The following is a 57671-nucleotide window of genomic DNA, read 5'->3' on the forward strand; positions in this document are numbered from 1 at the left end:
AAGTTCTCGGAGGCGATCATCTCCAGGGTCGACTGCTGGCGGTGCAGCTCGGCGTCCACCGCGGCGGCGACCTCGGGGTCGAGGCTGTGCAGGGACTGGTTCAGGACAGTCATGGCGTTGGGGAATCCCTCGGGTCGGAGGTCGGTCGTCAGCCGCCGAACTGGGCGGAGTACTCGTCGGCGGAGAGCAGGCCCTCGGGCTCGCCCGCCAGACGCAGCTTGAACAGCCACCCGTCCTCGAACGGAGAGGAGTTGACCAGGGCCGGGTCGTCGATGACCGCCTGGTTGACCTCGACGACCTCGCCGGAGGCGGGGGTGTAGAGGTCGCTCACGGACTTGGTCGACTCCAGCTCACCGACGGTCTCGCCCGCGGTGATGGTCCGGCCGACCTCGGGGAGGTCCACGTAGACGACGTCACCCAGCGCGTCGGCCGCGAAGGCGGTGATGCCGATGGTGGCCACGCCGTCCTCGACGGCCGTCAGCCACTCGTGCTCCTTGCTGTACGTGAGGTTCTGGGGGTTGCTCATGACGCGATTCTCCCGGAGAGGTGTGGGTACGGCGAAACGGGGGTCGTTGACCCCACGGCAAGTCTTACGAGGTGAGACACCCGCTGCTGCGGGGGCGCGCTCGGAGAGCGGTCAGCGGGCGCGCTTGTAGAACGGCAGTGCGACGACCTCGACCGGCTCGTGCGTGCCGCGCACGTCCACGGCGACGCTCGCGCCCGGCGTGGCGTAGGTGGCGTCGACGTAGGCCATCGCGATCGGCTTGCCCAGCGTCGGAGAGGGAGCGCCGGAGGTGATCGAGCCGATCACGGTGCCCTCGGCGTCGACCACGTTCATCTCCGCACGCGGCACGCGGCGGCCGGGGGAGACCAGGCCGACCAGCACGCGCGGCGGGGTGGCGGCGGCCTGCTCGGCGGCCTTCTCCAGCGCGGTACGGCCGACGAACTCGCCGCCGTTGGTGGTCTTGTCGAACCGGACCACGCGGCCGAGGCCCGCGTCGAACGGGGTCAGCGAGGTGTTCAGCTCGTGCCCGTACAGCGGCATGCCCGCCTCCAGGCGCAGCGTGTCGCGGCAGGAGAGACCGCAGGGGATCAGGCCGTAGGACGTGCCGGCCTCGGTCAGCGCCTGCCAGATCGCCTCGGCGTCGGCCGGCGCGACGAACAGCTCGAAGCCGTCCTCGCCGGTGTAGCCCGTCCGGGCGAGCAGCGCCGGGCGGCCGGCGACGGTGGCGGGCAGACAGGTGTAGTACTTCAGGCCCGGCAGGTCGGCGTCGGTCAGCGAGCCGAGGATCGCGGGGGAGTCGGGGCCCTGCACGGCGATCAGCGCGTAGGCGTCGCGGTCGTCGCGCACGGTGGCGTCGAAGCCCTCGACCCGGGCGGTCAGCTCGTCGAGCACCAGCTGCGCGTTGGAGGCGTTGGCGACGACCATGAACTCGTCCTCGCCGACCCGGTAGACGATCAGGTCGTCCAGGATGCCGCCGTCGGCGGCGCAGATCATCGTGTAGCGGGCCTTGTGCACGGCCAGCGCGGAGACGAAGCCGACCAGCGCGTGGTCCAGCATCTCGCCCGCCTGCGGGCCGGTGACGGTGATCTCGCCCATGTGCGAGAGGTCGAACAGGCCCGCCTTGGTGCGGACGGCGTTGTGCTCCTCGCGCTCGCTGCCGTAGCGGAGCGGCATGTCCCAGCCGGCGAAGTCGGTCATGGTGGCGCCGAGGGCGCGGTGGACGGTGTCCAGCGCGGTGAGGCGGAGAGACATCGGTGATCTCCTAGCGATCAGGGCATGCTGCGGCAGGGAGCCTCCCCGTCTGTCGCTGCAACCTGAGAGCTTCACCGCGGCGGCGCGCGTGAGCGCGGAGCGCGGCTTGCACCGTGGGTGGACCTGGTCTCGAACCAAGAGACCGGTCGCTTTCCAGAGATGCCTCGCCCGTGCGGTGTGGTGCCTGAGAGATTCGGGGGAGGACTTGCTCCTTCGGCGCCGGTGGACACCCGTGAGGGTGTCTCCGAGCTCTCCCGCGCGGGTTCGATCGGCCGATATGCGATTGTGGTCGGGCTCATCATGGCATGGCGCCGTGGCTGTGGCGAACAGGAGGGACCGTGCAGCAGCACTGGCCGGCGGGGGGCTGGCCCGAGAACGAGCTGGAGCTGGCGCTGGCGGCGTCCGTCGGCGACCCGGGCGCGACGCCCCGGGTGATGGAGGTACTCGGCCGCAGCCACGTCTGGGTGCCGATGCCGGCCGGTCCGACGCGGGACGGGGTCACCCTCGACCTGCCCACCACGGAGCTGGCGGGCCAGCCGTTCGTGCCGGTCTTCAGCTCCGAGACGCAGCTGCGCGCCGTCGCCGGTCCGCAGATGCCGTACGCGATCGCCCCGGTCAAGGAGCTGGCCCGTGGTCTCCCGCAGGGCGTCGGCCTCGCGGTCAACCCCGAGGGCGCGGTCGGCATGCCGGTACCGGCGGCCGGCATCCCCGACCTGTGCGGGGACCCCGCGGAGGAGGGCGTCCGGACGACGGCCTGGGAGCCGGAGCCGCACGAGGAGCCCTTCGAGTACCTGGCCGCGGCGGCGGGCGAGCTCGCCGCGCTGCCGGTGGTGCTGACGGCCCGGCGGGCGTTCGTGCAGGTGGAGAGCGATCCGGTCAAGCTCTTCGTGGGTGTGCAGCTGGCCCGCTACGAGGCCGTGGACCACCAGGCCGTCGGCCTGGCGCTCGGGCGCGCGCTGGGCGCGGTCCCGCAGGCGTTCGAGGTCTCCCTGGTCCTCCTCGACGCCGTCTCGGACGACCCCACGGCCCGCTGGATGCTCACCACGGTGGCCCCCTTCTTCGCACGCTGAGGCGGCGCAGCCGCCTTCAGGGGCGCGAGGAACTGCGCGAGCAACCCACCCCAGGCGGATGGCCCTGTCCGCTCGGGACCTGACCGCACCGGGTGGCTTGTCGCGCACGCAGTTCATCGAGCAGAGCCTCGCGCCCCTGGCGGCTACGCCGCCTGAGCGCCTACCGGCGCTGGGTCGAGCCGGCCGCGCGGGCGCGGGAGACGACGGGGGCGATGGCGTCGGCGAGGGCCTTGACGTCCGCCTCGGTGGAGGTGTGGCCCAGGGAGAAGCGGAGGGAGGCGCGCGCCAGCGCGGGCTCCGCGCCCATCGCGAGCAGGACGTGGCTCGGCTGCGGCACGCCCGCCGAGCACGCGGAGCCGGTCGAGCACTCGATGCCCCGGGCATCGAGCAGCATCAGCAGCGCGTCGCCCTCGCAGCCCGGGAAGGAGAAGTGCGCGTTCGCGGCCAGGCGTCCGGCCGGATCCGGGTCGCCGTTGAGGATCGCGTCCGGGACCGCCGCGCGGACGGTCGCGACGAGTTGGTCCCGCAGCGCGCCGAGCTCGGCGGCGTAGCGCGGGCGTCGCTCGTCGGCCACCGCGGCGGCCGCCGCGAAGCCGGCCGTCGCCGGGACGTCCAGCGTCCCGGAGCGGACGTCCCGCTCCTGCCCGCCGCCGTGCAGCAGCGGGACGGGGGCCGCGGAACGCGAGAGGACCAGCGCGCCGACGCCGTAGGGGCCGCCGATCTTGTGGCCGGTCACCGTCATCGCGTCGAGGCCGGACTCCTCGAAGGAGAGCGGCAGCTGCCCGAAGGCCTGGACCGCGTCGGCGTGCATGGGGATGCCGAACTCATGCGCCACCGCCGCGAGTTCGTGGATCGGCTGGATCGTGCCGACCTCGTTGTTGGCCCACATCACGGTGACCAGGGCGACGTCCGACGGGTTCGTCGTGACGGCCGCGCGCAGCGCCTCGGGGTGGACCCGGCCGAGCGCGTCGACCGGCAGCCACTCGACGACCGCGCCCTCGTGCCGCTCCAGCCAGAGCACCGCGTCGAGGACGGCGTGGTGCTCCACGGGGCTGCACAGGATGCGGCGGCGCGCCGGGTCCGCGTCGCGGCGGGCCCAGAACAGGCCCTTGACGGCGAGGTTGTCCGACTCGGTGCCGCCGCCGGTCAACACGATCTCGCTGGGGCGTGCGCCGAGGACGGCGGCCAGCTGCTCGCGTGACTCCTCCACCACGCGGCGGGCGCGCCGGCCCGCGGAGTGCAGGGAGGAGGCGTTGCCGACGAGGCTCAGCTGCGTGGTCATCGCCTGGACCGCCTCCGGCAGCATCGGAGTCGTGGCGGCGTGGTCGAGATACGGCATGGCGGGGCAAGTCTAGTCGGGTGGGCGTGGACAGCCGTTGCGGGCCCCGCCGCCGCTCCTTATGATCCCGGCATCCTGCGATCGCAGGATGCCGGGATCGCCGGACCGCAGCGGATCGGGGCTGGTGGGACATGTCGCAGTCGGTGGACCGGGCACTCACCGTGCTCGCCTCGCTGGCCGACGGACCCGTCTCGCTGGAACAGGCCGCGGCGCTGCTCGGGGTCCACAAGTCCACCGCGCTGCGGCTGCTGCGCACGCTGGAGCAGCACGGCTTCGTGCACCGGCAGGCGGACTACCGCTACCGGCTCGGGGGACGTCTCTTCTCCCTCGCCCAGCTGGCCCTGGAGAGCATCGACGTGCGCGGGGTCGCCGCCCCCCATCTCGCCGCGCTCAACGACGCCTGCGGACACACCGTCCACCTCGCCGTCTATGAGGACGGCGAGGCCACGTATGTGGACAAGTTGGAAAGCCGCTATCCCGTGCGGATGTACTCGCGCATCGGCAAGCGCGCGCCGCTCGGGGCGACGGCGGTGGGCAAGGTGCTGCTGGCCGGGCTGTCCGCGCCGCACCGCGCGGAGCTGGTGCGGCGCCTGGAGCTGCCGGGGTACACCCCGCGCACGCTGCGCACGCCGGAGGCGCTGCTGGCCGAGGTGGAGTCGGTGCGCGAGCAGGGCTGGGCGATGGACCGGGGCGAGTACGAGGAGAGCGTGAACTGCGTGGCCGTGCCGATCCACGGCATCGACGGCCGGGTGATCGCGGCCTGCTCGATCTCGACCGCGACGGTGGTGGCCCCGCTCAGCGCGCTGCGGCGGCTGCTGCCCGACCTGCGCGCCACCGCCGAGGCCATCTCCCGCGAGTACGGCGGCGGCGCGACCGCCTGACCGCGAGGCGCGCCGGTCGGCCCGGGCCGCCGGTCAGTGCTCGCCGGCGTTCGAGCTGCCGCGGTGCCAGGCCCGCGGCGCCTGCCAGTTGTAGTGGATCGCGAGCATCCGGAAGCCGAAGGCGAACAGCGCGGCGGCGCTGCCGGTGACCGCGCCGAGCCCGTTCACCGCGATCAGGATCGCCGTGAGGGTCGCGCCCACCAGGGCCGGGACGGCGTAGAGCGAGCGGTCCCAGCGCAGCAGGGACGGCGTTTCCATGGCCAGCACGTCGCGGATCACGCCGCCGCCGACGGCGGTGAGCATGCCGAGGGCGATCGAGGGGATCACCGCCAGCCCGTAGTCGTGGGCCTTGGCCGTGCCGGTCACGCAGAACAGGCCGAGGCCCAGCGCGTCCAGGGCCTGCACGGTGCGGTTGATCCTGGCCACCTCGGGGTGGAGGAAGAAGACGACGGCGGTCGCCACCAGTGGGGTGAGGAAGTAGCCGAGGTTGGTGAAGGCGGCCGGGGGGATCGCGCCGATCAGCACGTCGCGCAGGACACCGCCGCCCAGGGCCGTCGCCTCGGCCAGCACCGCGATGCCGAAGACGTCGAAGTTCTTCCGGATGGCCAGGAGGCCGCCGGAGAGAGCGAAGACGAAGATGCCGGCGAGGTCGAGCACCTGCTCGACGCCGGGACTGAAGATCTGCGAGGTCACGCACCTTTTCTACCGGGTATTGCCTGGTTTGCGGTGCGGAGGGTCGCCTCTCAGAGTGCGCGAGTCTGCATAGACCTCTTCAACAGCACCCGTGCCAGGTGCGCCAACCGCCCATGCGGCCCCATGTCTCGCATTTCAGACAGCAGGTCAAGGAAAGGCAAAATGCACCCCCGGGCAGGGTGGCGGATATCCCGGTCAATTCGGGCTGATGAATGATCAAATACGGCTCGGGGCGCGACCCTACACATGCCCCTATCAGATCAATTCGGACATAAGGGTCGCTTTATGGATCTTGCATGATCTCATTCTGGTCTCATGTGAAGGTGAAGCCTTGAGCCCTGAAAAACGGTTTGCATAGAGTCCCCTCACCGCGCAGCGACATGAACACATGAACCAACTTCCGGGGATGTCCGCACGATGACTCAGCAACCCCACTCGACCGGGACCACCGGTGACTCGACTGTCTTGGAGGCCGAGGTGACCACTGCAACCGCAGACACCGCCGCGACCCCGGCCGCCACGGAGATCGTCGGACGGTCCCCCTCGAGGATGGCGTTCCTGCGCCTCCGGCGAGACCGGGCGTCCATGGTTGCCCTGGTGGTCGCGATCCTTTTCATCCTCACGGCCGCTCTGGCCCCGGTGCTCTCGGGCATCGAGGGGTGGGGCCCGGCGACCCCGGACCTCAAGGGGATCAACCCGGACAACGGCAACTTCCCGCTCGGCTCGTTCGGCGGGATCAGCGGCAGCCACTGGCTCGGTGTCGAGCCCGGCACCGGTTACGACGTCTTCTCGCGTCTGGTGTACGGCCTGCGGACCTCGCTGATCGTGGCCCTGATCGCCGCCTCGCTGTCGACGCTGCTCGGCGTCGTCGTGGGTCTGGCCTCGGGCTACTTCGGTGGCAAGATCGACACCGCCCTCAACTGGGTCATGAACGTCATGCTGGCCTTCCCGCAGCTGCTCTTCATCATCGCGCTCACCCCGGTGCTGACGAACGCGTTCTCGACCGACACGCACGGCGGCACCAGCGAGACGCTCCAGCTCGGCTCGATCATCGTGATCATCGCGCTGTTCGCCTGGGCCTACACCGCGCGCCTCGTCCGCGGTCAGGTGCTCTCCCTGCGTGAGCGCGAGTTCGTCGACGCCGCCCGGATCATGGGCGCCGGCTGGAAGCACATGCTCTTCAAGCAGCTGCTGCCGAACCTCTGGGCGCCGATCCTGATCTCCTTCGCCCTCGCGGTGCCGACCAACATCGCCACCGAGGCCGCGCTCTCCTACCTGGGCGTGGGTGTCGTCCCGCCGAACCCGGACCTCGGTTCGATGCTCGACGCCGCGACCCAGTACTACCTCTACGACCCGACCTACATGGTCGTGCCGGGTGTGGCACTGCTGCTGGCCGTCCTCTCGCTGAACCTGTTGGGTGACGGCGTGCGCGACGCTCTGGACCCGCGGGCCAACCGCGCCTGAACCACCACGAGTTGCTCCCCGCCCTCGGGCGGGGGCAGGTCGCTGGCTGATCCATCAGTTCTCTCAAGGAGACTAGAAAACAATGATGCGCAACAAGCGCGCGATAGGCCTCACGGCCATCGCCATCTCCGTCGCGATGGGCGCCACGGCTTGCGGCGGCTCCAAGGGCGGCTCCTCTGCCGGCTCCGCCGACCAGGTGAGCAAGGGCGGCACGCTGGTCTACTACGCGCCCAGCGACTTCGACCACATCGACCCGCAGCGCACGTACACCACGCAGGGTCAGAACATCGGTCGCGAGATCTACCGCTCGCTGACCGGTTGGCAGCAGGACGCCAGCAACCCGACCGGTGCTCCGAAGCTCGTCGGTGACCTCGCCACCGACACCGGCACCTCGAGCAACGGCGCCAAGACCTGGACGTTCCACATCCGCCCGGGTGTCAAGTGGCAGGACGGCACCGCCGTCACCGCCCAGGACGTCAAGTACGGTGTCGAGCGCTCCTTCGACCCGGACCTGTCCGGTGGCCCGCAGTACGCCTCGCAGTGGCTCGTCGGCGGCAAGGGCTACAAGGGCCCGACCAAGTCCGGCGACCTGGCCTCCATCCAGACCCCGGACGCCAGCACCGTCGTCTTCAACCTGAGCGTGCCGGTCTCGGACTTCAACGAGGCCACCGCCATGGAGACGTTCTCCGCGGTGCCGAAGGCGCACGACACCGGTGCCACCTACGACACCAACGTCTGGTCGGACGGCCCGTACGAGCTCAAGTCCTACACCAAGAACAAGGAGCTCATCCTCGTTCGCAACCCGCAGTGGACCAAGGCGGTCGACCCGCTGCGTGACCAGAACGTCGACGAGATCGACGTCAAGATGGGCCAGGACATGGCCGCCATCGACCAGCTGATGAAGGCCGACGTCGGCGACGCGCAGCACGCGATCATCGAGGACCCGATCGCGGGCACCGACCTGACGCCGTTCTCGCAGGACCCGACCCTGAAGTCGCGTTGGCACGCCATCGCCGCGCCGGGCACCAACTACCTGGCCCTCAACACCACCACGGTGAAGAGCCTCCAGGTCCGCCAGGCCATCGAGTGGGCGATCAACAAGCAGACCGTCCGTGGCGCCTTCGGTGGTTCCGCCTACGGTCAGTACGCCACCGTCTTCCTGCCCCCGGGCACCGACGGCCGCCAGGCGTCCGCCGCCCCGTACGGCACGGACCCGGCCGGTGACGTCGCCAAGGCCAAGGCCCTCATGGCCCAGGCCGGCGTCTCCAAGCTGACCCTGTCGCTGGCGATCGAGGCCACGCCGACCCAGGTCAAGGTGGGCGACGCGATCCGCGACTCGCTCGCGCAGATCGGCATCACGGTCAACATCCAGCAGATCGACCGTGGCTCGTACTTCAACAACGTGGGCAACACGTCCAACAAGTACGACATGATCTGGGCCGACTGGATCGCCGACTGGCCGAACGCCTCGACCATCATCCCGCCGCTGTTCGACGGTCGCCAGATCATCCCCCAGGGCAACCAGGTCTTCTCGCAGCTGAACGACAAGACGGCCGAGGCCGCCATGGACAAGGCCGCGCAGGAGCCGGACGCCTCGACGGCCAACCAGGAGTGGGGCGCCCTCGACGTCTCGCTGCTGCAGAACGACGCGGCCGTCGTCCCGCTGGTCTACATGACCTTCAACGAGCTCCAGGGCTCGAAGGTCGGTGGCCTCACCGATGACACCGTGCTGGCCGAGATGAACCTGGCCCACGTCTACATCAAGAAGTAATCTCCACCATCCGGCTAGGGCAGGCGGCCACAAACCGCCTGCCCTAGCCGGGGGTACACCGTCCGTATCGTCACCCCGCGCGCAGGTCCACACCCGCCGGCCCACAGCGAGAGGGAGGCGGACCAGGTTCGTCCCGGTCCCAGCACCACATGACTCGTTATCTGATTCGACGCCTGCTGAGCGCCCTCACCGTTATCGCGGTGGTCAGCCTCGTCACCTTCCTCATCTTCTTCGCCCTGCCGAGCGACCCCGCGGTCCTCGCCTGTGGCAAGGCCTGTACGCCGGACCGCATCGCGGCGATCCACCACTCGCTCGGCCTGGACCAGAACATCTTCGTCCAGTACGGCAACTACGTGTGGGGCTTCTTCCACGGCCGGACCTTCGGCGACGGCGGCAACGCGGTCCACTGCCCGGCGCCGTGCCTGGGCATCTCGTTCCACGACGACTCCAACGTCTGGGACACGATCTGGGGCCGCTTCCCGGCCGACCTGTCGCTGGCGCTCGGCGCCGCCCTGGTCTTCCTGGTCGTCGGTGTGGCCCTCGGCCTGACCGCCGCGGTCCGCAAGGGCAAGCTGGTCGACAAGGTGGCCGTGGGCTTCGCGCTCTTCGGCATCTCCCTGCCGATCTACTTCAGCGCCCTGATCCTCCAGTTCTTCGTCGTCGACAAGTGGCAGTGGCTGCCGGCTCCCGGCTACACCAACATCACCGACGACCCGGTCGCCTGGTTCCAGGGCCTGATCCTGCCGTGGACCGCGCTGGTCATCGGCTCGATGGCCTACTACACGCGACTGACCCGCTCGACCTCGCTGGAGGTCATGGGTGAGGACTACATCCGCACCGCCCGGGCCAAGGGCCTCGGCCGGCGCACGGTCATCCTCAAGCACACCCTGCGCTCCGCGATCACGCCGATCGTCACCATCTTCGGGATGGACTTCGGCACCCTGATCGGTGGCTCCGCGATCATCACCGAGACCGCGTTCGGCATCCCCGGCATCGGCCAGCTGGCCGTGCAGTCGGTGCAGGACGTCGACCTGCCGGTGATCATGGCCACCAGCCTCTTCGCCGCCACCGCCGTGGTTCTCGCCAACGTCGTCGTCGACGTCCTCTACGGCATCATCGACCCCCGCGTCCGCTACGCCTGATCCCCGCTCAGGTCCAGAACCATCCGGCGCGGGTCGGTGATCCCGACCCCCCGTCGACTTAGGAAGTACCCGTGGCCATCGAACTCTCGCCGCAGCCCGTGGGCGTCAATCCGCCGTCCTCCTTCCTGGAGGTCCGGGACCTGCGTGTCCACTTCCCCACCGAGGACGGCCTCGTCAAGTCGGTCGACGGCGTCTCCTTCTCCCTGGAGAAGGGCCAGACGCTGGGCATCGTCGGCGAGTCCGGCTCGGGCAAGTCCGTCACCTCGCTCTCGCTGCTCGGTCTCCACAAGGGCACCCGGGCGAAGGTGTCCGGTGAGGTCTGGCTGGACGGCGAGGAACTCGTCGGCATGTCCGAGGCGCAGATGCGCGCCCTGCGCGGCCAGAAGGTCTCCATGATCTTCCAGGACCCGCTGTCGGCCCTGCACCCCTTCTTCAGCGTCGGTGCCCAGATCGCCGAGGCGTACCGGGTGCACCACAAGGCGTCGAAGAAGGAGGCGAACGAGCGCGCGGTCGAGATGCTCAAGCGTGTCGGCATCCCGCAGCCCGAGCGTCGTGCCAAGGACTACCCGCACCAGTTCTCCGGCGGTATGCGCCAGCGCGCCATGATCGCCATGTCGCTGGTGTGCGACCCCGAGCTGCTGATCGCCGACGAGCCGACCACCGCGCTCGACGTGACCGTGCAGGCCCAGATCCTGGACCTGATCCGGGACCTTCAGGAGGAGTTCGGCTCCGCGGTCATCATCATCACCCACGACCTGGGCGTCGTCGCGGAGATCTCCGACGACATCCTGGTCATGTACGGTGGCCGGCGCATCGAGTACGGCTCGGTGCACGACGTGCTCAAGTCCCCCGAGCACCCGTACACCTGGGGCCTGCTGCAGTCGATGCCGCACCTGGGCGGCGATGTCAACGAGCGGCTCAACCCGATCCAGGGCGCGCCGCCGAGCCTGATCAACCTGCCCTCGGGCTGCGCGTTCAACCCGCGTTGCTCGTTCAAGGACCAGGTCCCGGACGGCCGTTGCACGGTCGACCGGCCGGAGCTGCTGCCGGTCCTGGGCAGCGACAAGCACATTGCGGCCTGCCACCTGACCGGTGACGCCAAGGCCGGGATCCGCAGCGCCACCGCGCGAGGCACCAAGTGACGGCCCGCGCGGGAGCGGCGGACGAAACGGAGAAGGGCATGAGCACCACCAAGAGCATCCCGGCCCAGCAGACCGAGGAGCAGCCGACCTCGGGCGAGAACCTGCTCGAGGTCCAGGACCTGCAGGTCCACTTCCCGATCCGTCAGGGCATCGTCTTCCAGCGTCAGATCGGCGCGGTCCGGGCCGTCGACGGCGTCAGCTTCGGCGTCAAGCCGGGCGAGTCGCTCGGCCTGGTCGGCGAGTCGGGCTGTGGCAAGTCGACCACCGGCCGCGCGGTCACCCGCCTGCTGGAGCCGACCGGCGGCACCGTCCGCTTCGACGGCGAGGACATCACGCACAAGAAGGTCTCCTCGATGAGGACGGCCCGGCAGAACCTGCAGATGATCTTCCAGGACCCGTACTCCTCGCTGAACCCGAGGCACACGGTCGGCACGATCATCGAGACCCCGATGAAGCTCAACGGGATCAACCCGGAGCAGGGCCACAAGAAGCGGGCCCAGGAGCTGCTGGAGATCGTCGGTCTCAACCCCGAGCACTACAACCGCTACCCGAACGAGTTCTCCGGCGGTCAGCGTCAGCGCATCGGCATCGCCCGGGCCCTCGCGCTCAAGCCGAAGCTGATCGTCGCCGACGAGCCCGTCTCGGCCCTCGACGTGTCGATCCAGGCGCAGGTCGTCAACCTGCTCCAGGACCTGCAGCGCGAGTTCGGTCTGGCGTTCCTCTTCATCGCCCACGACCTCGCCGTCGTGCGGCACTTCTCCGAGCGCGTCGCGGTCATGTACCTCGGCAAGATCGTGGAGATCGCGGACCGCGAGACGCTGTACTCCCGCCCGCAGCACCCCTACACCCACGCGCTGCTCTCCGCGGTGCCGGAGGTGGACCCGGACGGTGCGTCGAACCGCGAGCGGATCCGCCTGACCGGCGACGTCCCGAGCCCGATCAACCCGCCGTCGGGTTGCCGGTTCCGGACCCGCTGCTGGAAGGCGCAGGACATCTGCGCCTCGGAGGAGCCGCCGCTGGTCCAGCTGCTCGGCTCGGCCGCCGGCCACCAGGCTGCCTGCCACTTCCCCGAGGTGAAGCAGGTCGTCGCTCCGGAGGAGACTCCGTCGGCGCCGGCTTCGGCCAAGTGACCCGGCCGTAGCCTCCGCGAGGAGAAGCCCGAAGGGCCGTCCCACCGTGCCGTGGGACGGCCCTTCGGGCTTTCGCGTGTCCGCGTTCAGGCGGGCTGGTGCTCGCGGCTGTAGAACGCCGGGACCCGGGACCAGAGCCACATCGCGACGGGGTCGTACGGGTCGGCCATGGTGACGCTGGAGACGGCCAGGCCGTCCGGAGCGGAGGCAACGGCCTCGAACATCATCTGCTGGGTCGCGACGACGGACGCGTCCGAGGTGTCGTCCAGATCCAGGCCTATGGTCAGCCGCGGCTCCCCGTAGGCCGGGGCGACCCAGGCCCGCCGCAGCGAACGGACCGCCTGGTTCTCCCTGGCCCCCCGCACGAGCGCGCGGTAGAACGCCGCCGACGCCGCGGGCTCGCCCACGTACCCGGGAACGGACGCCGGAGGCTGGTCCACCGGCGAGATGCCCAGCGGCCCCGCCGGGAGGCGGTCCAGGCCCCCGGCGATCCGGCGCAGGTCCGCCCAGGGGATGCCGACGCCGCCACCGGGCTGGTGCGGGTTGAGCCACAGCCCCCAGCGCTCGCGGTACAGCGCCGCGGCCACCTCCGCGCCGGTGACGACCTGGTGCTGCCGGGCCCACCCGCTGGCGGCCAGCTGCTCCTCGGAGGTCACACAGGGCGCGTACCCGTAGCCGCCGACCTCCAGGTTCCCGTACTGGGCGTCCGGGTCGCCGGCCACGCCGTGCCACAGCAGCATCCAGAGCCGGCCCTGGGCGACGGCGTGCAGCAACTCCTCGTACCGGTCGTACCGGCCCGGGGCGATCTCCCTCAGCGCCGCTTCGATCACCGCGTCCGTCCTCACTCGTCCACCACAGGCCACCCGTGAGCCTAGTGAGATCCACGCCCGCGCACTATCGGGAAAGTTACTCACGGGATCGGCGGGGAAACTGAGCGGAACGACTCAGGCGGCCTTCCGCGCCCGGAACCCTACGAGCCCGAGACCCTACGAGCCCGGAACCCTACGAGCCCGGGGCCCGCCGAGGCCGACGGGGGCGGCCCGTATTCTGGTAGGCACTATGTCTGACTTCCCCGGCGCCCCCGCTCCCGACTCCTCCGTGCTGCCCGGCGGCCGGCTGCGCGTGCTCGCGGCCATGTCCGGCGGCGTGGACTCCGCCGTCGCCGCCGCGCGGGCGGTGGAACAAGGGCACGAGGTCACCGGTGTGCACCTCGCGCTGGCGAGCAACCCGCAGAGCTTCCGCACCGGCGCCCGCGGCTGCTGCACGCTGGAGGACTCCCGGGACGCGCGCCGCGCGGCGGACGTGCTGGGGATCCCCTTCTACGTCTGGGACCTCGCCGAGCGGTTCCGTGAGGACGTGATCGACGACTTCGTCGCCGAGTACGCGGCCGGACGGACGCCCAACCCGTGCCTGCGCTGCAACGAGAAGATCAAGTTCGCCGCGCTGCTCGACAAGGCCGTGGCCCTCGGCTTCGACGCCGTCTGCACCGGCCACTACGCCCGGATCGTCGACCACCCCACCCGCGGCCGCGAGCTGCACCGGGCCGTGGACCCGGCCAAGGACCAGTCCTACGTGCTCGGGGTCCTGGACGCCGAGCAGCTCGCGCACGCGATGTTCCCGCTCGGGGACACCGCCAAGGAGCAGGTCCGGGTCGAGGCCGAGCGCCGGGGCCTGGCGGTGGCCAAGAAGCCGGACAGCCACGACATCTGCTTCATCGCCGACGGCGACACCCAGGGTTTCCTGGCGCAGCGCCTGGGCGCCGCGCCCGGCGAGATCGTGGACGCCCACGGCACCGTCCTCGGCGAGCACACGGGCGCCTACGGCTTCACCATCGGGCAGCGCAAGGGCCTGCGCATCGGGCACCCGGCCGCGGACGGCAAGCCGCGCTACGTGCTGGACATCTCGCCGGTCGACAACCGCGTCACCGTCGGCCCCGCCGAGGCGCTGGACGTGACCGCGCTGACCGGCGTCAAGCCGCGCTGGTGCGGCGCCGAGCCGCCCGTCGGTACGGGGCGCTACCTCGCGCAGATCCGCGCGCACGGCGAGCAGGTGCCGGTCACGGCGGAGGTCGCCGCGGACGGCGGGCTGCGCGTCGTCCTGGACGAGCCGCTGCGCGGCATCGCGCCGGGGCAGGCCGTCGTGCTGTACGACGACACCCGCGTCGTCGGCTCGGCGACCATCGCGCAGACCGAACGAGCCGGGGCCGAGCGCGCCGGGGCCGAACGAACCGGGGCCGAGCGCGCCACCAGCCACGCCTGACCGACCGGGGGGACCCACCGCATGAACATCACCGTCTTCTGCTCCGCCTTCGCCCTCGACGAGCGCTACCAGGCTCCCGCCCGGGAGTTCGCCCGGCAGTTGGGCGAGCGCGGCCACACCCTGGTCTGGGGCGGCTCCGACGCCGGACTGATGGGCGTCGTCGCCGACGAGGCCAAGGCGGCGGGCGCGAAGCTGGTCGGCATCTCCGTCGAGCTGCTGCGCCACAAGGCGTACTCCGGCGCGGACGAGCTGGTCACCACCGCGGACCTCGCCGAGCGCAAGGCGCAGCTGCTGGCCCGCGCGGATGCGATCGTCGTCCTGGTCGGCGGGCTGGGCACGCTGGACGAGGTCACCGAGGTGCTGGAGCTGAAGAAGCACGGCCTGCACGACAAGCCCGTCGTGCTGCTCGACACCGAGGGCTTCTACGACGGCATGCGCACCCAGCTGCGCCGGATGGAGCGGGAGGGCTTCCTGCCCCGCCCCCTGGACGAGCTGGTGCGCTTCGCCCCCGACGGCGCCACGGCGCTGCGCTACGCGGAGGGCGCGGACGAGGCCGGCACCCCGGCCGACGCGGCCGCGCCGGCCTGACCGTCCCGGCCGGTGCCACCGGTTCTGCCGGGCCGCCTGCGTGGGGGGCGTCACCGGTTCTGCCGGGCCGCCTGCGTGGGGCGGTGCCACCGGTTCTGGCGGGCCGCCTGCGTGGGGCGGTGCCACCGGTTCTGCCGGGCCGCCTGCGTGGGGCGGTGCCACCGGCTCCGCCGGGATCGGCCCGGAGGGTGGGCGGCGGTGGCCCGGGAGACGGCCGCTCGCCGTGCCGGCTCAGCCGGGCAGCTCCGACGGGCTCGCCTCGGGGTGCGGGCCGCTCTGGGCCGGTAGTCGCCCGGCGGCCTGCGGGGCGTCCGCGCGGCGGAGGAGGCGGCCGAGGCCGGCGCGGGTGGCCACGACGATCACCCGGTCGTCGTCGCGCAGGTGCCGGGTGGGTGCGGGGTTCCAGTCCGCGTGCTGGCCGCGCTGCCGCACCGCGACGACCCGCCAGTCGCCGGGCCGGAAAGCGTCCTTGACGGTGCGTCCGGCCAGCTCGTCGCCCTCGGCCACGGTCACCTCGGCCAGCAGCAGGATCTCCCGGCGGGCCGGGATCGCCGCCAGCACCCGGCGGCCCAGCATCGCCGCGGCGAACGCGGGCGCGGCCAGGTAGGAGACGCTGCGGCTGCGGGTCCGCGAGTTCGGGTGCGCCTCACGCAGGGCCTTGAAGACCGTCCTGGCGAAGGCCTCGTCGAACAGCCGCAGCACGACCGGCACGTCCGGCCGCCGCTCGCGCGCGAACAGGACCGCCTGGAGGTTGGCGCTGTCGTTGTTGGTCAGCGCCATCACCGCGGAGGCCCGGTCGCCGCGGGCCGCGCGCCAGACCGTGTCGCGGGTGAACTCGCCCAGTACGACCGGGACGCCGCGCGCCCGCACCGCCGCCAGGTTCCGCGCCTCGGGGTTGCGCTCCACGACGACCACCGGGCGCCGCATGTCCACCAGCCGCGAGACCACGGCCGTGCCCGCGCTGCCGATGCCGATCAGCACGACGTGGTTGTTCATCGTCCGCCGCACCCGGCGCGGGTTCTCGCTGGGCCGGACCGCCCCGACGCTGTCCAGCACGATCGCCGCGACCAGACCCAGGATCAGCATCCCGGTGAACATGGTGATGATCTGCAGGACCTGCCGCGCCACCGGCTGGCCGAAGGCGGGATTGCCCGCCGAGGAGAGGTCCAGCAGCACCAGGTAGAGCGAGAGGCCGAGGTTGGTACCGGTCAACTGCCAGGTCAGCACCGTCAGCAGGGCCACCACGGCGGAGAGCCCCGCGGCGGCCACCTGGAGCTTGCGGGAGAAGAACGACCGCAGCACCGTGCCCATCCGGCTCCAGGCGCGGGTGGCCTCCGGCGTCGGCGGCTCCTGGTGGTGCCGCAGGCTCACCAGGGTGATCGGTTCGTCCGCCGGTGCCACCCAGTGTTCCGGATCGGGCAGCAGCAGGCCGCCGTTCTCGGTCAGCACCGCTATCGGCACGTCCGGTCCGGGCGGCAGCTCCGTCGTCCCCGCGGGCAGCACCGTGGAGACCACCGTGCAGGTGCCGCTGTTGACCGCGATGACCTGGTCCTGGTCGGGCAGCGCCGAGGAGACGAGCGCGGGCGCGGCCGTCTGCGAGGCGGAGGCCACCGTCGTCGGCGCGTCCGGACGGTCCAGGAGGCGGCGCAGCCGCTTGCCGAGGGCGGTGTTGTGGACCCGCAGCGCCAGGCGCACATGCGGGTTGATACTGCGCGCGGTCAACGCGGCGGCGGTGACGGCCTGGTCGTCGTCGAGCACGATGGCGAGCGCGTCCGCCTCGGCGACGCCCGCCTGGCGCAGCGCCGGCTCGTCCGGACGGCGCCCCGCGAGGACGGTGATCGGGCCCGCGTCCCGGTGCAGGGCCAGCAGTTGGGGCCCGTGCTCGTGCTGCGGATCGGGGACCACCACCACGACCCGCTCCCGGTAGAGCTTGGCCAGGTCGCCGACCAGGCGCTGGGTCAGCGCGTCGTTGCCGACCACGACCATGTGGCCGCGGCCCTCCTCGACGAGGCCTGTGCCCGTCACGCCGTTGCCCGGTCCGGTCTGTGTGGATCCGGCCTCGTCCGGCACTGTTTCCCGCCCCTCGCCCGCCCCCGCCCTGATGATCACCATGGTGGCGCACGGAACGGGGCTCCGGGCGTGGTACTGATGAACCCATGGGAACGCATGTGATCACCGGAGCAGGTTCCGGCATCGGCGCGGCCGTCGCCGCGAAGCTCGACGAGCGCGGCGAGGAGCTGTGGCTGCTGGCCCGGGACGCGCGCCGCGCGGCGGAGCTGCGCGAGCGCTTTCCGCGCGCCCAGACGCTGGTCGGCGATCTGGCTCAGCCCGCGCGGCTCAGCTGGGCGTTCGGCCACCAGCCGCAGCCCGACCGGATCGACTCGCTGCTGCACGTCGCCGGCGTGGTGGAGCTGGGCGCGATCGGGGACATGACGCCGAAGGTCTGGCAGGAGACGCTCGACGTCAACCTGCTCGCCCCGGCCGAGCTGACCCGTCTCCTGCTGCCGACGCTCCGGGTCTCGCAGGGCCACGTCGTCTTCGTCAACTCCGGTGCGGGCCTGCGGGCGGGCGCCGAGTGGGGCGTCTACGCGGCGTCCAAGTTCGGCCTGAAGGCGCTCGCGGACTCGCTGCGCGAGGAGGAGCACGGCCACGGCGTGCGCGTCACGACCGTCTACCCCGGCCGGACCGCCACCCCGATGCAGGCCAAGGTGCACGCCCAGGAGGGCCGGACGTACGAGGCCGACGCCTGGATCGCGCCGGAGTCGGTCGCGACGGCCGTGCTCACCGCGATCGACCTGCCGCGCGACGCCGAGATCACCGACGTGACGGTGCGGCCGGGCCGGTGAGCGCGTTCCCGACCCTCCCCGCGCCGGGCGCGACCGGCGTCGGCTCCATGCCCGGCACCGACGCCCGCGAGGCGGCCAAGACCGTCACCGGCTCGCTGGAGGCCCTCCCGCACCTGCCCGAGCTGCCCGCGCGCGGTCCGGGCGCCGACATGATCGGCCGCAGCCTGGGCCTGCTGGTCGAGCTCTACGCCCGCGTCGAGCCCTCCGGCTGGCGTCTGGGCGACCACCCCGGCCGCGACACCCGCCGCGCGCACTCCTGGCTCGGCGAGGACCTGGACGCGCTGGAGGAGTTCACCCAGGAGTGGACCGGCCCGCTCAAGATCCAGGCGGTGGGCCCGTGGACGCTGGCCGCGTCCGTGGAGCTCCAGCGCGGCGAGAAGGCCCTGGCCGATCCCGGCGCGGTGCGCGACGTCGCCGCCTCCCTGACCGAGGGGCTGCGGCTCCACCTCGCCGAGGTCCGCCGCCGCATCCCGGGCGCCGAGGTGCTGCTCCAGCTCGACGAGCCGTCCCTGCCGGCGGTGCTGGCCGGCCAGGTGAAGACCGCCAGCGGCTGGCAGCGGCTGCGGGCCGTGGACCGCGGGGTGGGGGAGGAGGTGCTGCGCGGCGTGATCGACGCCGTCGACGCACCGGTCGCCGTCCACAGCTGTGCGCCCTCCGTCCCCCTCGCCCTGCTGCGCCGCGCGGGCGCGGCGGCGGTGTCTCTGGACGCATCCCTGCTGACGGAACGTGACGACGACGCGATCGGCGAGGCGGTCGAGAGCGGCACGGTCCTCATGCTCGGTGTCGTGCCCTCCACGGACCGGAAATTGTCAGACCCGGCCGGTAGTGTCAGCGGTGTGAGGACGTTGTGGCGTCGCCTGGGCCTGGCCCCCGCGCTGCTGCCGCGTTCCGTCGTGGTCACCCCCACCTGCGGCCTGGCGGGGGCGTCCCCGGCCTTCGCCCGCACGGCGCTGTCACACAGCGTCATCGCGGCGCAGAGCCTGGCCGACAATCCGGAATAGCTCCGGAGCCGTTCGAGCGGCGTCGGTGAGGCTGGTCGCATCCAGTGGATTTCAGGTCTCATAGGGGGTAGTTCCCGTGGCGTTGGACGACGACCGCGTTCGGCATGCGCAGCTTGCCCAGGAGATCGAGGAACACCGCTACCGGTACTACAACCAGGACGCGCCGACCATCACCGACGGCGAGTTCGACCTCCTCATGCGCGAGCTGGAGGGGATCGAGGAGCGGTTCCCCGAGCTGCGCACCTCGGACTCGCCGACGCAGATGGTCGGCGGGGACGTCACGGCCGACTTCTCCAAGGTCGAGCACCTGGAGCGGATGCTCAGCCTGGACAACGCCTTCAACGACGAGGAGCTGGACGCCTGGGCCGAGCGGGTCGAACGCGACCTGGCCGGCCTGGAGTTCCACTACCTGTGCGAGCTGAAGATCGACGGGCTCGCGGTCAACCTCACCTACGAGAACGGCGTGCTGGTCCGCGCCGCGACGCGCGGCACCGGCCGCGTCGGCGACGACATCACCGCCAACGTGCGGACCATCAAGGAGATCCCGCACCGGCTCGCGGGCGACAACCCGCCGGAGCTGGTGGAGATCCGCGGCGAGGTCTACTTCCCGATCGAGGACTTCGACGCCCTCAACATCGCCAGGGTTGCGGCCGGCGAGGACCCGTACATGAACCCGCGGAACTCCGCCGCCGGTTCGCTGCGCCAGAAGGACCCGGCCGTCACCGCACAGCGGCCGCTGCACATGATCGTGCACGGCATCGGCGCCCGCCGGGGCTTCGACATCGACTGCCAGTCGCACGCCTACGAGCTGCTTCGGGCCTGGGGGCTGCCGACGGCCAAGCACAACGCCGTGGTGAGCACTCTCGCCGAGGTCAAGGAGTTCATCAAGCGCTTCGGCGAGCAGCGCCACAGCGTCGAGCACGAGATCGACGGCGTCGTGATCAAGGTGGACGAGATCGCCCTCCAGGGCCGCCTCGGCTCCACCTCCCGGGCGCCGCGCTGGGCCATCGCCTGGAAGTACCCGCCGGAGGAGGTCAACGGCAAGCTGGACCGGATCCTGGTCGGGATCGGGCGCACCGGCCGGGCCACGCCCTACGCGGTCCTGGAGAAGCCGGTCAAGGTCGCCGGCTCGATGGTGCAGTACGCCACGCTCCACAACCAGGACGTGGTCAAGGCCAAGGGCGTGCTGCTCGGCGACACCATCGTCATCCGCAAGGCGGGCGACGTGATCCCGGAGATCCTCGGGCCCGTGGTCGCCCTGCGCGACGGCACCGAGCGTCCGTTCGTGATGCCGACCCACTGCCACGAGTGCGGCACCGAACTGCGCCCGATGACGGAGGGCGACAAGGACCTGCGCTGCCCGAACGCCCGCCACTGCCCGGCGCAGCTGCGCGAGCGCGTCGCCTTCCTCGGCAGCCGCGGCGGGCTGGACGTCGAGCACCTCGGCTACGTCGCGGCGGTCGCGCTGACCCAGCCGCTCGAACCGGCCACCCCGCCGATCGAGAACGAGGGCGATCTGTTCAACCTGACGGTCGAGGACCTGCTGCCGATCAGGGCGCTCGTCCGCGACCCCAAGACGGGCATGCCGAAGCTCGACGACGAGACGGGCGAGCAGAAGGTCGTCTCCTTCTTCGCCAACCTCAGGGGCGAGCCGAAGAAGACCACGACGCAGCTGCTGGAGCACCTGGAGGCGGCCAAGCAGCAGCCGCTCTGGCGCGTGCTGAACAGCCTGTCGATCCGCAGGGTGGGCCCGGTCGCGGCGCAGGCCCTGGCCCGGGAGTTCCGCGACCTCGACCGGATCGCCTCGGCCGGCGAGGAGGAGCTCGCGGTGGTCGAGGGCGTCGGCCCCGGCATCGCGAAGGCCGTCGTCGACTGGTTCGCCGAGGACTGGCACCGGGAGATCATCGAGAAGTGGCGCGCGGCAGGCGTCCGCTTCGTCGACGAGGCCGCCGAGGAGGAGTCCGGCCCGCGTCCGCTGGAGGGGCTGACGGTCGTGGTCACCGGCACGCTCGCGGACCACACCCGCGACGGCGCGAAGGACGCGCTCCAGGTGCGCGGGGCCAAGGTCACCGGCTCGGTGTCGAAGAAGACCGACTTCGTCGTCGTCGGCGACAACCCGGGTTCCAAGTACGACAAGGCGGTCCAGCTCAAGCTCGCGATCCTCGACGACGCCGGCTTCGCCGTCCTGCTCAGCGAGGGGCCGGACGCGGCGCGGGCCGCCGCGCTGCCGGTCGAGGAGTAGCGGGGCGTCAGGCGAGCGTCAGGGGAGCGGGGGCTGCATGCCGTGGGGGCTGATGAAGGCCCCCTCGGTGGCGGCCCCGGCCAGCTGTTCGTCCGTCAGGACGCAGTAGAGCAGCGTGGCGGAGCGGAGGTCGGCACCCTCCAGGGCGGCCCCGTCGAAGTCGCAGCCCTGGAGCTCCGAGGCACGCAGCCGCGCGCCCTCCAGCCGGGCGCCCGCGAAGGACGCGCGGCCCCAGCTGCGGGAGAGGTCCGCGTCGCGCAGGTCGGCGCGGCTGAAGTCCGCGTCCAGGAAGTGGGCCCCGGTCAGCTCGGCTCCGGTGAGCACCGCCCCGACGGCCGAGGCGCCGTCGAGCAGTGCGCCACGCAGGTGGGCCCCGGTGAGGTCGCGGCCGTCCAGGGGAGCGCCCCGCAGGTCGGGGCCGTCTTCCGCCGCCAGCAGGTCGAGACCGGCCAGGGCCGCCGCCACGTCCCGCGCGGTGCGGGCCGGGTGCGTGGCGGCGTGGAGGGCGGCGTCGAGGGAACGGCGGCCGTCGGTGGTCAGCCAGCGCGCCCGCAGCACCGCGCGGGCCGCGGCCGGGAAGTCGAGGCCGTGACGCGCCACCGCCGCGAGATCCGGGGCAGACCCTGCCGCACCGACGGGCGGTCGGGTGGGGAGCCGCGCGCCGTCGAGCGCGGCATCGGTGAGGTCCGCCCCGCCGAGATCCGCTTCGAAGAGGTTGACCCCGCTCAGGTCCGTGCGGGAGAGGTCCGCGTCCCGGAGGTCGCTGCCGCGGAGCATGGCGTCGACGAACCTGGCCTCCTGGCACCGGCAGCCGCGGAAGACCGCCGTGCCGGTGGCGCCGGTCAGGTCGGCCCGGCGCAGGTCGGCGCCGCTGAAGTCGGCGTCGTCCACCTGCGCGGTCCGCAGGTCGGCACCCCGCAGGTCCGTCCCGCGCAGCGAGGCGCCGAACAGGTCGGCACCCCGCAGGTCCGCGCCCGCCAGCGGCTCGCCGTCCAACGGGGCTCCCCGCAGATCGCGGCCGGACAGGGCCTCGTCCTCGTGGAAGACCTCGTCCAGGTGCGGCAGACCCGACAGCTGGTCCTGCCACCGCCCGCCGCGCCGGGCCGCCTCGAGGGCGGCCGCCAGCAGCTCCCGGGCCGTCGGGCTCAGCCAGCGTTCCCGCAGCTGCTCCGACGACGCGAAGGGGGCGAAGACCCCGTGGAGTTCGGGGAGGCTGTCGAAGTCGTCGTCCGTACTCATCCCGGCGTCTCCGGTGTCGCGTTGCCACTCGGAGCCGTCATGACCCGGGCGGCCACTCGTGGTAGGGGGGCGTCTCACCGTGGCCGATCTGCTTGAGGAAGCTGGTCAGCCGGCCCGCTGCGATGTTACTCCGGCGTGCGTAGCCGGACAGCAGGTCGCGGGTCTCCTGGCTCATGCCCTCACCGCCTCGCATGAGCTGCCGCGTCAGGGTCTTGTGGACGCCCAGCATGCCGTCCCGCGCCTGCTGGAGGTCGGAGATGTGCGAGAAGGGCCTGCCGTCGGCCCGGCGGGCCACCACCTCACCGTTCGCCTCCCGGCGGGCCGCGGAGTAGTGGTTGTGGCCCGGTACGGAGTTGGCCTCGCCGATCGGGTCCTTCATCAGGTTGTGGTACTTGGTGATGGCTTGCCGGGCCTCGTCGGAGAGTTCGCTCGGCGTCTCCTCGTGCGGCGAGAGGCCCAGCGGGTCGGTCCAGGTGTGGGGGTTGCCGACGTAGCTGTTCGGGTTGGGGCCGGGGAGCAGGCCGAGCGGGTCGGGCGAGGTGTACCGGGCGGTCTCGGGGTCGTAGTAGCGGTTGAGGTTGTAGTGGAGGCGGCTCTCGGGGTCGAAGTACTGGCCGGGAAAACGCAGCGGGGTGTAGCCGGCGCTTCCGGCCGGCCAGGTGGTGTTGCCCCACAGGGTGCTGGTGGCCCGCCACGCGACGGCCTGCGTGACCGGGTCGACCAGCTCGGTCGGCGTGCCCACCAGGTCCGTGACGATGGCGAAGAAGCGGCGGTCGGTGCGTTCCTGCGCCGTGATCGTCTCGGTCTGGGCGAGCGGGGTGAAGCCGTCGTGGTCCCAGGCGAGCGAGTGGGGGCCCGGGAGGTAGCCGGCCTCGGTGGTCTGCTCGCACAGGACGGCGCCGTCCCAGGTGAACTCGGTCCGCTCGGCGACGCTCGCGCCGTCGTCGGCGAGACGCAGCTTCGCGCTGCGTCGGCCGAGCGGGTCGTAGCGGTACTGCCAGACCGTCCCGTCCGGCGTGGTGACCTCGGTGAGCTGGTCCTCCGCGTTCCAGCGGTAGCGCCAGGTGTCCGGCGTGCGGGACAGCCGGGTGACCTGGCGCAGAGTCACCCGTCCCGCCGTGTCGTGTTCGTAGCGGACCCGGCCGGCGGTGAGGAGTTCCGTCCCCGCGTAGGCGCGCGGACCCTCGGCCGCCCGGGTGGCGTCGGTGGTGGGCCAGCTGGCCTCGGTGAGGTCGCCCGCGCCGTTGTAGGCGTAGCGCTCGTTCCAGCCCTCGGCGCGGACGGCGGTGACCCGGCCCGCCGGGTCCAGATCGAACTCCCTGGCACCGCCTGTCTGGTCGGTGACGCCGACGAGTCTGTCGTCCGCCCGCCAGGCCCACCGGCGTCGCTGCAGCGGACGGTCGCTCTCCGCGGCGGTCAGCGTCCGGGCGGTGAGCCGGTGGCGCGCGTCCCAGTCGCTGGTGAGGGTGAGGGTTCCGCCGAGGACGCGTCGCAGTTCGCGCCCGGCCGCGTCGTAGGCGAAGTCGAGGGAGCCGCCGGTGCAGTCGACGCGGACGGGCCGGTCCGCGGCGTCGTAGGACCAGGTGGTGACGTGCCCGCGCGGCGTGACGCGCCGGGCCGGGCGGCCCAGGGCGTCGTAGTCGTGGACCAGCGTGCGCCCGTCGGTCGTCTCGGTCAGCAGGCGGCCGGCCGCGTCGAAGGTGCGCGACAGGCGGCCGGAGGACGGTGACGCCGCCTCCCGCAGGCGGCCGGCCCGGTCGTAGGCGTAGACGGTGGTGACGCCCTCCACCTCCTTGGCCGTGACCTGCCCGAGCGCGTCGTAGCGGTAGTGGAGGACCCGGCCGTCCGGTCGGGCGATCCGGGTGCCCTGGCCCGCCGCGTCCAGGACGTAGCCGATCTCCCGTCCGTCGAAGTCGCTCTCCCCGACCAGCCGTCCGGCCTCGTCGTACCGGTAGGACCAGGTGCGGCCGAGCGCGTCAGTGACGCCGACGAGCTGCATGTGGGCGTCGTGGGTGAAGGTCACCCGGGCGCCGTCGGGGGTGGTGCGGGCGGCGAGCGTCTCGAAGTGGGTGTACTCGTAGCGGGTGGTCCGCCCGAGGGCGTCGGTGTGACCGGTCCGGTTGCCCTCCCCGTCGTAGGTCCACCCCTCGTGGCTGCCGTCGGCGGCCGTCCGGCGGGCGAGGTAGCCCTCGACGGTCCATTCGAGCCCGATGGTGCCTCCCAGCGGGTCGGTCACCTCGACCACGCGCCCGAAGGCGTCGCGCCGCATCGAGGTCACCGCGCCCAGGGGGTCGGCGACCTCCACCGGTAGCCCGGCGGCGTCGCAGACCACACGGGTGGTCCGGCCCAGGGTGTCGGTGACGCCGGCGAGGTGCCCGCGCTCGTCGTACGTGTACGCGGTCGTCGCGCCGAGCGGATCGGTCAGCGCCGTGCGCAGTCCCGTCTCGTCGTAGCGCTGTCGCCAGACCGCGCCGTCCGCGTCGACCAGCTCCGTCGGCTGCGGGAGCGCGGTCCCGTAGGCCGCGGTGGAGCGCGTCCCGTCGGCCTGCTCCACCCAGAGCAGATCGCCCGCGGCGTCGTAACCGCGGCTGGTGCGGCGGCCGAGAGGGTCGGTGCGGCTCAGCAGCCGGTCGTGGGCGTCGCGTTCGAAGCGGGTGACGTGGCCCAGCGGGTCGGTGATCGCAGTGATCTGGAGCCGCTCGTTCACCTCGTACGTGGTGGTGTGGCCGAGCGCGTTGGTCTCGGTGTGCAGCCGGAGCCCGGTGGCCGGGTCGGGCGCGCCGTAGCGGAAGGTGAAGCGGAGCGCCCCGGTCGCGCCGCCCTCGTCCACGACCCGTCCGAGGACGTCGTAGACGTAGTGGTAGCTGCTGTCGTTGCGGTCGGTCCACGAGGTGATCCGGTCCCAGGCGTCGTACGCGAAGCGCATCGGGAGGCCCGAGGAGTTGCGGACCTCCGTCAGGTTGCCCCCGGCGTAGGCGTAGCGCACCAGTGGCTGGTCCCCGCCGTCGGCGGCCGCTCCGGCGAGCGAGAGGGCGGTGATCCGTCCCGACGCCACCTCCACCAGCAGCCGGTAGCCGCCCGAGTGGGCGATCGCGGCAGGAGCGCCTTCGTGGTCGTACTCCAGCGTGTAGCTGTCGCCCGAGCGGTTGCGTACCCGGGTGAGCAGCGCGGTCGTCCCGTCCGGTTGCAGGGTGAACTCACGCGTCAGACCGCTCGCGCGTTCGGAGAGGGTGTAGGCGCGGCCGCGCGCGTCCACGCCGAGCTGGTGCTGCTCGCCGGCGGTCGGCAGCACGGCCGGCCGGCCGGGCTCGGGGTGCGGGTAGGCCTGGGTGACGCGGTCCGCCCGCAGGTGCACGACACCCTCGCCGTCGATCTCCAGCCGCTCGTCGAAGGTGCTGGTCCACCGGGGTCCGAACCACCGTCCGGCCCGGTAGCCGGACTCGTAGCCACGGGTGAAGGCCAGTGGGAGCGTTCCGGGGAGGGCGGCGTCCGTCTGGTCGATGTACATGCGGCCGGTGGCCATGTCGACCGGCTCGCCACCGCCGCACCGCGACTCGGGCGGCCGGCCGGGGTCGTGCGGGTCGTGCACCTGCTCGCGGCCGGGGCCGCCGGCGCCGTCACCTTGGTGTCCACCCTCGTGGCCGCCGCCCGCGTGCGGCTCGTGCAGGCCTCCGTCGCCGCGCTCGGCCGCCTTCCCCAGGCCCTCGACCGTCCTGGCCTCGTTCTCCGCCGCGTGCTCGGCGACCTTGGCGGTCTTCTCCTCGGTGTCCTTGAGGATGCGGTGGTAGGCGGCGGAGAAGTCGTGGGCCAGGCCCTGCCCGGCCTTGCGGGCCGTCTCCGCCACGGCATGTGCGATCTGACCGCTCACCGAACGACCCCCGAGACGTTGGTTCTGGCGGCACGCTATCAGGCGCGTGTCACCGCGCTGCCGGTCGAGGAGTGACACGTCCGGCCCGAGGTGACGGCTTGTCAAGTCACCTAACGCAAAGTCGGAGGGGGACATTGGCCGATAATCTGGACAATATTCCGCCCGTCAGGACACCGCTCGGTTACGGCGTGTCGGATTGCCACTCCTGCCCGGGGCACGCGTCCTACGCTGGGCTGAGGCCCGGTCCTGTCGGACCGCGTGGTCCACACGGGCGAGTGGGGAAGCAAGAGGAACACCGATGGAGCGCACGTCCCGGTCAGGGGTGGGTTCTGACCGTGCCGGGTTCGCCGCGCGGGCGGCGGTCTTCCTCGGCGTGGGCTTCGCCGGTGCGGCGCCGTTGGTGCCGCTGGCCGAGGTGGTGGCGCGGCACGCGCCCGCCCTGCTGCCGCTCTTCGGGGTCCCCATCGCCGTGCTCTTCGCCGCCTGGTGGTTCGGGCGCCAGCGGCTGCGCGAGGGTGTGACCGACGCCCTGACCGGGCTGCCCAACCGCGCCGCCCTGCATCTGGCCGCCGTCCACGCCGCCACCGCGCGGGCCCGCCACGCGCTGGTCCTGATCGACCTGGACCGGTTCCGCTCGCTCAACGACACCCTCGGCCACCTCGCCGGCGACCGTCTGCTGGTGCAGGTCGCCCAGCGCCTGCAGACGCTCGCGAGCGACACCGGCGCGCTGGTGGCGCGGCTCGGCGGGGACGAGTTCGCGGTGCTGGTGCCCGAGCCGCCGGAGGAGTCCGCCGCGCTGCTGCGGCTCGCCCGCGGCTTCGCCGCGGAGGTCGCCGCGCCGATCCAGTTCGGCGGCCTCCAGCTGATCCTGGAGTCCAGCACCGGCGTGGCCGTCCTGCCCGACCACGCCCCGGACGCCGAGTCGCTGCTGCGCCGCGCCGACATCGCCATGGCCCACGCCCAGCGCAGCCGCTCCGGGGTGACGCTCTACCAGCCGGGCCAGGAGGAGGACACCCCGCTCCGCCTCGGTCTCCTCGGCGAGCTGCGCCACGCGCTGGACCTGGGTGAGGTGCAGGTGCACTACCAGCCCAAGGTCGCCTTCGACGGCAGCGTCGTCGGCCTGGAGGCGCTGGTGCGCTGGTCCCGCGCGGGGCGCGGGCCGGTCAGCCCCGAGGAGTTCGTCGGTCTCGCCGAGTCCAGCGGGCTGATGCCGCAACTGACCGACTACGTGCTGGAGGCCGCCGTCTCCCAGCTCGCGCGCTGGCGCGCGGAGGGCATCGAGGTGCCCGTCGCGGTCAACATCTCCCCGCGCGACGTGCTCCGCCCCGGCTTCGCGACCGGCGTCGCCGACCGCCTGGAGCGCCATGGGGTCCCCGCGGGCGCGCTCCAGCTGGAGATCACCGAGCGGCTGCTGCTGGAGGACGGCCAGCGGGCCGCCGAGACGCTGGAGGAACTGCGCGGCCACGGCGTCGGCATGTCGCTCGACGACTTCGGTACCGGGTACTCCTCGCTGGTCCGGCTGCGCCGCCTCCCGGTCGGCGAGCTGAAGATCGACCGCTCCTTCGTCAGCCGCATGGTCGCCGACGACCACGACGCGGCCGTGGTGCGTTGCAGCGTGCAGCTCGCGCACTCGCTCGGACTGACCGTCGTCGCCGAGGGTGTCGAGGACGACGAGACCTGGAAGCGCCTCCAGGTCATGGGCTGCGACGCCGTCCAGGGCTGGCTGGTCTCCAAGGCCATGCCCGCCGACCAGGCCACCGCCTGGCTCCGGAGCCGGGTCACCGCCCCGCACCAGCGCTGAGGCCTCCGTGCCCGGGCCAAACCCTCCGGCCGGAAAATGACCTGAATCCGTGGCCGAAAATCGCGTGACGTGGATCACTTAACCGTTGAGCATGTACATGCTAGATTCGGGGCCCGCCCGGGAATTCCCAGGCAATGCACAGGCGGATTCGAATCCAGGAGGTTCCCATGGCGGAGACCACCGAGCAGTCGAACGAGTACATGGCACCGGCCCTCGTCGAGGTCGGTGAGTTCAACGAGGACACCCTCGGTGGCTGGGGAACTGTTCCCGACTGGTTCTTCAACATGAACTGGTAATTCGCCGAGGCGAATCGCCTCACGAACAGCACCGCGGACCGGGCCCGACGACGGGCCCGGTCCGCCGCCGATCCGGGAACGGTGGTCACAGCAGCAGATGAGCTCCGGATTCCTGGTCCTTCCGGACCGGCCGCAGGCCGAACAGATCCCCCCGCGCCTTCCCCGTGACGGCGCCCGCGTCATCCGGCACGCCTCCGGGCGCGCCTGGCTCGTCGGCCACTGGCCCGTGGGCTCGGTCACCGTCGCCGAGGCCGGCCCGGTGCGACTCGTCGCGGTCGGCGCCGCCCCGGCCGGCCGCGTGCGGCTCAGCGAACTGGCGGCCAGGGTCTGCGGACCCGCCGACGCCGCACGCCTGCTGGACACCCTGCGCGGCAGCTGTCACCTGGGCGTCTCGCTGCCCGACTGGTCGCGGTTCCGCGGCAGCTCGTCCGGCTTGCACCGGCTGTTCCGCGCGAGGCTCGACGGAGTGCCGGTCGCCGCCGACCGGGCCGACCTGCTGGCCACCCTGACCGGCGCCGGACTCGACGAGGAGGCGCTCGCGCTGCGCGTCGCCGCCGGACTGGACCTGCCCTACCCGGCCAACGCCCGCAGCCTGTGGACGGGCGTCTCGCCGCTCGCCCCCGACCACGCGCTGGAGTGGGACGGCGACACCGCCACCGAAATCGCCTGGTGGGAGCCGCCCGCACCCGAACTGTCCCTGGCCGCGGGGGCCGAGGTGGTGCGCGAGGCGCTGCTGGAGGCGACCCGGCCGAAACCCCAGGAGAACGGCGGGCTCAGCGCGGATCTCTCCGGCGGCCTGGATTCCAGCTCGATCTGCTTTCTCGCCGCCCGGCAGCGCCCGGAAATCCTCACCTTCCGCTGGGGAGAGGCCGAGGCGGGAAACGACGACACCGAATTCGCGGAATTCGCGACGAAAGAACTCGACCGCGCCGGACATCTCGTGGTGCCGCAGTCCGAGCTCCCGGAGATGTTCGCCGAGGCGGAAACTCCGGTGAGCGCGGAAATGCCGAGTCCGCTCACCCGCGCCACCGCCCGGATCCGCCGCAGCGTCGACCTGCTGGCCGAACACGGTTCCGCCCGCCACCTTTCCGGCCACGGCGGTGACGAGCTCTTCTCGCCGCTGCCCGGCTACCTCCACCCCCTGCTGCGCCGCCGTCCGGTCACCGCGCTGCGGCACGTCCGCGCCCACGCGGCGCTGCGGCGCTGGCCGCTGCGGGCCACGCTCGCCGAGCTGCTGCGGCCGAGCTCCTTCTCCCGCTGGTGGGACGCCGAGGTCGACGCCCTGACGCAGCCTCGGCCGCCGCTGCGCCGCGCCACCCTCGGCTGGGGCCTCGGCCCGATCCGTGCTCCCCGCTGGGTGACCCCGGACGGTGCCGCACTCGCCCGCGCCGCGCTGCGCCGCGTCGCGGCGGACGCGACGCCGCTCGCCCCCGACCTGGGCACCCACCAGACCCTGCTCGTCGTCCGCTCCAACACGCTGACCTACCGCCTGCTCGGCGAGCTGTACGCGGCACGCGGCATCACCCTGGACGCTCCCTACCTCGACGACCGGGTGATCGACGCGGTGCTGCGGGTGCGGCCCGAGGAGCACGCGGGCCCCTGGCGCTTCAAGCCGCTGCTCGCGGAGGCGATGCGCGGCGTGCTCCCCGAGCGGCTGCGCACCCGCGCCACGAAGGGCGAGTTCGGCGAGGACGTGCGGCGCGGCCTGCGCGCGCACCTCCCCACCCTGCTGGAGCTGCTCGGCCCCGACTCCCGCCTGGCCGCACGCGGCCTGATCGACCCCCAGGCCCTGCGGCTGCGCATGACCGGACCCCAGGCGGACAACAGCGCCGTGCAGGCGCTGGAGAACCTGGTCGGCTGCGAGGCCTGGCTCCGTTCCCTTCCCCTCCCGGCTCCGACCTCCCGGCTCTGACCTCCCGGCTCTGACCTCCCGGATCTAAGGACCCCACGCCATGCGGCTCCATCCCGACGTCTCGATGGCCGACACCGACGACGGCACCGTCCTCCTCCACGGCCGCACCGGCCGCTACTTCCAGCTGAACCTCACCGGCCGGACGGTGCTCCACCGTCTGCTCGACGGGGACACCCCCGCGACGGTCGCCCACGGCCTCGTCGTCGCGCACGGCATCGGCGAGGAGCGGGCGAGGGAGGACGTCAAGGCGGTCCTGGTGCAGCTGGCCTCAGCCGAGCTGGTGCTGGAGTGAGCGTGCAGATGTCCCTCGACGCGCGGCTCGGCCTGCCGCTGTGGCGCCGCCCGCTGCCCCTGCTCGCGGTGGGCGCCGCGCGCGTGCTGGCGCGGGTCAGGCCGGCGAGGCTCCGCAAGGTCCTGGAGTTCGCCCGGCGCGGCGCCCGGCCGGCCGGCGCGTCGCAGGCACAATGCGCCCGGGACGAGGTGGTCGCGGTCAGCCTGCGCTGCGCGGGCAACAACTGCCTCCAGCGTTCCATCGCCGCCGCGCTGCTCTGCCGGCTGCGCGGCACCTGGCCGACCTGGTGCACGGGGGTGCGTACACACCCCTTCGCCGCCCACGCCTGGATCCAGGTCGACGGCGCGCCGATCGGCGAGCCCCACCCGGCGGGCTTCTTCCAACCGCTGCTCAGCGTGGCGCCCGCCCCTGGGCGCTAACGCGGCTGCGGCCGGGCGGCCGACCTCCGTAGGATGGGGACACCTCCGTGTCAATAGACTCGGCGAGGTCCGTTTCCTTCACCCACCAGAGGATCGCTGCATGCCTGGCATTACGCGCGAGGAGGTCGCCCACCTCGCCCGGCTGTCGCGGCTGGAGCTCAAGAGCGAAGAGCTTGACCACTTCGCCGAGCAGCTGAACGACATCGTCGACGCGGTCGCCCGCGTCAGCGAGATCGCCGCCGAAGACGTCCCGCCGACCTCGCACCCGCTGCCGCTGACCAACGTCATGCGCGCCGACGAGGTCCGCCCCTCGCTCACGCCGGACGAGGTGCTGGCCGCCGCTCCCGCGGCGGAGGAGCAGCGCTTCCGTGTTCCCCAGATCCTCGGGGAGGACTGAGCAACGTGACCGACCTGATCCGTAACACCGCCGCGGAGACCGCGCAGGCCATCGCCGCGGGTGACGTCTCCGCCGTCGAGGTCGCGCAGGCGCACCTGGACCGCATCAACGCCGTGGACGAGAAGGTGCACGCCTTCCTCCACGTGGACACCGACGGCGCCCTCGCCGCCGCCCGCGCCGTGGATGCCAAGCGCGCCGCCGGCGAGGAGCTCGGCCCGCTGGCCGGCGTGCCCCTGGCGCTGAAGGACGTCTTCACCACCAAGGGCATTCCGACCACGGCCGGCTCGAAGATGCTGGAGGGCTGGCGCCCGCCGTACGACGCCACCCTGACCCGCCGCCTCAAGGAGGCGGGCGTGGTGATCCTCGGCAAGACCAACATGGACGAGTTCGCCATGGGGTCCTCCACCGAGAACTCCGCCTACGGCCCGACCGGCAACCCGTGGGACCTCTCCCGGATCCCCGGCGGCTCCGGCGGTGGCTCCGCCGCCGCGCTCGCCGCCTACGAGGCGCCGCTGGCGATCGGCACCGACACCGGTGGCTCGATCCGTCAGCCCGGTGCCGTCACCGGCACCGTGGGGGTGAAGCCGACCTACGGCAGCGTCTCCCGCTACGGCCTGATCGCCTTCTCCTCCTCCCTCGACCAGGGCGGCCCCTGCGCCCGCACGGTGCTCGACACCGCGCTGCTGCACGAGGCCATCGCCGGCTGGGACCCGATGGACTCGACGTCCATCAACGCCCCCGTCCCGGCGGTCGTCGCCGCCGCGCGGCACGCGGACGTCAAGGGCATGCGTGTCGGCGTCGTCAAGGAGTTCGGCGGCGAGGGCTACCAGGCCGGCGTCATGCAGCGCTTCAACGAGTCGGTTGAGCTGCTCCGCAGCCTCGGTGCGGAGATCGTCGAGATCTCCTGCCCGTCCTTCACCTACGCGCTCCCGGCGTACTACCTGATCGCGCCGTCCGAGGCCTCCTCCAACCTGGCCCGCTTCGACGCCATGCGCTACGGCCTGCGCGTCGGCGACAACGGCGAGCGCTCGGCGGAGGAGGTCACCGCGCTGACCCGCGAGGCCGGCTTCGGCCCCGAGGTCAAGCGCCGCATCATGCTCGGCACCTACGCGCTGAGCTCGGGCTACTACGACGCCTACTACGGCTCGGCCCAGAAGGTCCGGACGCTGATCTCCCGCGACTTCGACCGCGCCTTCGGCGACGTCGACGTGCTGATCTCGCCGACCACCCCGACCACCGCCTTCCCGATCGGCGAGCGCGCCGACGACCCGATGGCGATGTACCTGGCGGACCTGTGCACCATTCCGTCGAACCTGGCCGGCAACGCGGCCATGTCGGTGCCCTGCGGCCTCGCCCCGGAGGACAATCTCCCGGTCGGCCTGCAGATCATCGCGCCCGCGCTGGCCGACGACCGGCTGTACCGGGTTGGTGCTGCGGTCGAGGCGGCTCTCAACGACAAGTGGGGACACCCCCTGCTGGAGGAGGCACCGGCACTATGAGCAAGCTGGAATCGGCCAAGGGCTTCAAGCACTCCAAGCCGGGCCTGATGCTGGGCATCGGCGGCAGCGCCTTCGGCGCCTTCGGGATCGTCAAGGACATCCGCAAGGCCCGCACCGAGGCGGACACGCTCAAGCTCATCAACGCCGCCGTGGGTGCGCTCGCCCTGGTCACCAGCACGCTGCTGCTCGTTCGCGAGCTGCGCCGGCTGGCCCAGGACGACGTCCTCGCCGACTGACCTCAAGCCGCAAGCCTCAGGGCTCGCGCAATCAAGGGGGGCGGCGGCGCGGCCCGACGGCTCTCGCCTGGACGGCTTCTGCTCGGTCGCCGCAGCTCCGCTGCGCCTTCCTCGTCGGCGCCGCCCAGACTCGGCCCTCGAACCGCTCCTTCACCCACCGCCCTGATTGCGCGAGCCCTTACCCCGAAAGGACGCCTTAGTGAGCGTCATTGACCTGGTCCCGTACGAGGAGGCTCTCGCCTCGTACGACCCGGTGATGGGCCTTGAGGTCCACGTCGAGCTGGGAACCAAGACCAAGATGTTCTGCGGTTGTTCGACCGCGCTGGGCGCGGAGCCGAACACCCAGACGTGCCCGACCTGCCTGGGTCTGCCGGGCTCGCTGCCGGTCGTCAACGCGATCGGCGTGGAGTCCGCGATCCGTATCGGCCTCGCGCTGAACTGCGAGATCGCCGAGTGGTGCCGCTTCGCCCGGAAGAACTACTTCTATCCGGACATGCCGAAGAACTTCCAGACCTCGCAGTACGACGAGCCGATCGCCTTCAACGGCTACCTGGACGTCGAGCTGGAGGACGGCGAGGTCTTCCGCGTGGAGATCGAGCGCGCCCACATGGAGGAGGACACCGGCAAGTCCAGCCACATCGGCGGGGCCACCGGCCGTATCCACGGCGCGGAGTACTCGCTGCTGGACTACAACCGGGCCGGCATCCCGCTGATCGAGATCGTCACCAAGCCGATCGAGGGCGCCGGCGAGCGCGCGCCCGAGGTCGCCCGTGCCTACGTGGCGGAGCTGCGTGAGCTCATCCGTGCCCTCGGCGTGTCCGAGGCCCGCATGGACATGGGCCAGATGCGCTGCGACGTCAACCTGTCGCTGATGCCCAAGGGCGCGACCAGGTTCGGCACCCGCAGCGAGACGAAGAACGTCAACTCGCTGCGCAGCGTCGAGCGGGCCGCCCGCTTCGAGGTCCAGCGGCACGCCGCGGTCCTCAACGAGGGCGGCACGATCGTCCAGGAGACGCGCCACTTCCACGAGGACAACGGCTCCACCACCTCGGGCCGGATCAAGGAGGAGGCGGAGGACTACCGCTACTTCCCCGAGCCCGACCTGGTCCCGGTCGCGCCCTCGCGCGAGTGGGTCGAGGAGCTGCGCGGCGAGCTCCCGGAGCTGCCGCGGCTGCGTCGTCAGCGCCTGCAGAGCGAGTGGGGCATCTCGGCCGTCGAGATGCGGTCCGCGCTCAACGCCGGTGCCATCGACCTGATCCTGGCCACGATCGACGCCGGTGCCCCGGCCGACCAGGCCCGCAAGTGGTGGCTGGGCGAGCTGGCCCGCCGCTCCAACGAGGACGGCGTCGAACTGGCCGAGCTGCCGATCACCCCGGCCCAGGTGGCCCGGGTCTCGGCGCTGGTCGCCGAGGGCAAGCTCACCGACAAGCTGGCCCGTCAGGTCATCGAGGGCGTGCTGGCCGGCGAGGGCGAGCCGGACGAGGTCGTGGCGGGGCGCGGCCTGGCCGTCGTCTCGGACGACTCCGCGCTCGGCGACGCGATCGACGCCGCGCTGGCGGCCCAGCCGGACGTGGCCGACAAGATCCGTTCGGGCAAGTTCGCCGCGGCGGGCGCGCTCGTGGGCGCGGTCATGAAGGCGACGCGCGGTCAGGCCGACGCCGCCCGCGTCAAGGAGCTGATCTTCGAAAAGCTCGGCGTCACGCCTGAGTGAGCACCGGGCTAAGGCGTCTTAGCCCGTACGGACCGCCGCTTCTGAGTACTTAGGTGTGCTCAGGGCGGCGGTCCTGCGTTTCTAAGGACCTTCGGCCGATCAGGATCAGGCATGCGCCCGATGCGAGGGACCCCACTGGGAGAGGAAATTAGAGGTTGTCAGGGAGCAGCCCCGACGAAACCCACCCACAGGGGAGAACAAGATGTTCGAGTACCAGTTCGTCATCGGCCGCACCAACGAGCTGATGGCCGAGGCCGAGCAGGCGCGCCTCGTCCGCGACGTCAAGCGCGCGAACAAGGCCCGGAGGGCGGGTGAGAGTCGCTCCGCCAGCAGGAGGGGGGCGGTGGCCCGCCGCCTCCACGCAGCCCACCGCTGACCCGGTAATCCGTGCTGACCAGCGGGGTTCTGTGCGATGCTGCCCGACGTGGAGCGGATATCAGTCAGTCCCGTGTTCATCGGACGCGGATCGCAGATGGCCGCCCTCACCGACGCGCTGGAGCGCGCCGACGGGGGGCAACCGCAGGTCCTGCTCATCGGGGGCGAGGCGGGGGTCGGTAAGTCCAGATTGCTGGAGGAGTTCCAGGCGACGGCCGTGGCACGGGGGTCCACGGCGGTCGTCGGGAACTGCCTGGAGGTGGGCGCGGAGGGTCTGCCCTACGCGCCCTTCGCCATGATCCTGCGCCGCCTGCACCGGGCGCTCGGCACCGAGCTGGAGGCGGCGGCCGTCGGCCGCGAGAGCAGCCTCGCCCGGCTCCTGCCGGACATGGGCGAGGCACCGCCGGAGGCCCACGACGAGTACGCGCGGGCCCGCCTGTTCGAGCACACCGCCCAGCTCTTCGAGCAGTTGACGACGGACCGGACGCTGGTCCTGGCCGTGGAGGACCTGCACTGGTCCGACCGCTCCACCCGCGAGCTGCTCGCCTACCTCACCCGCACCCTGCACCGGGCACGGCTGGTGCTGCTGGCCACCTACCGCAGCGACGACCTGCACCGCCGCCACCCGGTCCGGCCCTACCTGGCCGAGCTGGAGCGGATGCGCACCGTCCAGCGCCTGGAGCTGCCGCGCCTGGGCCGCCGCGAGGTGGCCCGCCAGCTGGCCGGCATCCTCAGCCCGGCCCGGCCCAGCGCCGAGCTGGTCGACCAGATCTACAAGCGTTCGGAGGGAAACCCCTTCTTCGTCGAGGAGCTCGCGGTCTCGTTCCAGCAGGGCTGCCGCACCGGCCTCACCGAGACGCTGCGCGACCTGCTGCTGGTCCGCATCGAGACGTTGCCCGAGACCACCCAGACGATGCTGCGCCTGCTCGCCCAGGGCGGCTCCCGGGTCGAGCACGGCCTGCTCGCCGCCGTCGTCGAGGCCACCGCCGCGCTCGACGAGGACGAGCTGATCGACGCGCTGCGCACCGCCGTCGGCGCCAACATCATCCAGCAGACCTCCGACGGCGACGGATACCGCTTCCGCCACGCGCTCGTGCGCGAGGCCGTCACCGACGACCTGATGCCCGGTGAGGTCACCCGGGCCAACCGCCGCTACGCGCTGGCGCTGGAGGCCGAACCCGGCCTCGTCTCCAAGGACCAGCGCGCCTCCCGCCTGGCCGGTTACTGGTACTGCGCCAACGACGCCGCCCGCGCCGTGCCGGCCGTGCTGAACGCCGGACGCGAGGCCCGCCGCCGCAACGCCTTCGCCGAGCAGCTGAGCATGCTCGACCGGGCCCTGGAGCTGTGGGAGGACGTCCCGGAGGAGGTCCGCGACGGCCTGCGCGACTACGACCACGCCGACGAGAGCTATCCGGCCTGCGCCTGCGAGGGCGGCTGCGACTGCGACGGGGACTGCACCGCGATCCAGTTGGTCGACCTGCTCGCCGAGGCCACCGTCGCCGCCCGGCTGAGCGGCGAGACCGACCGGGGCCTGCGGTACTCCAAGCGGGCGCTGCGCCTCATCGACGAGAAGAAGACCCCCGAGCGCGCCGCCTGGTTCATCCTGGCCCGGGCCAGGGCGCTCCGCTACGACGTCGGCGTCCGGCCCGACCAGGAGCTGGAGCGCGCGCTCGCGCTGCTGGAGGGCCGCAGGCCGACCGCCGTCCTGGCCGAGCTGCTGCACCGTCAGGCCTGCGACGGGATGCTGGGCGCCCCGCGCCGCGAGCACCTCGACATCGCCCGCCGCTCGGTCGAGATCGCCGAGCAGGTCGGCGCGGCCTCGCTGCAACTGCACGCCCAGCTGACGCTCGGCATGCTGCACTGCGCCTTCGGCGAGCTGGAGGAGGGCGCCGCGCTGCTCGCCCGGATCCGCGAGCGGGCGGAGGCCAGCGGCGACGTGGACCTGCTCGCCCGCGTCTACACCAACCTCTCCAGCCACCACCAGCTGCAGGGCCGCTCCCGCGAGGCCGCGGAACTGGCCCGCACCGGCCTCGCGCTGATCCGCGCCAACGGCATGACCGGCTACAACGGCACGATCATCCTCGGCAACCTCGCCGAACCGCTGATCTCGCTCGGCGAGCTCGACGAGGCCGAGCAGTTGCTCGCCGAGGAGCCGGACTGGGCCGGACAGCGCGCCCACCGCGACTACATGCACCGGCTGCGCGGCGAGATCGCGCTGCTGCGCGGAGACGTCGCCGGCGCGGCGGAGCGGCTCACGGAGTGCCGCGAGAGCGTGACGCTGTGGCAGCCGCAGAAGTACGTCCCGGCGACGCTGCTGGCGATGCGGATCGCCGTCGCCCAGGGCCGTTACGCGGACGCGCGGGCGGAGCTCGCCGCGATCCTCGACGGCGGTCGCCCCGAGGGTCACGACCGCAGCTGGTGGGCGCTGCTGGCCACCGGCGCGGCGGTGGAGGCGGACGCCCGCCACCTGCGACCGATGGCGCACGGCCGCGCCGACATGCTGGCCCGCATCCGGGAGACGGCCTCCGGCCTGACCACGGAACTCCCGCTGTACACCGGCTGGCAGGCCGTCCTGGAGGCGGAACTCGCCCGCGCGGAAGACGCGGTGACGGCCGCCCACTGGTGCCGCGCGGCGGACGCGCTGGAGGGGCTGGAATGCCCCTACCCCCGTGGCCTGGCGTTCTTCCGCCTCGCGGAGTCGCTCGCCGCCGAGGGCGACCGCACGGCGGCCGCGCGGGCCGCGTCTCAGGCCGCGGACCTGGCCCGCCGCCAGGGCAACCGGCTCCTCCTCGACGACATCGACGCCCTGACGGGCCGCGCCCGCCTCGTCCCTTCGGCAGCGCCCGACGACGAGGCCTTCCACCTCACCCCGCGCGAGCAGGACGTCCTCAAGCTCCTCGCGCTCGGCCGCACGAACCGTCAGATCGCGGAGGAGCTCTTCATCTCACCGAAGACGGCGAGCGTCCACGTCTCCAACATCCTCGCGAAGCTCGCCGTCACCGGCCGTGGCGAGGCCGCGGCAGTCGCCTACAAGCTACGGCTCGTGGCAACCCCCTAGGGGCGCGGGGCTCCGCCGATATGCGGCTCCTCCGCGTGGGCGCGAGCAACCACCCTCTGCGGATGGCCCTGCGCGCCGAGGACCATCCGCACGTGGGTGGCTTGTCGCGCCCACGCAGGGGGCAACTCCCGGCGGAAGGCTGGGGGAGGAGCCGCAAGTCAGCGGAGCCTCGCGCCCCTGGATGGTGCAACCGCAGGTCTCAGTCCAGGCAGAACTCGTTGCCCTCCGGGTCGGTCATGACCAGGTGCCCCGGCTCCAGCGGGGGCGCCGGTTCGAAGCGGGCGACGCGGGTCGCGCCGACGGCGACGAGGCGGGCGGCGGCCGCCTCCAGGGCGGACATGCGGGCCACCCCGGTGAGCCCCGGCGCTGCGCGGACGTCGACGTGGACGCGGTTCTTCGCGCCCTTGCCCTCCGGGACGCGCTGGAAGAAGAGCCGGGGCCCGGCGCCGTCGGGATCGACCACCGCGGAGGCGTCGTTGCGCCGTTCCGGTGGGACGCCCAGGGCGTCCAGCGCCGCGTCCCAGGAGGCGTAGCCGGGCGGCGGGTCCTGCAGCCGGTAGCCGAGCGCCCCGGCCCAGAACTCCGCCAGCCCCGCGGGATCAGCGCAGTCGAACGTGATCTGAACAGTGCGAGCAGTGCGAGCCATGCCCCCACCCTCCCGCACCGCACCGACAACCGCCCGGTGGCTATCGTCGGACCATGACCACCCGACCCGCCCGTTATCTGCTTCCCTACGCCCCCGACGCCATCGGCGGCCTGCCCGCCGACCTCGACGCCCTGGTCTGGGACGGGGACGGGCCGCGCCCGGGCGCGGCGGAGCTGCGGGACGTCGAGTTCTTCTGCCTGCCCTACTTCCGTCACCCCGTCGCCCTGCCGCTGCTCGCGCAACTGCCCGCGCTGAGGGTCGTGCAGACTCTCACCGCCGGCATGGACGACGTGCTGCCGCACGTGCCGTCGGGCGTCACCGCGTGCAACGCGCGCGGGCTGCACGACGCCAGCACCGCCGAGCTCGCGGTGACGCTGACCCTCGCCTCGCTGCGCGGCGTTCCGCACTTCACCCGGCTCCAGGACCAGGGCCGGTGGCAGCAGGAGTTCCACCAGTCGCTCGCCGACAAGACCGTGCTCATCCTCGGTTACGGCTCGATCGGTCGCGCGCTCGCCGCGCGGCTTCAGCCGTTCGAGTGCGACGTCGTCCGCGTCGCGCGTCGCGCGCGCCCCGAGGAGGAGGTGCACGGCGCGCACGAGCTGGCGGATCTGCTCCCGTCCGCCGATGTCGTCGTCCTGTTGACGCCGCTCACCCCCGAGAGCCGTCACCTCGTCGACGCGGGGTTCCTCGCCCGGATGAAGGACGGCGCGTTGCTCGTCAACGTCGCCCGGGGGCCCGTCGTCGACACCGACGCGCTGCTCAAGGAGCTCACCGACGGCCGCCTGCACGCCGCGCTCGACGTCACCGACCCCGAGCCGCTGCCCGCCGACCACCCCCTGTGGCACGCGCCGGGGACGCTGATCACGCCGCACGTGGGCGGGCCCAGCAGCGCGTTCCTGCCGCGCGCCAAGCGGCTGCTGCGCGAGCAGGTGCTGCGGTACGAGCGGGGCGAGGTTCTGGCCAACGTGGTCTGACCGGAGGCCGACGGGCGTGCGCCCCCGGCGTGCGCCCGAGGCACCCCCCAGTTGCGCGGGAGCACCGGGCGCTTTCCTCCGAATCGGGTACAGCTACCTCGACAGTCGCCATTACTCTGAGTTGAGTGTGCATGTCTCTGAGTGACGACTGTGGTGTAGGTTCCCGACCGGGAGACCCGGTACGGCGTTGTCCGCCCCGCTGGTCCGAGCGCACCCGGGGCCGGAGGGGGATTGCCCATGCTGAGCACTGACCTGATGACGGAGCTGAGCACCACCGAGCCGGCCACCGCCGGACTGCTGCCGGGCCAGTCCTGGGCGGCCGAGGAGCACTACCGGTCCGCCGCGTCCCCCTTCGGCTACGGCGAGGGAGGTGGGCCCGAGCTCGCTCACCCCGACGAGGACGCCGGGGCGGGGCCGGACGCCGGCCCGCACCCGCACCTGCCGCTGCGGCTCTCCCAGGCCGCCGCCCGGCTGCCGCGGATACTGGTGATGCTGATCTGCCTGCTCTACCTCGCGGGCGCCGCCTACGGCTGGGGATCCCAGGGCCTGGCCGACTTCATGGGCGACTTCGGCCTCGCGGGGGCCGCGCTGACGGCCTCCTGCTCGTGCTTCGGCTACGGCCTGGTCTCCGGCGGGCGGCACCGCGGCGCCTGGCTCTGCTTCGGGCTCAGCTCCCTCATGGTGGCGCTCGGCAACGGCATCTGGGGTTGGTACGAGTGTGTGCTCGGGCAGTCCCTGCCCTCGCCGTCGGTCGCCGACTTCGTCTTCCTCTTCTTCGCCCCGCCGGCCATCCTCGGGCTGCTCACCCTCTCCAACCGGCCCCGCAACGCCGCCGGCTGGCTCTGCCTCGCGCTCGACGGCTGGCTGATCGCCGGTTCGCTGCTGACGCTCAGCTGGTCCCTGGCGCTGGCCAGGACTGCCGCCGGCGACCAGCACAGCCCGCTGCGCCTCGCCGTCGGGCTGGCCTACCCGCTGCTGGACATCCTGCTGATCAGCATGGTCCTCGGGCTGCGCTTCCGCGGCCAGGACGGCAACCGGGCGGCCGCGCACACGGCCATAGTGGGTCTGGCCCTGACGGTCTTCTGCGACGCCGTCTTCACCACCCAGTCCTTCAAGGACGCCTACCACTCCGGCCAACTCCTGGACGCGGGCTGGTTCTGCGGTTCCATGCTGCTGGCCTGGGCCCCCTGGTCGGGCGGTGGTCGCGCGCACACCCGCGAGTCCGTGCGGCGGCCCCGCGTGGCGTCCACCTTCAGCGCGCTGACGCCGTACGCCGCCACCGGCGTGTGCACCGTGGGGCTGCTCTACAACGCCCTCGGACAGCACCACCTGGACCGCTTCGTCCTCATCGTCAGCTGCACCGTGGTCATCGCGCTGATCCTGCGTCAGGGCGTGATGCTGCTGGACAACCTGGCGCTCGCACAGCGGCTCAGCCACCAGGAGCGGCACTTCCGCTCACTGGTGCAGGGGTCCAGCGACGTCATCATGATTGCCGACCCGGACGGGGTGCTGCGCTACGTCAGCCCGGCCGCCGCCGGCGTCTACGGCCGCCCCGCCGAGGAGCTGGTCGGCACCCGGCTGCCGGAGATGGTCCACCCCGACGACCTCGGCCATGTGCTGTGGGAGGTGCAGCGCTACCTCGCCAAGGCCCACGCCGAGCCGACCGCCAGGATCGAGTGCCGGGTCCGCTCCGGCGCGGGGGAGTGGCTGGACGTGGAGTCCACCGTCAACCGCTACCGGGACGGGCTGATCTTCAACTGCCGGGACGTCTCCGAGCGCGTGCGCCTGCAGGCGCAGCTGGAGCACAACGCCTTCCACGACGCGCTGACCGGCCTGCCCAACCGGGCCTTCTTCCTCAAGCGCAGCCGCGAGGTGCTCACCTCCCGCCCCGAGAAGCGCCCGGACGTCGCGGTGCTCTTCGTGGACCTCGACGGCTTCAAGGCCGTCAACGACACCGCCGGCCACCAGGTCGGCGACGAACTGCTGGTGCTCGCCGCGCAGCGGCTGCGCGAGTCGGTGCGCGAGGGCGACCTGGTCGCCCGCCTCGGCGGCGACGAGTTCGCCGTGCTGCTCGTCGGCGGCGTCGACCGGGAGCGGGCCTTCGGCATCGCCGAGCGGCTGCGTGCCGCCGTGTCCGCGCCCTACGTGCTGGCCGGGGAGGACCACGCCGTCGCCGCCAGCATCGGCATCGCCTTCGCCGAGCCCGGCGGGGACCCCGAGGGCGCGGCCGACCTGCTGCGCAGCGCGGACCTGGCCATGTACCAGGCCAAGAAACGCGGCAAGGACCGCGTCCACGAGTACTCGCCCGAGCTGCGCACCGAGCTGCGCCGCCGCACCGAGCTCGACCAGCGGCTGCGCGTCGCGGTGCGCGAGGGCGAGTTCACCCTCGTGCACCAGCCCGTCGTGGACCTGCGCACCGGCTCGGTCAGCGGTCTGGCGGCCCAGGCCCGCTGGCGCTCCGCACAGGGGCTGCTGCTCACCCCGGCGGAGTTCCTGCACGCGGCGGGCGCGGGGGAGCGGGCCGTACGGCTGTCGCGCTGGATGGTCGAGCACGCCATCGCCCAGGCCGCCGAGCGCGGCGGCTCCCTCCCGGTGACGGTCAGGCTCTCCCCGCGGGTGCTGACCGCCTCCGGGCTGGTGGAGGCCGTGGACGGCGCTCTGCGCCGCTGCGCGCTGCCCGCGCAGCGGCTGGTGGTCGAGATCGGCGAGAGCGCTCCCGGCGCCCTCGACGGGCGCGCCCACGGCGTCGACGAACTGGTGCAGCGCCTGGCCCGGCTCCGGCTGCTCGGTGTCGGCCTGGTCCTGGACGGCCTCGGGGGCGGGGCGACGCCGCTCAGCGAGTTGCGCAGGCTGCCCGTGGATGCACTCAAGCTGGAGCGCGGCGTGGTCGACGGGCTGCTCGAATCGGCGTTCCTGCGCACCCTCGCCTCCTCCGTGCTGCGGATCGGCCGCGAGCTCGGCCTGGAGACCGTCGCCGAGGGCGTGGACAGCGCCGAGCAGGCCCGGGTGCTGCGCGATCTCGGCTGTTCACGCGGCCAGGGAATGCACTTCGCACCCCCCATGGGGGAGGATGAACTGCGGGAACTCCTGGTGAGTACCAGGACGTCCGAGGATGGTTCCGTATGATGAGACACGATTCGAGTGAGCTTGACACCCGTGGGGGCGTCGGAGGATGGTCGTCAGCATGCGCACCCGAATTCTCGTACTTGGCGGGCGCGTCGGCTGAGCCGGGAGAGACCTCCCGAGCTGACCAGGCCGACGCGCTACCCCTCGCATGCCCGCACGGGCACGAGGGGTTTTTTGTTGCCGCGAGGCAGCCAGCGCAGCGTGAGCAACGCGAACCGCCGTAGAGATCCCCTCCGAGAAGTCCGAGCAGCCAGAAGGAACAGCAGATGACCGAGCAGGCAGCAGCGCCCGCCCCGCAGCACGCGGGCCCCGAACCGATGACCGGCGCCCAGTCCCTCATCCGCTCCCTCGAGGCGGTCGGCGCGGACACCGTCTTCGGTATCCCGGGTGGTGCGATCCTCCCGGCATACGACCCGCTGATGGACTCCGTCAAGGTGCGCCACATCCTGGTCCGTCACGAGCAGGGCGCGGGTCACGCCGCGACCGGCTACGCACAGGCGACCGGCAAGGTCGGCGTCTGCATGGCGACCTCCGGTCCCGGCGCGACCAACCTGGTGACGCCGATCGCCGACGCCTACATGGACTCGGTGCCGATCGTCGCGATCACCGGCCAGGTCTCCTCCAAGGCGATCGGCACGGACGCCTTCCAGGAGGCGGACATCTGCGGCATCACGATGCCCATCACCAAGCACAACTTCCTGGTCACCGACGCGGACGAGATCCCGCGCGTGATCGCCGAGGCGTTCCACATCGCGGCCACCGGCCGTCCGGGTCCGGTCCTGGTCGACATCGCCAAGGACGCCCTGCAGGCGCGTACCACCTTCCGCTGGCCGGTCGAGCCCCAGCTGCCCGGCTACCGCCCGGTGACCAAGCCGCACGCCAAGCAGATCCGCGAGGCCGCGAAGATGCTGGCCGCGTCCAAGCGCCCGGTCCTCTACGTCGGCGGCGGCGTGCTGAAGGCCGGCGCCACGGCCGAGCTGCGCATCCTGGCTGAGCTGACCGGCGCCCCGGTGGTCACCACCCTGATGGCGCTGGGCGCCTTCCCCGACAGCCACGACCAGCACCTGGGCATGCCCGGCATGCACGGCTCGGTCGCGGCCGTCACCGCGCTCCAGAAGGCCGACCTGCTGTTCGCGCTCGGCACCCGCTTCGACGACCGGGTCACCGGCAAGCTGGACACCTTCGCCCCGCTGGCCAAGATCGTCCACGCGGACATCGACCCGGCCGAGATCGGCAAGAACCGCACCGCGGACGTCCCGATCGTCGGCGACGCGCGCGAGATCATCGCGGACCTGATCGTCGCGGTCCAGCAGGAGCAGACCGCCGCGCAGGCCGCGGGCGAGCGCCGCTTCGACTACGGCGCGTGGTGGGAGTCGCTGAACGCCTGGCGCAAGACCTACCCGCTGGGCTACGAGGAGGCCCCCGAGGGCATGCTCAGCCCGCAGCAGGTCATCGAGCGGATCGGCCAGAAGGTCGGCCCCGACGCGATCTACGCCGCGGGCGTGGGCCAGCACCAGATGTGGGCCTCCCAGTTCATCACCTTCGACAAGCCCGCCACCTGGCTGAACTCCGGCGGCGCGGGCACGATGGGCTACGCGGTCCCGGCCGCGATGGGCGCCAAGGCCGGCCGCCCCGACACCCAGGTCTGGGCGATCGACGGCGACGGCTGCTTCCAGATGACCAACCAGGAGCTGGTCACCTGCGCGCTGAACAACATCCCGATCAAGGTCGCGGTCATCAACAACGGCTCGCTGGGCATGGTCCGCCAGTGGCAGACGCTCTTCTACAACCAGCGCTACAGCAACACCGTGCTGCACGACGGACCGGAGAACGACGGCAAGGGCCCGGCGGCCGGCACCCGCATCCCGGACTTCGTGAAGCTGTCCGAGGCCATGGGCTGCCACGCGCTGCGCTGCGAGCGCCCCGAGGACCTGGACGCGGTGATCGAGAAGGCGATGTCGCTCAACGACGCGCCGGTCGTCATCGACTTCATCGTCCACCAGGACGCCATGGTCTGGCCGATGGTGCCCGCCGGCGTCAGCAACGACGAGATCCTGGCCGCGCGCGACGTCCGTCCGGACTTCGGCGACGAGAACGACTGAGGGGATTCACCACCGTCATGAGCAAGCACACCCTCTCCGTCCTGGTCGAGAACAAGCCGGGCGTCCTGGCCCGGATCGCGGCCCTGTTCTCGCGCCGCGGCTTCAATATCGACTCCTTGGCCGTCGGGCCGACCGAGCACCCGGACATCTCCCGCATGACGATCGTCGTCAACGTGGAGGACCTCCCGCTGGAGCAGGTCACCAAGCAGCTGAACAAGCTGATCAACGTGATAAAGATCGTCGAGCTGGACCCGTCCGCCGCGGTCCGCCGCGAGCTCATGCTCGTCAAGGTCCGAGCGGACGCGGAGACCCGCGGCCAGGTCACCGAGATCGTCCAGCTCTTCCGCGCGAAGACGGTCGACGTCTCCCCGGACGCGGTGACGATCGAGGCCACGGGCAGCAGCGACAAGCTGGAGGCCATGCTGAAGATGCTGGAGCCGTACGGGGTCAAGGAGCTCGTCCAGTCCGGCATGGTCGCCATCGGCCGCGGCGCCCGCAGCATTACCGACCGCTCGCTCCGCGCTGTCGAGCGATCGGCCTAGCTGCACTACCTAGGGGCGCGAGGAACTGCGCGAGCAACCACCGGCGTGCGGATGGCCCTGCGCGTTCGGCCTGCTACCTGCGTGGGTGGCTTGTCGCGCAGTTCCCCGCGCCCCTGACGAACCAGCTGTGAGACGCTAGTCTCACGTTTTGAGACATCCACCGTTCGCAAATGAGATCGCGCGTACGGTGTCCCCAAGGAATCCATCCCGCAAGGAGAAGCCAGCGATGGCCGAGCTGTTCTACGACGACGACGCCGATCTGTCCATCATCCAGGGCCGCAAGGTCGCCATCCTCGGTTACGGCAGCCAGGGCCACGCGCACGCGCTCTCCCTGCGCGACTCCGGTGTCGACGTCCGCGTCGGCCTGCTGCCGGAGTCCAAGTCCCGTGCCAAGGCCGAGGAGCAGGGCCTGCGCGTGGTGACCCCCGCCGAGGCAGCCGCCGAGGCCGACGTCATCATGATCCTGGTGCCGGACCCGATCCAGGCCGACGTGTACAAGGAGGTCGTGGAGCCGAACCTCAAGGCCGGCGACGCCCTCTTCTTCGGCCACGGCCTCAACATCCGCTTCGGCTTCATCCAGCCGCCGGCCGATGTCGACGTCTGCATGGTCGCCCCGAAGGGCCCGGGCCACCTGGTCCGCCGTCAGTACGAGGAGGGCCGCGGCGTTCCGTGCATCGTGGCCGTCGAGCAGGACGCCACCGGCAAGGGCTTCGAGCTGGCGCTGTCCTACGCCAAGGGCATCGGCGGCACCCGCGCCGGCGTCATCAAGACGACCTTCACCGAGGAGACCGAGACCGACCTCTTCGGCGAGCAGGCCGTCCTCTGTGGTGGCGCCTCCGCCCTGGTCAAGGCCGGCTTCGAGACCCTGGTCGAGGCGGGCTACCAGCCCGAGATCGCCTACTTCGAGTGCCTCCACGAGCTGAAGCTCATCGTCGACCTCATGTACGAGGGCGGCCTGGAGAAGATGCGCTGGTCCGTCTCCGAGACGGCCGAGTGGGGCGACTACGTCACCGGCCCGCGCATCATCACCGACCAGACCAAGGTCGAGATGAAGAAGGTCCTCGCCGAGATCCAGGACGGCACCTTCGCCAACACCTGGATCGCCGAGTACAAGGCCGGTCTGCCGAAGTACAACGAGTACAAGAAGGCCGACAGCGAGCACCTGCTGGAGACCACCGGCAAGAAGCTGCGCAAGCTGATGAGCTGGGTCGACGAGGAGGCGTAAGTCGCCTCGTCAGCGGGGGTGGTCACCTGACCACCCCCGCTGCTTTGTACGGAACGTAGCGTCCCTGGCGGGTGATTCTTCCGCTGGGGCACTCGGCGGATGCGCCACCGCCGATAGACTCGATTTGCGCGTCAGGCTCACAGCGTCGTGCGTCTCCAACGCGGCATGCCATCGTCCCCTCCATGCCGTCCAAGCAACGCGGGTGCCACCCTCACACGCACGGCTTCGGGGAGAACCGGACAGTAAGGACAAACTGTCGTGAGCAGCAAGCCTGTAGTTCTCATCGCTGAAGAGCTGTCGCCTGCCACCGTCGACGCGCTCGGGCCGGACTTCGAGATCCGCCACTGCGACGGTGCCAACCGCGCCGAACTCCTTCCCGCCATCGCGGATGTCGACGCGATCCTGATCCGCTCCGCCACCAAGGTGGACGCGGAGGCGATCGCCGCCGCCAAGAAGCTCAAGGTCGTCGCCCGCGCCGGCGTCGGCCTGGACAACGTGGACGTCCCGTCCGCCACCAAGGCGGGCGTCATGGTCGTCAACGCGCCGACGTCCAACATCGTCACCGCCGCCGAGCTCGCCTGCGGCCTGCTGCTGTCGACGGCCCGTCACATCCCGGCTGCCAACGCCGCGTTGAAGAACGGCGAGTGGAAGCGCAGCAAGTACACCGGCGTCGAGCTGGCCGAGAAGACCCTCGGCGTCGTCGGCCTCGGCCGCATCGGCGTGCTGGTCGCGCAGCGCATGTCGGCCTTCGGCATGAAGATCGTCGCCTACGACCCCTACATCCAGGCCGCCCGCGCCGCGCAGATGGGCGTCAAGCTCCTGCCGCTGGACGAGCTGCTCGAGGTCGCCGACTTCATCACCGTGCACCTGCCGAAGACCCCGGAGACCATCGGTCTGATCGGCGACGAGGCGCTGCACAGGGTCAAGCCGACCGTCCGCATCGTCAACGCCGCCCGCGGTGGCATCGTCGACGAGGAGGCGCTGGCCGCCGCCCTCAAGGAGGGCCGGGTCGCCGGCGCGGGCCTGGACGTCTTCGTCAAGGAGCCCTGCACCGACTCGCCGCTCTTCGGGTTCGACAACGTCGTGGCCACCCCGCACCTCGGTGCCTCCACCGACGAGGCCCAGGAGAAGGCCGGCATCGCCGTCGCCCGCTCGGTGCGCCTCGCGCTCGCCGGTGAGCTCGTGCCGGACGCGGTCAACGTCCAGGGCGGCGTCATCGCCGAGGACGTCCGTCCGGGCCTGCCGCTGGCCGAGAAGCTCGGCCGCATCTTCACCGCGCTCGCGGGCGAGGTCGCGGTCCGCCTGGACGTCGAGGTGCGCGGCGAGATCACCCAGCACGACGTGAAGGTGCTGGAGCTCTCCGCCCTCAAGGGTGTCTTCGAGGACGTCGTCGCCGAGACGGTCTCCTACGTCAACGCCCCGCTGTTCGCGCAGGAGCGCGGCCTCGAGGTGCGTCTGTCGACGCTGAGCGAGAGCCCGGAGTACCGCAACGTCATCACCGTCCGCGGCACGCTGACCGACGGCCGCGAGATCTCGGTGGCGGGCACCCTGACGGGCCCGAAGCGCCAGCAGAAGATCGTCGGCGTCAACGACTTCGACGTGGACGTCGCCCTCACCGACTACATGGGCTTCTTCCGCTACGAGGACCGCCCGGGCGTCGTCGGCACCCTCGGCCGCCTCCTCGGCGACGCGGGCATCAACATCGCCGGCATGCAGGTCTCCCGCGACGAGGAGGGCGGCGACGCGCTCGTCTCCCTGACGGTCGACAGCGAGATCCCGCAGGACCTGCTCACCGAGATCACCACCGAGATCGGCGCGAAGTTCGCGCGCTCGGTCAACCTCTCGGCCTGAGCCCCACCGCTGTGGCGAAACCCCGCCAGGACCCTGTCCTGGCGGGGTTCGTCGCTGTGGCGAGGGGCGGTTCCGGTCAGTCGCCCGCGACGCCCACGTGTTCCGCGAGCCAGGCGTTGAGCGGGCGGGTCGCCTTCAGGAAGCCCAGCACGTGCTGTTTGGCCTCGGCGGTGCCGAGCCAGGGCTCGACCGGCCACTGGCGCCAGGCGGCCATGCTCTTGTTGCGCAGCAGTTCGATGCGCGGGTGGTCCTTGGGGTAGCCGCGCGGGGCGCTCTTGAGCCGGCCGTGGGCCATGATCTCGATGTCGGCCCGGGTGAGCTTCGCGATGACCGACTCCAGGGCCTTGCCCGGCTTCTCCTCGGCGACCGCCTCGCGGTAACGGGTGAGTTGGTCCGGGTTCATCATGTAGCAGCCGCTGCCCGCGCCCAGGCCGTCCGCGGAGAGCTGGACGTAGCCGCCGCCCTCCAGGACCGCGCCGATGTGCGTCTTGTACGGCGACTTGTCGGCCGAGAACCGGATGTCGCGGTTGGGGCGGAAGACCTTGGCCTCGCCGTACGCGGGCGCCAGCTCCTCCAGCAGCGCGGCCATCGGCTCACGGACGCAGCGCTCGTAGACGTCCTTGTGGGAGGTCCAGTAGTCCTTGCTGTTCTCCGCCTCGAGGCCCTCGTAGAACTCGAGTGCCTCGGCCGGCCAACCCTGGAAGCTCATAGTCCGAGGTTAGACCCCGTGCTCGGCCTTCGCGGAGTGAACAAGCCGTCGGCCCCGCCCCGGAAACGAATCCCGGGACGGGGCCGACGGCTTCTCTGCGACGCTACGCGTTGACGCGTTCCGGCGCGGCCGGGCTCGGGGCGCGGGGCGCCTCCAGCGACTTCGGCATGTGGGCCGACCACCACTTGCGGGCGGGCTCCTCGACCAGGGTGTAGAGCAGCCAGGCGACGAGGGTGCCGACGGCGGCCATCACCAGCAGGATCCACACGTTGGCGGCACTGGCCGGCTGGTTCAGGTGCAGGTCGTAGCAGGCCTGGATGACCTGCTGGTGCACCAGGTAGAAGCAGTAGGACCAGGCGCCCAGGAGGACCAGGCCGCGGCGGTGCAGCAGGCTCTTCCGGCCGTCCAGCTCCCGCTGGACGAAGGCGACGATGAGCAGCACGGAGATGACCGCGACGGTCTGGCGCACGGTGGCCTCGATCTGGATGCCGAACCAGCCGTAGGGGCCGACCGCGTGGGTCGCGTACACGGGAATGTACGCGACGAGCAGGAGCAGGACCGGCCACGGGCTCAGCCGGAGCCGCCAACCGCGACGCAGGGCGAAGGCGAAGGCCATGCCGAGGGCGAACTCCGGCAGGTACACCACCGGGTTGCGCATGATCCAGGACTCGGTGTTGGCACTCACGTGGTACTGCGCCCAGAAGTCCAGCGCCCACATGGCCGCCAGGCCGAGGCCGGCGATCAGCATCAGCGTCCGGGTGCGCAGCCGGACGAAGCCGCGGTAGATGAACGGGAAGAGCAGGTAGAAGAGCAGCTCGACGCTGAGCGTCCAGGTCACCGGGTTGCCCGGCAGGCTGGGGTTCACCGAGGGGAACCAGGTCTGCACGAGGAACAGCGAGGAGAGCGTGGAGAGCACGTCGGTGTGGTCCGGGCCCCAGGCGAAGGCGTAGAAGATCAGCATCGCCGGGATGGTGGCCACCAGGTGAGCCGGCCAGATGCGCCCGGCCCGACGCCAGTAGTAGCCGCCCAGGCTCTGGGTCCCGGGGCGCCAGCTCCAGGCGAGCAGGAAGCCGGACAGGACGAAGAAGAAGGTGACGCCGTGCGCGCCGATCGTCGACCAGGGGTAGAGCCAGGGCACCCGCGCGAAGCCGCCGCGCGGGACGAAGCCGTTGAAATGGTGCACGAACACGGCGAAGGCGGCGAAGAAGCGCAGACTCGTCAGCGCGTCCAGGCGGGAGCGGGTGTTCGGCGGCGCCTCGGCGCGGTGGAGCAAAGAGGAGGACTGTTGGGTGCGCACCCGGGAACGATAACCCGAACGGGCCATCCGGTGTCGGAGTGGTGTCCGCAATGGAACCCTTTGCGCGGGCTGGAATCCGGTGAGTTTTCCGTGAGCGCGCGGCAGCCGGGGGCGGCGGTCGGCTGCGGCTCGTGGCCCCCGGGGACGACGCGTCTCCGGGGGCCACGAGGGCGGTTCCAGGGTGTGGTCAGGCGAGCTGGAGGCGGGCGGCGAAGGTGCTCCAGCCGCCGCTGATCGTGTGGTAGTCGGTGAAGCCGTTGCCGTTGCTGACGCCGAGGGTCATGTCGCCGTTGGGCTGGATGATCTCCATGTCGGCCTTGCCGTCGCCGGTGACGTCGCCGAACTTGATCTTGCCGTCGTAGCCGCCCCAGCCGGAGCTGATCTGGTGGTAGTTGGTGAAGCCGTCGCCGGTGCCGACGCCCATCTGGATGGTGCCGTCGGGCTCGTAGATGAGGATGTCGGCCTTGCCGTCGCCGGTGACGTCGGCGAACTGGATGCGGGGGTAGTAGGTGGACCAGCCGCTGCTGATCTCGTGGTAGTTGGTGAAGCCGTTGCCGTTGCTGATGCCGACGGTGAGGGTGCCGTCCGGCTGGAAGATCAGCATGTCGGCCTTGCCGTCGCCGTTGATGTCGGCGAACTGGATGCGGCCGTCGTAGCCGCCCCAGCCGGAGCTGATCTGGTGGTAGTTGGTGAACCCGTTGCCGGTGCCGACGCCCATCTGGATGGTGCCGTCGGGCTCGTAGATCAGGAGGTCGGCCTTGCCGTCGCCGGTGACGTCCGCGAAGTGCAGGCGACCGTCGAACCCGCCCCAACCGCCACTGATCTCGTGGTAGTTGGTGAAGCCGTCGCCGGTGCCGACGCCCATCTGGATGGTGCCGTCCGGCTCGTAGATCATCAGGTCGGACTTGCCGTCACCCGTCGCGTCATGGGTCACGTTGTTGGCGATGTTGTTGTAGCGGTAGGGCAGGAAGCCGTTGGCGGTGAGGTAGCTGCGGGTGTAGAACGAGTCGTCCTCACGGGCGGTCAGGCCGCTGTGGGGCTCTTCGAGGATCTCGGCGGTGGTGTGGGAGGAGTCGGTCCAGCCCTTGAACAGGACGACGTGGGTGGAGATGTTGTCGATCATGTCGCCGGGCTGCAGGTCGTCCAGGCTGGACAGCTCGGTGGCGAAGTTCGGCAGGGTCGCGGTGTTCTCGCCCCAGTTGGGGGCGCTGTCCTGGAGGTCCCAGGCCATGGAGATGAAGCCGGAGCAGTCGCGACGGTAGGTGCCCGACGCATCGGTGTAGGGCGTCTTGTTGTCCTCGCTGTACTGAACTCCGGCGGCCACCCAGGCTTCGGCGCGGGCCAGGACCGCGCTGCGGCTGATGGTGTTGCCGGCGTTGGAGTCCCGGGGGCTCAGCCCGTGGTGGGTCCCGGCCTTGAACGCCTTGGCCTTCGCCAGGGCGGCGGCGATCTGCGCCGGGGTGCCGTTGGTAATGGGGTTGGGCTTGGAGGCGACACCCTGGTGCTTCGTGGTCTTCGCCGGTCCCGTGTGGTGGACGCCGACCGGGGCCTTCGGAGCCGCGGCGTTGGCGGGCAGGGCGGTGAGGCCGGCGATCGCCGCGGCGGCGACGGTGGTGGCGACGACGGTCGTCCTCAGACGCTTGCTCATCGTGGGCATGACAGACAGATCCCTCTGGGAGAGCACCCTTGGGTGCGGCGTGTTCAAGGAGGCGCCCTGGGCCTCGTCAGGCGTCGTCGGTGGCGGCTGTCCTGCAGGAACAGCCGGCCCGGGTGGCCGTACGGGAGGGCGCGGGCGAAGCGGACGGTGCCAGGCGTTGGCTGGTCAGCGGCTCGTCTGGTTCCCCGGTGGGGCGTGAGCCGGAAGGACGGCTGTCCTGCAGGAACAGCGGTCGTCGGACGCGAGGTGACTGCCTGGTCGGGCTTTTGGGCTGTACGGTTCTCCGGCTACACGGCCGTGAGCCGCGGCGGGAGGTAGCGGTCGCGCAGCACGGGAGACGCCCGGTGGCTGCGGCTCAGCAGGGCCTCGGCCCGGTGGATCGGGGTCGGCGCCACGGCTGCGCTGTCGGATCGGGTGAGCAGGTAGAGAAGGAGGTCCACCCGGTCGGACTCGGGGCGGCAGGAGGCGTGTTCGAGGCCGTCGTCCGGGGTGGTGTGAGCCCACAGGGCGTCGAGGACCTCGGCGGTCTCGCCCGGCGGGGGCAGGCCGGCCGCCAGGCGGCGGGCCAGGCTGGCGTAGACGATCTCCACGGTCGGCTCAGCCCCACGCGGAGGTGTCCGGGGAGGCGGCCTGGGCCACGGGGGCTGCGACGGCCGTGGCCTGGGTGGTGGCGGCGTTCGCGTTCGAGGGAGCGGCGACGGCAGCGGAGGGGAGCAGGAGCACGGTGCCGAGGGCGAGGGAGGCGACCGCGACGGCCTGGGCGAAACGGGTGCGGATCATGGTGATCGTTCCTTTCGGGTGGAAGCGACTGGTGTCCTGAACCGGTCTGGCGTCCCGCGGTTGACGCTTCGTCCGGTTGCCGTCCGGGTGTTCCCTGCCGGCGATGAATAGCTTCGCCGCAGATCACGGCCCATGGAAGGGGTTCCCGGTGCCCTGAACCGGACCTGTCCTGATCAGGAATCGATGTCACGTACATGTCATGTCACCGCGCCTGGACTGCTCGGCGCCGCGACCTCAACGAAGCCCCCTTGACCGCCCCAACCTGCACAAATGCCACACAACGATCTTGAAATGTTCACGAACGAGCTGCGATGCTGAGCCGGACGCGCGGCCAGGGGGGACGCGCCGAACAGGATGGCCGTGTTCTCATGCTCGAAGCACTAGGACTGAGTACTGCCGCAGCGTCCGTGTACCAGGCCATGCTCGACCACCCGGGCCACAACGTGGACCGCCTCGCCGGGGCGTGCGCACTGACCCCAGGAGAGGTCCACGACTGCCTCGACGAGCTCGCCCAGCTGATGCTGGTCCGGGCCTCCAGTGAGCATCCCGGGCAGATGCGCGCGGTGGCGCCGGAGATCGGGCTGGCGGAGATGGCCGCCCGCCAGGAGGCGGAGCTCGCCGCCCGTCAGGCGCGGCTCGCCGCGTCGCGTGCCGCGGTGACCCGGATGGTCGCCGACCGCGCCGAGACGCGTGCCGCGCACGGCGAGCGCCTGCTGGGCATGGACGCCATCCAGGGCCGTATCGAGCAGTTGGTCCATGCGGCGAGCACCGAGATCATCGGCGTCCAGCCAGGAGTCCTGCGCCCCGAGGACGTCGCCGCCGCGCGAGCCCAGGACCTTGCCGCCCTGGCCCGTGGCGTCGCGATCCGTTCCCTGTTCCAGGAAGCCGCCCGTCACCACGCCCACATCGAGGCGTTCGCCGACACCCTGCTGGCCCACGGCGGCGAGGTCCGCACCGCACCCGCCGTCCCGCAGCGCACCGTCATCATCGACCGCGCCCATGCCCTGGTCCCCATCGACCCGGCGGACACCCGCAAGGGCGCGCTCCACGTCACCGAGCCCGGTCTGGTCCACGCCCTGCTCGAACTCTTCGAGCAGGCGTGGAGCACCGCGGTGCCCCTCGGCGCCGTCCGCCCCGACGACCCCGAGACGGGCCTGACCGGCCACGAGCGAGAGCTGCTGCGCCTGCTCGGCTCCGGGCTCACGGACGAAGGGGCCGGCCAGCGTCTCGGCGTCACCGACCGCACGGTCCGCCGCCAGATGGCCTCCATCATGGAGCGCCTCGGCGCGACCAGCCGCTTCGAGGCCGGCATCAAGGCTGCCCAGCGCGGTTGGTTGTGACCGCTGCCCATCGGGTGAAGCGTCATCTCGAATAGTAGGAAATCCGAGTATCTCTGGAGACAGTTGCTGCCCGCTGTCGTACCGTGAAATGACAAGCAACCGGACGGTCTGCCGTATCCACGGCCTGATCCGGTTCGGCCTCAGCGCAGGAGACCCCTGTCCGGCCCGCATTCACGAAAACGGACCGCACGAACTCTCCCCAGGAGTCTCCCCATGCACGCTGTGAAGACGCGTACCCGTCGTACCCCCGCCACCGCCAAGGACCGCGCGCAGGCCGCCGCCGCCCTGCAGCGTGCCCTGGACCGCCGCGACAACGGCGGCGCCACCGGGCACGAGCTGCAGGCCGACAGCGGGATCGCTACGCCGTCCTGGTGAGGATCTTCCGCGACAGCACGAAGGTGAACGGGATCGCGGCGAGCGCCGCCACCAGCGGAGCGATCTTGTCGCTCATGCCGCACCCGTTCACCAGCACCACCGTGCCGACGCTCGTGATCACGTAGTTGGTCACGTTCGTCAGCGGGAACCGGATGAACTTCGCCCAGGTGGGCTTCGTCCGGTAGGTGAAGTAGGTGTTCATGAAGAACGACCCGATCATGCTGAGCACGAACGCGATCGTGTAGGCCAGGAAGTACGGCATGTGCGGGTGCAGCAGCAGGTACGACGCGTAGAAGGTCGCCGTGTTGACGCCGCCGACCATGCCGAACTTGATGATCTGCCAGAGGTCCTTCCGGCCCACGCGCGGCTGCTCGGCCGCGCTGGACGCCGAGGACTCCGCGGACGTGTCGGTGGTCACCGTCGTCACCGCCGTTCCAGCCGATCCCCCGCGCGCTCCTTGACCAGGAAGTGCGGGCGCCGCTTGGTCTCGTAGTAGATGCGGCCGATGTACTCGCCGACCAGCCCGATCATGGCCATCTGCAGGCCGCCGAGGCCGACGATCGCCACGAGCAGGGTGACGTAACCGGGCGCGGTGATCCCGTTGACGATGGCCAGCACGGTGATGACGGCGGCGTAGGCGAACGCCAGCGCGCTCAGCAGCAGGCCGACGTGGATCCCGAGACGCAGCGGACGGTTGTTGAAGGAGATCAGACCGTCGATGGCGTAGTTCAGCAGCGAGCTGAAGCGCCACTTGGTCTCGCCAGCCTCGCGGCTGGCGTTCTGGTAGTCGAAGGTGACGGTGTCGAAGCCGATCCAGGAGAACAGGCCCTTGGAGAACCGGTTGTACTCCTGCAGCGACAGCAGCGCGTCCACCGCCTGGCGCGACAGCAGCCGGAAGTCACCGACGCCGTCGGTCAGCTCCACGTCCACCGCGCGGTTGATGAGGCGGTAGTACAGCTTGCTGAACAGGGTCCGGACGAACTTGTCGCCGTCCCGGGTGCGCCGGGCTATCACCTGGTCGTGACCGTGCTGGTAGAGCTCCAGCATCCGCGGGATCAGCGCGGGCGGGTGCTGCAGGTCCGCGTCCATGAGCACCACGGCGTCGCCGGTGGCCTCCTGGAGACCGGCCAGCATCCCGGCCTCCTTGCCGAAGTTGCGGCTGAAGGAGACGTACCGGGTGGTCTCGGGGTTGTCCTTGGCCAGCGTGCGCAGCAGGTTCAGGGTGCCGTCACGGCTGCCGTCGTCGACGTAGCAGACCTCGTACTCGATGGGGAGCTCGTCCAAGGTCTCGCGGATCTTGGCGTCGAAGAGCTGCAGGACAGCTTCCTCGTTGTAGCAGGGGACGACGATCGACAGTCTCATGTGGCGATTCCGGGTCTCATCAAGCTGGGGGACGGAAAAGCGGGAAACGACGGCGGACCCAGAGGTAGCCGGGCGGGACGAGCAGCCCCATCAGGCCGATGCCGGTGCCGATGGCACCGGTCCTGACTCCGGGGGGAGTGTATGTGCAGGACAGCTTGCTCGCACCGGAGGGGCCCAAGGGAATACCGAACAGCCCATCGTAGTCGACCGGGGAGACCGCTGCGGAGCCGTCGACCGAGCAGCTCCAGCCGGTGCGGACGGTGCTCGCGAACACCGCGTAGCCGGTGCTGCCGCGGGGGAGCCGGGCCGAGAAGCCGTGCCCGGAGACCTGGAACTCGGTGGGTCCGCTCGCGTGCTGCGCGGCCACGGCCGCGTCGAGCTTGGCCAGGTCCAGGCAGCCGATCTGCGCCGCCAGGAAGGTCTGCGGGCGCGGCGAGCGGACGGTCATGGTGATCTTGCCGTCGGCGCCGACCGTGCCGAAGCCCGGGAGGCCGTACTTGGTCAGGGGGTAGGAGCCGAGTACGGCCGCCGAGGTGCCGTTCACGGTGATCGTGCCGCTGACGAAGCCGCTGTTGACGTGCACCTCGGAGCCGACCGGGCAGCTCGCGGTGAACGTCGGGACCGTCTGCCCCGCCTTGGTGCCCGGCACCACCAGCTGGCCGTCGGACCGGAACTCCGCCGGTGCGCCGGCGGTCTGGGTGAGCTTCGGCACCTCCCAGACGGTCGCGCCCAGCAGGTCGTCGAGCCGCTGGAACGGCGTGGTGGCCGCGGCACCGGCCGGGCCGTGCGGGTGCACCGTCAGCAGCGGCGAGGCGGTCTGGTGGCGCTGGACGAACCCGTTCGCGTTGTTCGGATCGGAGGAGGCGTCCTGCAGGTAGCTGGTGACACCGAAGACCGCCCGGCCGGCCGGGTCGTCGGGGCTGAACACGTGGCGGCCCGCCATCGTGTACATCAGGCCCAGCCGGCCCATCGCGACCGCGGTCTGGGCCGGCACGTAGCTGCTGTAGTAGTCGCCGCCCTGGCCGCCCAGCAGCTGGGAGTCGTTGTCGGCGAAGGAGTGCGGTCCCGGGTCGGTCCGGGAGACCGGCCAGTGGTCCGTGGCCGCCAGCGCCGCCGCGGCCGCCTTGGTCTGCGCGTTCACGGTGGCCTTCGGCGCGAAGAAGGGCCGGTGGCGGTCGCGCAGCGCGTCCAGGGAGTAGACCTGGACGACCCCGCCCGCGAAGACGGTCAGCGCGAGGGCCGCACCGACCACCCGCGT

Annotated in this window: 47 protein-coding genes, 1 pseudogene and 1 riboswitch (1 of these 49 running past the window's edge); of the genes and pseudogenes, 31 read left to right on the forward strand and 17 right to left on the reverse strand. The window is 71.7% G+C overall.

What is annotated here, in order from left to right; translation table 11 throughout:
* Positions 1 to 148: 148 nt before the first annotated feature.
* Positions 149 to 526 (reverse strand): glycine cleavage system protein GcvH, encoded by a 378-nt coding sequence (gene gcvH / locus ABH931_RS15720; RefSeq protein ID WP_370113551.1) that lies wholly within the window; start codon positions 524 to 526, stop codon positions 149 to 151.
* Between the two features lie 111 nt (positions 527 to 637).
* Positions 638 to 1756 carry a glycine cleavage system aminomethyltransferase GcvT gene (gcvT, locus tag ABH931_RS15725; RefSeq protein ID WP_370113553.1) on the reverse strand — a complete coding sequence of 373 codons (1119 nt, stop codon included), beginning with the start codon at positions 1754 to 1756 and terminating at the stop codon, positions 638 to 640.
* Positions 1757 to 1919: 163 nt separating this feature from the next.
* Positions 1920 to 2023, reverse strand: a riboswitch (glycine riboswitch).
* A 71-nt stretch (positions 2024 to 2094) separates the two neighbouring features.
* Here gcvT and ABH931_RS15730 point away from each other — a divergent pair.
* Positions 2095 to 2826 (forward strand): enhanced serine sensitivity protein SseB C-terminal domain-containing protein, encoded by a 732-nt coding sequence (locus tag ABH931_RS15730; protein ID WP_370113555.1) that lies wholly within the window; start codon positions 2095 to 2097, stop codon positions 2824 to 2826.
* A 160-nt stretch (positions 2827 to 2986) separates the two neighbouring features.
* Here ABH931_RS15730 and ABH931_RS15735 read toward each other — a convergent pair whose 3' ends face one another.
* The gene (locus ABH931_RS15735) at positions 2987 to 4165 is read right to left on the reverse strand and encodes a cysteine desulfurase family protein (protein WP_370113557.1); all 1179 of its coding nucleotides are present in this window, start codon (positions 4163 to 4165) and stop codon (positions 2987 to 2989) included.
* Between the two features lie 131 nt (positions 4166 to 4296).
* On the opposite strand from ABH931_RS15735, the gene ABH931_RS15740 reads away from it, so the two are divergent.
* Positions 4297 to 5046 carry an IclR family transcriptional regulator gene (locus ABH931_RS15740; protein ID WP_370113559.1) on the forward strand — a complete coding sequence of 250 codons (750 nt, stop codon included), beginning with the start codon at positions 4297 to 4299 and terminating at the stop codon, positions 5044 to 5046.
* A 33-nt stretch (positions 5047 to 5079) separates the two neighbouring features.
* Here the strand turns inward: ABH931_RS15740 and ABH931_RS15745 are convergent, their stop codons facing one another.
* Entirely contained in the window at positions 5080 to 5739 is a 660-nt protein-coding gene (locus tag ABH931_RS15745; protein ID WP_370113561.1) for a trimeric intracellular cation channel family protein, read from the reverse strand.
* 477 nt (positions 5740 to 6216) lie between these two features.
* On the opposite strand from ABH931_RS15745, the gene ABH931_RS15750 reads away from it, so the two are divergent.
* From ABH931_RS15750 to ABH931_RS15770, 5 genes are all read left to right on the forward strand, one after another.
* The gene (locus ABH931_RS15750) at positions 6217 to 7203 is read left to right on the forward strand and encodes an ABC transporter permease (protein WP_370113563.1); all 987 of its coding nucleotides are present in this window, start codon (positions 6217 to 6219) and stop codon (positions 7201 to 7203) included.
* Between the two features lie 82 nt (positions 7204 to 7285).
* Positions 7286 to 8974: an ABC transporter substrate-binding protein gene (locus ABH931_RS15755; protein ID WP_370113565.1), complete on the forward strand. Its 1689-nt coding sequence runs from the start codon at positions 7286 to 7288 to the stop codon at positions 8972 to 8974.
* Positions 8975 to 9123: 149 nt separating this feature from the next.
* Positions 9124 to 10116 (forward strand): ABC transporter permease, encoded by a 993-nt coding sequence (locus ABH931_RS15760; protein ID WP_370113567.1) that lies wholly within the window; start codon positions 9124 to 9126, stop codon positions 10114 to 10116.
* Positions 10117 to 10187: 71 nt separating this feature from the next.
* A complete protein-coding gene (locus tag ABH931_RS15765) occupies positions 10188 to 11258 on the forward strand; it encodes an ABC transporter ATP-binding protein (RefSeq protein ID WP_370113568.1) in 1071 nt (356 codons plus the stop codon).
* 38 nt (positions 11259 to 11296) lie between these two features.
* Positions 11297 to 12388 (forward strand): ABC transporter ATP-binding protein, encoded by a 1092-nt coding sequence (locus ABH931_RS15770; RefSeq protein WP_370113570.1) that lies wholly within the window; start codon positions 11297 to 11299, stop codon positions 12386 to 12388.
* Positions 12389 to 12474: 86 nt separating this feature from the next.
* Here the strand turns inward: ABH931_RS15770 and ABH931_RS15775 are convergent, their stop codons facing one another.
* A complete protein-coding gene (locus ABH931_RS15775) occupies positions 12475 to 13215 on the reverse strand; it encodes an enhanced serine sensitivity protein SseB C-terminal domain-containing protein (RefSeq protein WP_370113827.1) in 741 nt (246 codons plus the stop codon).
* Between the two features lie 232 nt (positions 13216 to 13447).
* Between ABH931_RS15775 and mnmA the strand changes: the two genes are divergently transcribed.
* Positions 13448 to 14647 carry a tRNA 2-thiouridine(34) synthase MnmA gene (gene mnmA / locus ABH931_RS15780; protein ID WP_370113572.1) on the forward strand — a complete coding sequence of 400 codons (1200 nt, stop codon included), beginning with the start codon at positions 13448 to 13450 and terminating at the stop codon, positions 14645 to 14647.
* Positions 14648 to 14668: 21 nt separating this feature from the next.
* Positions 14669 to 15235: a TIGR00730 family Rossman fold protein gene (locus ABH931_RS15785; protein WP_370113574.1), complete on the forward strand. Its 567-nt coding sequence runs from the start codon at positions 14669 to 14671 to the stop codon at positions 15233 to 15235.
* Between the two features lie 231 nt (positions 15236 to 15466).
* On the opposite strand, the gene ABH931_RS15790 is transcribed toward ABH931_RS15785, so the two are convergent.
* Positions 15467 to 17347, reverse strand: coding sequence for an NAD-binding protein (locus ABH931_RS15790; RefSeq protein ID WP_370113576.1), 1881 nt, complete (start codon positions 17345 to 17347; stop codon positions 15467 to 15469).
* A gap of 44 nt (positions 17348 to 17391) precedes the next feature.
* Between ABH931_RS15790 and ABH931_RS15795 the strand changes: the two genes are divergently transcribed.
* The 3 genes from ABH931_RS15795 (at position 17392) to ligA (ending at position 21324) form a co-directional block, all read left to right on the forward strand.
* Positions 17392 to 18081, forward strand: a complete 690-nt coding sequence (locus tag ABH931_RS15795; protein WP_370113578.1) for an SDR family oxidoreductase — start codon at positions 17392 to 17394, stop codon at positions 18079 to 18081.
* Positions 18078 to 19082, forward strand: a complete 1005-nt coding sequence (locus ABH931_RS15800) for a methionine synthase (RefSeq protein ID WP_370113580.1) — start codon at positions 18078 to 18080, stop codon at positions 19080 to 19082. The genes ABH931_RS15795 and ABH931_RS15800 overlap by 4 nt, the downstream gene beginning before the upstream one ends.
* A 76-nt stretch (positions 19083 to 19158) precedes the next feature.
* Entirely contained in the window at positions 19159 to 21324 is a 2166-nt protein-coding gene (gene ligA / locus ABH931_RS15805) for an NAD-dependent DNA ligase LigA (protein ID WP_370113582.1), read from the forward strand.
* 18 nt (positions 21325 to 21342) lie between these two features.
* Here ligA and ABH931_RS15810 read toward each other — a convergent pair whose 3' ends face one another.
* Both ABH931_RS15810 and ABH931_RS15815 read right to left on the reverse strand, forming a co-directional pair.
* Positions 21343 to 22563, reverse strand: coding sequence for a pentapeptide repeat-containing protein (locus ABH931_RS15810; protein WP_370113583.1), 1221 nt, complete (start codon positions 22561 to 22563; stop codon positions 21343 to 21345).
* Between the two features lie 37 nt (positions 22564 to 22600).
* The gene (locus tag ABH931_RS15815) at positions 22601 to 26431 is read right to left on the reverse strand and encodes a DUF6531 domain-containing protein (protein ID WP_370113585.1); all 3831 of its coding nucleotides are present in this window, start codon (positions 26429 to 26431) and stop codon (positions 22601 to 22603) included.
* A gap of 298 nt (positions 26432 to 26729) precedes the next feature.
* On the opposite strand from ABH931_RS15815, the gene ABH931_RS15820 reads away from it, so the two are divergent.
* The 11 genes from ABH931_RS15820 (at position 26730) to ABH931_RS15870 (ending at position 38427) form a co-directional block, all read left to right on the forward strand.
* Positions 26730 to 28232, forward strand: coding sequence for a putative bifunctional diguanylate cyclase/phosphodiesterase (locus tag ABH931_RS15820; RefSeq protein ID WP_370113587.1), 1503 nt, complete (start codon positions 26730 to 26732; stop codon positions 28230 to 28232).
* A gap of 167 nt (positions 28233 to 28399) precedes the next feature.
* A complete protein-coding gene (locus tag ABH931_RS15825) occupies positions 28400 to 28528 on the forward strand; it encodes a lasso RiPP family leader peptide-containing protein (protein WP_370113589.1) in 129 nt (42 codons plus the stop codon).
* A 97-nt stretch (positions 28529 to 28625) separates the two neighbouring features.
* A complete protein-coding gene (locus ABH931_RS15830; protein ID WP_370113591.1) occupies positions 28626 to 30440 on the forward strand; it encodes an asparagine synthase-related protein in 1815 nt (604 codons plus the stop codon).
* 40 nt (positions 30441 to 30480) lie between these two features.
* The gene (locus tag ABH931_RS15835) at positions 30481 to 30732 is read left to right on the forward strand and encodes a lasso peptide biosynthesis PqqD family chaperone (protein WP_370113593.1); all 252 of its coding nucleotides are present in this window, start codon (positions 30481 to 30483) and stop codon (positions 30730 to 30732) included.
* Positions 30729 to 31151 carry a lasso peptide biosynthesis B2 protein gene (locus tag ABH931_RS15840; protein WP_370113595.1) on the forward strand — a complete coding sequence of 141 codons (423 nt, stop codon included), beginning with the start codon at positions 30729 to 30731 and terminating at the stop codon, positions 31149 to 31151. Before ABH931_RS15835 ends, ABH931_RS15840 begins: the two co-directional genes overlap by 4 nt.
* A gap of 100 nt (positions 31152 to 31251) precedes the next feature.
* The gene (gene gatC, locus ABH931_RS15845) at positions 31252 to 31548 is read left to right on the forward strand and encodes an Asp-tRNA(Asn)/Glu-tRNA(Gln) amidotransferase subunit GatC (RefSeq protein WP_370113597.1); all 297 of its coding nucleotides are present in this window, start codon (positions 31252 to 31254) and stop codon (positions 31546 to 31548) included.
* 5 nt (positions 31549 to 31553) lie between these two features.
* Positions 31554 to 33047 carry an Asp-tRNA(Asn)/Glu-tRNA(Gln) amidotransferase subunit GatA gene (gene gatA / locus ABH931_RS15850; RefSeq protein WP_370113599.1) on the forward strand — a complete coding sequence of 498 codons (1494 nt, stop codon included), beginning with the start codon at positions 31554 to 31556 and terminating at the stop codon, positions 33045 to 33047.
* Positions 33044 to 33283, forward strand: a complete 240-nt coding sequence (locus tag ABH931_RS15855) for a hypothetical protein (RefSeq protein WP_370113601.1) — start codon at positions 33044 to 33046, stop codon at positions 33281 to 33283. The genes gatA and ABH931_RS15855 overlap by 4 nt, the downstream gene beginning before the upstream one ends.
* Before the next feature lie 199 nt (positions 33284 to 33482).
* On the forward strand, positions 33483 to 34994 hold the full coding sequence (gene gatB / locus ABH931_RS15860; RefSeq protein WP_370113603.1) for an Asp-tRNA(Asn)/Glu-tRNA(Gln) amidotransferase subunit GatB: 1512 nt from the start codon (positions 33483 to 33485) through the stop codon (positions 34992 to 34994).
* A gap of 202 nt (positions 34995 to 35196) precedes the next feature.
* Positions 35197 to 35370, forward strand: a complete 174-nt coding sequence (locus ABH931_RS15865; protein WP_370113605.1) for a hypothetical protein — start codon at positions 35197 to 35199, stop codon at positions 35368 to 35370.
* 36 nt (positions 35371 to 35406) lie between these two features.
* Positions 35407 to 38427 (forward strand): AAA family ATPase, encoded by a 3021-nt coding sequence (locus tag ABH931_RS15870; protein WP_370113607.1) that lies wholly within the window; start codon positions 35407 to 35409, stop codon positions 38425 to 38427.
* A gap of 199 nt (positions 38428 to 38626) precedes the next feature.
* On the opposite strand, the gene ABH931_RS15875 is transcribed toward ABH931_RS15870, so the two are convergent.
* Positions 38627 to 39073: a VOC family protein gene (locus ABH931_RS15875; protein ID WP_370113609.1), complete on the reverse strand. Its 447-nt coding sequence runs from the start codon at positions 39071 to 39073 to the stop codon at positions 38627 to 38629.
* 53 nt (positions 39074 to 39126) lie between these two features.
* On the opposite strand from ABH931_RS15875, the gene ABH931_RS15880 reads away from it, so the two are divergent.
* The 6 genes and pseudogenes from ABH931_RS15880 to serA all read left to right on the forward strand — a co-directional run bounded on the left by ABH931_RS15880 (position 39127) and on the right by serA (position 48893).
* Positions 39127 to 40047 (forward strand): 2-hydroxyacid dehydrogenase, encoded by a 921-nt coding sequence (locus tag ABH931_RS15880; protein ID WP_370113611.1) that lies wholly within the window; start codon positions 39127 to 39129, stop codon positions 40045 to 40047.
* Positions 40048 to 40284: 237 nt separating this feature from the next.
* Positions 40285 to 43173 (forward strand): putative bifunctional diguanylate cyclase/phosphodiesterase, encoded by a 2889-nt coding sequence (locus tag ABH931_RS15885; protein WP_370113613.1) that lies wholly within the window; start codon positions 40285 to 40287, stop codon positions 43171 to 43173.
* Between the two features lie 257 nt (positions 43174 to 43430).
* A pseudogene (locus tag ABH931_RS15890) lies at positions 43431 to 45275 on the forward strand (acetolactate synthase large subunit); the annotation flags it as partial.
* 17 nt (positions 45276 to 45292) lie between these two features.
* Positions 45293 to 45817, forward strand: coding sequence for an acetolactate synthase small subunit (gene ilvN / locus ABH931_RS15895; RefSeq protein ID WP_370113614.1), 525 nt, complete (start codon positions 45293 to 45295; stop codon positions 45815 to 45817).
* A gap of 226 nt (positions 45818 to 46043) precedes the next feature.
* Positions 46044 to 47042 (forward strand): ketol-acid reductoisomerase, encoded by a 999-nt coding sequence (gene ilvC / locus ABH931_RS15900; RefSeq protein ID WP_370113616.1) that lies wholly within the window; start codon positions 46044 to 46046, stop codon positions 47040 to 47042.
* A 258-nt stretch (positions 47043 to 47300) separates the two neighbouring features.
* Positions 47301 to 48893, forward strand: a complete 1593-nt coding sequence (gene serA / locus ABH931_RS15905; RefSeq protein ID WP_370113618.1) for a phosphoglycerate dehydrogenase — start codon at positions 47301 to 47303, stop codon at positions 48891 to 48893.
* A gap of 76 nt (positions 48894 to 48969) precedes the next feature.
* On the opposite strand, the gene ABH931_RS15910 is transcribed toward serA, so the two are convergent.
* The 5 genes from ABH931_RS15910 to ABH931_RS15930 form a co-directional block, all read right to left on the reverse strand.
* Positions 48970 to 49602, reverse strand: a complete 633-nt coding sequence (locus tag ABH931_RS15910) for a DUF2461 domain-containing protein (protein ID WP_370113619.1) — start codon at positions 49600 to 49602, stop codon at positions 48970 to 48972.
* A 103-nt stretch (positions 49603 to 49705) separates the two neighbouring features.
* Positions 49706 to 50899: an acyltransferase family protein gene (locus ABH931_RS15915; protein WP_370113620.1), complete on the reverse strand. Its 1194-nt coding sequence runs from the start codon at positions 50897 to 50899 to the stop codon at positions 49706 to 49708.
* Positions 50900 to 51086: 187 nt separating this feature from the next.
* Positions 51087 to 52547, reverse strand: a complete 1461-nt coding sequence (locus tag ABH931_RS15920) for an FG-GAP repeat domain-containing protein (RefSeq protein ID WP_370113622.1) — start codon at positions 52545 to 52547, stop codon at positions 51087 to 51089.
* 296 nt (positions 52548 to 52843) lie between these two features.
* Positions 52844 to 53146: a hypothetical protein gene (locus tag ABH931_RS15925; protein WP_370113624.1), complete on the reverse strand. Its 303-nt coding sequence runs from the start codon at positions 53144 to 53146 to the stop codon at positions 52844 to 52846.
* Between the two features lie 7 nt (positions 53147 to 53153).
* Positions 53154 to 53336, reverse strand: a complete 183-nt coding sequence (locus tag ABH931_RS15930; protein WP_370113625.1) for a hypothetical protein — start codon at positions 53334 to 53336, stop codon at positions 53154 to 53156.
* 368 nt (positions 53337 to 53704) lie between these two features.
* Here ABH931_RS15930 and ABH931_RS15935 point away from each other — a divergent pair, with 368 nt between their 5' ends.
* Together ABH931_RS15935 and ABH931_RS15940 are read left to right on the forward strand one after the other, a co-directional pair.
* Entirely contained in the window at positions 53705 to 54676 is a 972-nt protein-coding gene (locus ABH931_RS15935) for a LuxR C-terminal-related transcriptional regulator (RefSeq protein WP_370113627.1), read from the forward strand.
* Between the two features lie 213 nt (positions 54677 to 54889).
* On the forward strand, positions 54890 to 55051 hold the full coding sequence (locus ABH931_RS15940) for a hypothetical protein (protein ID WP_370113629.1): 162 nt from the start codon (positions 54890 to 54892) through the stop codon (positions 55049 to 55051).
* Here the strand turns inward: ABH931_RS15940 and ABH931_RS15945 are convergent.
* From ABH931_RS15945 to ABH931_RS15955, 3 genes are all read right to left on the reverse strand, one after another.
* Positions 55035 to 55373, reverse strand: a complete 339-nt coding sequence (locus ABH931_RS15945) for a GtrA family protein (RefSeq protein ID WP_370113829.1) — start codon at positions 55371 to 55373, stop codon at positions 55035 to 55037. The two genes, ABH931_RS15940 and ABH931_RS15945, sit on opposite strands and share 17 nt — an antisense overlap.
* Positions 55374 to 55474: 101 nt before the next feature.
* Positions 55475 to 56413 carry a glycosyltransferase family 2 protein gene (locus tag ABH931_RS15950; protein ID WP_370113630.1) on the reverse strand — a complete coding sequence of 313 codons (939 nt, stop codon included), beginning with the start codon at positions 56411 to 56413 and terminating at the stop codon, positions 55475 to 55477.
* 19 nt (positions 56414 to 56432) lie between these two features.
* Positions 56433 to 57671 carry the 3' portion of a YfhO family protein gene (locus tag ABH931_RS15955; RefSeq protein WP_370113632.1) on the reverse strand. Its footprint extends 1371 nt past the window's final position, so 1239 of the gene's 2610 nt are visible here — the last part of the coding sequence; its start codon lies off the right edge, out of view; it ends in the stop codon at positions 56433 to 56435.

Source organism: Streptacidiphilus sp. MAP12-33 (genome assembly GCF_041261265.1).
Lineage (GTDB): Bacteria > Actinomycetota > Actinomycetes > Streptomycetales > Streptomycetaceae > Streptacidiphilus.

Coding starts and splice junctions, on each gene's coding strand:
- ABH931_RS15740 (WP_370113559.1), top strand. CDS start 4,297: ATGTCGCAGTCGGTGGACCGGGCACTCACCGTGCTCGCCTCGCTGGCC.
- ABH931_RS15770 (WP_370113570.1), top strand. CDS start 11,297: ATGAGCACCACCAAGAGCATCCCGGCCCAGCAGACCGAGGAGCAGCCG.
- ABH931_RS15875 (WP_370113609.1), bottom strand. CDS start 39,073: ATGGCTCGCACTGCTCGCACTGTTCAGATCACGTTCGACTGCGCTGAT.
- ilvN (WP_370113614.1), top strand. CDS start 45,293: ATGAGCAAGCACACCCTCTCCGTCCTGGTCGAGAACAAGCCGGGCGTC.
- ABH931_RS15735 (WP_370113557.1), bottom strand. CDS start 4,165: ATGCCGTATCTCGACCACGCCGCCACGACTCCGATGCTGCCGGAGGCG.
- ABH931_RS15790 (WP_370113576.1), bottom strand. CDS start 17,347: ATGGTGATCATCAGGGCGGGGGCGGGCGAGGGGCGGGAAACAGTGCCG.
- ABH931_RS15865 (WP_370113605.1), top strand. CDS start 35,197: ATGTTCGAGTACCAGTTCGTCATCGGCCGCACCAACGAGCTGATGGCC.
- ABH931_RS15880 (WP_370113611.1), top strand. CDS start 39,127: ATGACCACCCGACCCGCCCGTTATCTGCTTCCCTACGCCCCCGACGCC.
- ABH931_RS15945 (WP_370113829.1), bottom strand. CDS start 55,373: ATGGTCGGCGGCGTCAACACGGCGACCTTCTACGCGTCGTACCTGCTG.
- ABH931_RS15810 (WP_370113583.1), bottom strand. CDS start 22,563: ATGAGTACGGACGACGACTTCGACAGCCTCCCCGAACTCCACGGGGTC.
- ABH931_RS15930 (WP_370113625.1), bottom strand. CDS start 53,336: ATGATCCGCACCCGTTTCGCCCAGGCCGTCGCGGTCGCCTCCCTCGCC.
- ABH931_RS15760 (WP_370113567.1), top strand. CDS start 9,124: ATGACTCGTTATCTGATTCGACGCCTGCTGAGCGCCCTCACCGTTATC.
- ABH931_RS15950 (WP_370113630.1), bottom strand. CDS start 56,413: ATGAGACTGTCGATCGTCGTCCCCTGCTACAACGAGGAAGCTGTCCTG.
- ABH931_RS15910 (WP_370113619.1), bottom strand. CDS start 49,602: ATGAGCTTCCAGGGTTGGCCGGCCGAGGCACTCGAGTTCTACGAGGGC.
- ABH931_RS15755 (WP_370113565.1), top strand. CDS start 7,286: ATGATGCGCAACAAGCGCGCGATAGGCCTCACGGCCATCGCCATCTCC.
- ABH931_RS15835 (WP_370113593.1), top strand. CDS start 30,481: ATGCGGCTCCATCCCGACGTCTCGATGGCCGACACCGACGACGGCACC.
- ABH931_RS15940 (WP_370113629.1), top strand. CDS start 54,890: ATGCACGCTGTGAAGACGCGTACCCGTCGTACCCCCGCCACCGCCAAG.
- mnmA (WP_370113572.1), top strand. CDS start 13,448: ATGTCTGACTTCCCCGGCGCCCCCGCTCCCGACTCCTCCGTGCTGCCC.
- ilvC (WP_370113616.1), top strand. CDS start 46,044: ATGGCCGAGCTGTTCTACGACGACGACGCCGATCTGTCCATCATCCAG.
- ABH931_RS15795 (WP_370113578.1), top strand. CDS start 17,392: ATGGGAACGCATGTGATCACCGGAGCAGGTTCCGGCATCGGCGCGGCC.
- ABH931_RS15855 (WP_370113601.1), top strand. CDS start 33,044: ATGAGCAAGCTGGAATCGGCCAAGGGCTTCAAGCACTCCAAGCCGGGC.
- gcvT (WP_370113553.1), bottom strand. CDS start 1,756: ATGTCTCTCCGCCTCACCGCGCTGGACACCGTCCACCGCGCCCTCGGC.
- ABH931_RS15825 (WP_370113589.1), top strand. CDS start 28,400: ATGGCGGAGACCACCGAGCAGTCGAACGAGTACATGGCACCGGCCCTC.
- ABH931_RS15885 (WP_370113613.1), top strand. CDS start 40,285: ATGCTGAGCACTGACCTGATGACGGAGCTGAGCACCACCGAGCCGGCC.
- ABH931_RS15920 (WP_370113622.1), bottom strand. CDS start 52,547: ATGAGCAAGCGTCTGAGGACGACCGTCGTCGCCACCACCGTCGCCGCC.
- ABH931_RS15870 (WP_370113607.1), top strand. CDS start 35,407: ATGCTGCCCGACGTGGAGCGGATATCAGTCAGTCCCGTGTTCATCGGA.
- ABH931_RS15785 (WP_370113574.1), top strand. CDS start 14,669: ATGAACATCACCGTCTTCTGCTCCGCCTTCGCCCTCGACGAGCGCTAC.
- gatC (WP_370113597.1), top strand. CDS start 31,252: ATGCCTGGCATTACGCGCGAGGAGGTCGCCCACCTCGCCCGGCTGTCG.
- ABH931_RS15830 (WP_370113591.1), top strand. CDS start 28,626: ATGAGCTCCGGATTCCTGGTCCTTCCGGACCGGCCGCAGGCCGAACAG.
- gcvH (WP_370113551.1), bottom strand. CDS start 526: ATGAGCAACCCCCAGAACCTCACGTACAGCAAGGAGCACGAGTGGCTG.
- ABH931_RS15935 (WP_370113627.1), top strand. CDS start 53,705: ATGCTCGAAGCACTAGGACTGAGTACTGCCGCAGCGTCCGTGTACCAG.
- ABH931_RS15820 (WP_370113587.1), top strand. CDS start 26,730: ATGGAGCGCACGTCCCGGTCAGGGGTGGGTTCTGACCGTGCCGGGTTC.